Origin of the sequence: Streptomyces longispororuber (genome assembly GCF_024448165.1) — a bacterium.
Lineage (GTDB): Bacteria > Actinomycetota > Actinomycetes > Streptomycetales > Streptomycetaceae > Streptomyces > Streptomyces longispororuber_A.
Genome location: NZ_JAMOLN010000049.1, coordinates 1 through 52,544, shown reverse-complemented (window position 1 = coordinate 52,544; position 52,544 = coordinate 1). Strand labels below are relative to the sequence as shown.

The window sequence follows — 52,544 nt, the reverse complement described above, 5'->3', positions numbered from 1 at the left end:
CGCAAGCCGGAGGCGCGCGACCCGAAGGCCGCGCTGATCTTCGACGACCCGCTGTCGGCGCAGTCCTCCGACGACACGGACCGTGGGTGGGGCGAGCGGCCGGCGGCCGGCGACAACAGCGCCGCCGACCTGGCGCGCTTCCTCGACGAGAAGCCGCCCCACCACCTGTGAAGCGCCGCTAGGACTCGCTGTGCCCCGAGCCGCGCTGCGCCACGAGCGCGTCGCGGATCTCCTTGAGGACCTCCAGCTCGGAAACCTCCAGCACCTCCTGCGTGCCCTCCTTCGCGGCGTCCATCCGGGCCTTCCTCGCCAGGTACTTCGCCATGGGCAGGACCATCAGGAAGTAGACGACCGCGGCCGTGATCAGGAAGCTGAGGACGGCGCTGAGCACCGAGCCCCACATGATCGGGACACCGCTGATCACATCGCCCGCTTCGTTGGTCTGGCACGGACCCTTGAGGCAGGAGCGGTAGTGATCGAGATCCTTGGTGCCGAAGGCGCCGACCAAGGGGTTGATGACTCCCTTGACCACCGCGTTCACGATGTTCGTGAACGCGGCGCCGATGACGACGGCGACCGCGAGGTCGATCACATTGCCGCGCATGAGGAAGGCTTTGAAGCCCTCCCACAAGCTCGGCTCGTTCTTCTCGCTCACCAGAAGGCCTTTCTTCACATGTGCAGGTTGTGGAGCAAACGACTCCGCAACCTACGTCAGCGTGGGTCAGACCTGTCCAATTCGGTAACTCGATCGGGGGACTTGACGCGAGGTGAGTCACCACACGGTCACCGCCAACCGGGATGATGCGCCCGCACCCGCGAGCCGGATGGCCGTCTCCCGCCCCACCGACAGCACCACCAACGCCCCACCGGACAGCGCAGGTTCGCCCGCACCGCCGGATCCCGGGGACGACTCCTCCTCCGGCACCGAGGACACCCGCGCGCCCGACGCCAGGACCCGGACCCCCGGCCCGCCGTCCGCCCGGCCCGCCACCACGTCCACCCGGTCACCGGGACGCAGCAGCCGCACCGCCCCCGCGTCCGCGATCCGCACCGGCGCCGACACGATCGTGGCGGGCCCGCGCGCCCGCTCGCCCGGCGGGGCCTGCGCCCGCTCGTGACCGGACCCGGGACCGGCCGACGGCACCGCGGCCACCAGGGCCGCCGCCGTCAGCGCGAGCCCTGCCGCCGCCGCGGACCGGCGCCGGCGCTGCCGTGGACGGGGCAGGCGCCATCCGGCGCGCACCCGGACGGGCGGGAAGTCGGGCACCTCGGACGTCGGGGGAGTGGATGCAGCGGACACGGGCGTCACCACCTGCGGGATCGGAGTCGTTCGCAGTCGAACGGACGGGCACCTCGCCCGTCTCGCCGACCACGATCCGCCTCCGCGCCGGATCCCGCTGAACCCCGTGCGCTACCGAGCGGTTGTGGACAACTCCGCCGCCCGAACGGGAGGTTCAGGCCGCCCGAACGGGAGGTTCAGGCCGCGCGACGGATCACGGCAGCCGGATCCCCGGGTCCATCCCGCCGAGCGCGGCCGGGCACAGGCAGTCCCGCTCGCCGGTGGCCGGAAGCCCGGCGACCGCGTCGAAGAGCACCGTGCGCAACCGGTCCACGTTCGCCGCGAACACCTGGAGCACCTCGTCGTGCGAGACGCCCTCACCGCTCTCCGCCCCCGCGTCCAGGTCCGTGACCAGGGTCAGCGACGTGTAGCAGAGCTCCAGTTCACGGGCGAGCATCGCCTCCGGGTGCCCGGTCATGCCGACCACCGACCAGCCCATCGCGGCATGCCACCGCGATTCGGCCCGGGTCGAGAAGCGGGGACCTTCGACGACGACGAGCGTCCCGCCGTCCACCGGCTCCCAGTCCTTGCCGCGTGCGGCCTTCACCACGACCTTGCGCCCCACCGGGCAGTACGGGTCGGCCGGCGAGACGTGCACGACGTTCGGCACGGTGCCGTCCGGCAGCGGGTGGCCGTCGAAGTAGGTCTGCGCGCGGGACTTCGTACGGTCCACGAACTGGTCGGGGACCAGCAGCGTCCCCGGCCCGTACTCGGGCCGCAGACCGCCCACCGCGCACGGGCCGAGCACCTGGCGCACGCCGACCGAGCGCAGCGCCCACAGGTTGGCGCGGTAGTTGATGCGGTGCGGCGGCAGATGGTGGCCGCGGCCGTGCCGGGGCAGGAAGGCGACCCGGCGCCCGGCGATCTCGCCGAGGAAGAGCGAGTCGCTGGGCGGGCCGTAGGGGGTGTCCACCTGGATCTCGGTCACGTCGTCCAGGAACGAGTAGAAGCCTGAGCCGCCGATCACGCCGATCTCGGCCTCGGTGCGTGGGGTCGCGTTGGTCGCCATGGTCAGCACAGTAGCCAAGGCGGGAACGCCGAAGACCCTGCCGTCGGGGACGACAGGGTCTCGTGGGACGCCGTGGGACGCCGTCGGAGTGGGTCGCGCCTAGGCGGCGGACGACGACGAGCCGGAAGAGCTGCTGGAGGAGCTCGACGAACCCGACGAACTCGACGATGCGGTCGAGGCCGACTTCGAGTCGGAGGACGTCGACGAGGTCGACTTCGACTCCGACGAGCCCGATGTCTTCGATGCCGAGGACGACGCCGGGCTGCTGCTCGACGAGGAGCCGCGGCTGTCGTTGCGGTAGAAGCCGGAGCCCTTGAAGACGATGCCGACGGCCGAGAACACCTTCTTCAGGCGGCCACCGCAGTTGGGGCACTCGGTCAGGGCGTCGTCGGTGAACTTCTGCACCGCCTCGAGGCCCTCGCCGCACTCGGTGCACTGGTACTGGTAAGTCGGCACTGTGTCTTCCTCCTGGCACTCTCACTCAATGAGTGCTAACGACGCTCCATAGTGGCCTATTCCACGGGATCAGTCCACTGCCACCGGCACGCGGTGACCGACGCCACGTGCCACGGTCCGCCCCGCGGAGGGCGGAGCGAGCCGCGAACGCAGCAGGAACATGAGCATCAGGGCGAGCACGGTGCCGCCCATCGGGACCAGGAATCCGGCCCCGTCCCAGAACCGGTCCTCCAGCTGTCCCGCCACCGTCACGGCCGCCGCCTGGCCGAGTGCGACCGCCCCGGTCAGCCAGGTGAACGCCTCGGTGCGGGAGCCCGCGGGGACGATCTTCTCGACGAGCGTGTAGCCGGTGATCAGGGCGGGCGCGATGCACACGCCGACCAGCAGGCCGAGCCCGGCGAGCAGCAGCACGGACTGCGCCGCCCACAGGCCGGACGCCATCACGGCGAGCGCCGTGTAGGCGACCAGGAGGCGGCGCTGCGGGGAGACCTTCCAGGCGATGGCGCCGCAGACGATGCCGGAGAGCATGTTGCCCGCGGCGAAGATCCCGTACAGGACGCCGTTCATGCCGGGCTCGCCGATCGCCTCCGTGTAGGCGGCGAGCGAGACCTGCATGCCGCCGAAGACCGAGCCGATCCCGAGGAACGTCACGATCAGGACCCGCACGCCCGGCACCCGCAGTGCGGAGGCGTGCTCCACGCGCGCGTGCCCGTCGGCCCGGCCCACCGGGGGCTGGGTGCGCTTCTGGGCGGCGAACAGCAGGCCGCCGACGAGGGTCAGCGCGGCCTCGGTGATCAGACCGGCGGCCGGGTCGATGCCGGTGCACAGGGCGGTCGCGAAGAGCGGGCCGAGGACGAACGTGAACTCGTCGGTGACCGACTCGAAGGCGGCGGCGGTCTGCAGCAGCGGCGAGCCCTGGAGCCGCACGCCCCAGCGGGCCCGCACCATGGGCCCGATCTGCGGCGTGGAGGCGCCCGTCGGCACGGCCGCGAGGAACAGGGACCAGGTGGGCGCCCCGGAGAGCGCCAGCGCGGTCAGCGTGAGCCCCGATGCGGTGTGCACGAGGACGCCGGGGAGCAGCACGGCGCGCTGCCCGAAGCGGTCGGCCAGCTTGCCGGTGCAGGGCGCGAACAGCGCCATGGAGACACCGGTCGTGGCGGACACCGCGCCCGCGGTGCCGTACGAGCCGGTGGTGTGCTGGACGAGCAGCACGATCGAGATGGTCAGCATCGCGAACGGCTGGCGCGCGGCGAAGCCGGGGAGCAGGAACGTCCAGGCCCCGCGGGTGCGCAGCAGCTGTCCGTAGCCCGGGCGCCGTGCTCGCCCCGAGTCGGGTTCGGTGACCGTGGCCTTGTCCGGCACGGCCCTTGCCTTTCTGCCGCCTGGTGACGCGTCGCCCTCTGGTCGAGAAGGTGCCGCGCCGAGAGCCGTCCTCATGCGCCGGGAACCGAGTGATACCTACGGTCCGCGCCAGGAGAGGCCCTGGGCCAAGCAGATCAGCGAAGTGCTGCAAGGGGACCGCGGCCGCTTTGCGGTCGCGCCGGCTCTACGTCAGGCAGAGTCGGTGGAACTGTGGATCTGGGAATCGTGGCCGGCCCGAGCGTGGTGTGGGCCGACCGGTCCATGGTAACGGGGTCAACGGGTGGTGGGGTCGCCGCCCGTGCCCAGCCAGCCGGCCAGCTTGCCGCCGTGGGCGACGGCCCGCAGGCGCGCCTCGGCCGCGTCCCGTACCGGATCGGTGGCCACGACCAGCAGCTCGTCGCTGGTGCGCAGCACCGTGGTGGGTGCGGGCACGAAGGAGGTCCCGTCGCGGACGACGAGGGTGACGGCGGCGCCCTTGGGCAGCCGCAGTTCGCCGACCTCCACGCCGTGCATCCGGGAGCCCTGGGGGACGGAGACGGACAGCAGGTGCCCGCGCAGGCGCTCCAGGGGCGCCGATTCGATGCCGAGGTCGGCGGCCCCCGAGCCCTCCCCGAGCCGCAGTTTCCTGGCCAGCCAGGGCAGTGTGGGCCCTTGGACGAGGGTGTAGACGACGACCAGGACGAAGACGATGTTGAAGATGCGGCGGCTGCCGGCGACGCCGGTCACCATCGGGATGGTCGCCAGGATGATGGGCACGGCGCCGCGCAGCCCCGCCCACGACATCAGGGCCTGTTCCCGCCACGGCATGCGGAAGGGCGCCAGGCTGATGACGACCTCCAGGGGGCGGGCGATCACGGTGAGCACGAGTCCGATGAGGAGTGCGGGCACTATGTCGTCGGCCAGCTCGTGCGGGGTGACGAGCAGACCGAGCAGGACGAACATGCCGATCTGGGCGATCCAGCCGAGGCCCTCGGCGAATCCGCGGGTGGCCGGCCAGTGCGGCAGCTTCGCGTTGCCCATCACCATGGAGGCCAGGTAGACGGCGAGGAAGCCGCTGCCGTGGGCGATGGCGCCCGCGGCGTACGCGACGGTGGCGATGGCCATGACGGCGATCGGGTAGAGGCCGGAGGCGGGCAGCGCGACGTGGCGCAGTCCGTAGGAGCCGAGCCACCCGACCGCGAGTCCTATCGCCGCGCCGATCGTGAGCTCCAGGGCGATCTCGCCGATGAGGTGGTACCAGTGCTCCACGGGTCCCGCGGCGGAGAACGCGACGACGAGGATGACGACGGGGGCGTCGTTGAAGCCGGACTCCGCCTCCAGGACGCCGGTGATGCGCGAGGGGAGCGGCACCTTACGTAGGACGGAGAAAACGGCCGCTGCGTCCGTGGAGGACACCACCGCGCCGATGATGAGGGCCTGCCGCCATTCCAGGCCCACCAGGTAGTGCGCACCCGCCGCCGTCACGCCCACGCTCACCGCGACGCCGGCGAGGGACAGCGCGGCGGCCGCCGGGAGCGCCGGTCTGATCTCCTTCCACTTCGTGCCCAGACCGCCCTCGGCCAGGATCACGACGAGCGCCGCGTATCCGATGACCTGGGTCAACTCGGCGTTGCTGAAGGAGACGTTGCCGATGCCGTCCTGACCCATGGCGATGCCGATGCCGAGGTACAGGAGCAGGCTTGGCAGCCCGCTGCGCGAGGAGATGCGCACCGCGGCGACCGCGACGAGCAGCACGAGAGCGCTGACGAGCAGGAGCTGGTTGAGGTGGTGGACAGTCAGGGGCTGTTCCTTCCGTGCTGCGGAGTTACTTCGTTACCTTACCTAATCGTTAACGCGTTCTTGACGCCCGGCCGCCTTGTGGAAGCCCCGCGGGCACCCGCTTCTTGACTCCGCGTCCGGCCCCGCACCGCACTGCTCGTATGGTTGCTCTCGCCCGCCGCTAGCGAAGGACAGCAAGGATCGCGATGCCCTCCACTACGAACGCCTCTTCCGGCCGCCAGCCCGGCAAGAAGAAGGGGCGCCGAGCCCGACTGATCGTGATCGTCCTGGTGTTGGCCGTCGTCGCGGGCATCGGATACGGCGCCTACTGGAGCGTGGACGGCGTGCGCGCCTCCATGCCACAGACCACGGGCTCCGCCGACATGGACGGGCTCGACGGACCCGTGCAGGTCAAGCGGGACGGCTACGGCATCCCGCAGATCTACGCCTCCTCGGACGAGGACCTGTTCATGGCGCAGGGCTACGTCCAGGCGCAGGACCGCTTCTACGAGATGGACGTGCGCCGCCATACGACCTCCGGTCGGCTCTCCGAGATGTTCGGCAAGAGCCAGGTCAAGACCGATGAGTTCCTGCGGACCCTGGGCTGGCACCGGGTCGCGCAGGAGGAGTACGAGTCCAAGCTCTCGCCGGAGACCAAGAAGTACCTCCAGGCGTACGCCAAGGGGGTCAACGCCTACCTGGCGGGCAAGAGCGGCAAGGAGATCTCGGCCGAGTACGTGGCACTCGGCTTCGAGAACGACTACAAGCCGCAGAAGTGGACGCCGGTCGACTCGGTGGCCTGGCTGAAGGCGATGGCCTGGGACCTGCGCGGCAACATGCAGGACGAGATCGACCGCTCGCTGATGACGAGCCGCCTGGGCCCGCAGCAGATCAAGGACCTCTACCCCGCCTACCCGTACGACCGGAACAAGCCGATCGTGCAGGAGGGCGCCTACAACAGCGCCACGAAGTCCTACGACCCGGCCGCCTCCGCCTCCGCCACGCAGTCCACCGGCGGCGCCGCGGGCACCGGCCTGACGGGCGGCGCCGCGGGCACCGGCCTGACGGGCGGCACACAGGCCCCCGGCGACCTCCAGAGCCAGCTCGGCGGGGTCGCCGACGTCCTGGACCAGATCCCCGACTCCGCGGGCCTGGGACCGAACGGCAACGGCATCGGCTCCAACTCCTGGGTGGTCTCGGGCGACCACACCATCACCGGCAAGCCGCTGCTCGCCAACGACCCGCACCTGGCGCCGCAACTGCCCTCGGTCTGGTACCAGATGGGCCTGCACTGCACGAGCGTCTCCAGCAAGTGCCAGTACGACGTGTCGGGCTACACGTTCGCCGGCATGCCGGGCGTGATCATCGGCCACAACGGCAAGATCTCCTGGGGCCTGACCAACTCGGGCGCCGACGTCACCGACCTCTACCTGGAGCGGTTCAACGGCGACGGCTACACGTACGACGACAAGACGCTGCCGTTCAAGACCCGCAAGGAAGTCATCAAGGTCGCCGGCGGCAGCGACAAGACGATCACCGTCCGCGAGACCAACAACGGGCCGCTGGTCTCCGACCGCAACGACGAGCTCGTCAAGGTCGGCAAGAAGGCCTCGGTCGACGCCACGGCACCCGACCGCGGCGACGGCTACGGGGTCGCGCTGCGCTGGACCGCGCTGACGCCCGGCAACACGATGGACGCGGTCTTCGAGATCGACAGGGCGCAGAACTGGAGCGACTTCCGCAAGGCGGCCGCCGACTTCCAGGTGCCCTCGCAGAACCTCACGTACGCCGACACCGAGGGCCACATCGGCTACCAGCTGCCGGGCCGCATCCCGATCCGCGGCGAGGGTGACGGCTCGCTGCCGTCGCCGGGCTGGGACTCCAAGTACCGCTGGACCGGCTTCATCAAGCAGAGCGAGCTGCCCTACGAGTACGACCCCGAGCGCGGCTACATCGTCACGGCCAACCAGGCCGTGGTCGGCGAGGACTACCCGTACACGCTCACCACGGACTGGGGCTACGGCACCCGCAGCCAGCGCATCACCGACCTGATCGAGTCGAAGATCAAGGACGGCGGCAAGATCTCCACCGACGACATGCGCACCATGCAGATGGACAACAGCAGCGAGATCGCGAAGCTGCTGGTGCCCTACCTGTTGAAGATCGACGTCAAGGACAAGGACGTCAGGGAGGCGCAGCAGCTCCTGGAGAACTGGGACTACACCCAGAACCCGGACTCGGCGGCGGCCGCCTACTTCAACTCGGTCTGGCGCAACATCCTGAAGCTCGCCTTCGGCAACAAGCTGCCCAAGGAGCTGCGGGTCAAGGGCCAGTGCCTGAGCGTCACCCCGGTCGACACCACGGGCCCGGCCGACGAGGACCGCAAGGTGCGCGAGTGCGGTGAGCGGGACGCGGACTCGGCGCAGCCGGACGGCGGCGACCGCTGGTTCCAGGTCGTGCGCACCATCCTCAAGGACCAGAAGAGCGAGTGGTGGCAGGCGCCGAAGACGCGCACCGACAAGGCCTCCGTCAACCGCGACCAGCTGTTCGGCCGCGCCCTGAAGGACGCGCGCTGGGACCTGACGGCCAAGCTCGGCAAGGACATCGACACCTGGAGCTGGGGCCGGCTGCACAAGCTGGAGCTGAAGAACCAGACCCTCGGCACGGCGGGTCCCGGCTGGCTGCAGTACGTGCTCAACCGCGGCCCCTGGAAGCTCGGCGGCGGCGAGGCGGCGGTGAACGCGACCGGCTGGAACGCGGCGGGCGGCTACGGGGTCAACTGGGTGCCGTCGATGCGGATGGTGGTGAACCTGGATGATCTCGACAAGTCCAGGTGGATCAACCTCACCGGCGCTTCGGGCCACACCTTCAGCTCCCACTACACGGACCAGACCGACAAGTGGATCAAGGGCGAGCTGCTGCCGTGGCACTTCACGGACAAGGCCGTCGGCGACAACACCTCGGACACGCTGGTCCTGAAGCCGTAGCGATCCGACGAGAAGGCGGGAAGACGAGAAGGGGCCTCCGCGCGCGCGTGGAGGCCCCTTTCGCATGGGTGGGCGGCTAGTTGAAGCGCCGGACCCCCGAGGGCGTCACGACCGCGTCCACGGCCTTGTCGTGCGCCTCCTCGGGGAGATGTGCGACGACCTCGAAGTCGTGCAGCAGCACCACGAGGGCCGGGTGTGCGCCGGCGGCCTCCAGCCGGGCCAGCACCCGGTCGTACGAGCCGCCGCCCCGGCCGAGCCGCATCCCGCGCCCGTCGACGGCGAGCCCCGGCAGCAGGACGGCGTCCGCCGCCAGCACGGCGTCGGGCCCGAGGTGTTCGCCGCCCGGTTCCAGGAGGGCCATCTTTCCCTGGTGCCGGACGCGGACGAGCGAGGAAGCGCCTTCGTACGCGCCCCAGTCCAGGTCGTTGTCGTCCAGCAGCACCGGCAGCAGGACCCGCGTCCCGCGCGCGCGGAGGGCGTCCAGGAGCGTGCCCGTGCCCGGCTCGCGGCCCACGGAGACGTACGCGGCCACCGTGCGGGCCGTCGCCAGTTCGGCCAGGTCGAGCGCGCGCTCGGCGACAGCCCTTTCCGTCTCCCGCACGTCATCCTCCGGCAACGCGTTCCTCACCGCGAGGAACTCCCGCCGCAATGTGCGCTTGTCAGGGTGGGCGCCACGCGGGTCACCCGTGTGCTGGCTCATGGTCGGCTCACAAGTCTCTCCTAATCCACGCATATATGTGCCATCTAAGCGGACCCACAGATTCCGCCCATGGCGGCCGGTTAAGGTGACGGGCATGACTGACTCGCACACCAGGATCACCAAGGCTGTCATCCCGGCCGCCGGTCTCGGCACCCGGTTCCTCCCGGCCACGAAAGCCACTCCCAAGGAGATGCTTCCGGTCGTCGACAAGCCGGCGATCCAGTACGTGGTCGAAGAGGCCGTGTCCGCGGGTCTCGATGACGTCCTCATGATCACGGGCCGCAACAAGCGCCCGCTGGAGGACCACTTCGACCGCAACTACGAGCTGGAGTCCGCCCTTCAGAAGAAGGGTGACGCCAACCGCCTCGCGAAGGTGCAGGAGTCCAGCGACCTCGCCACCATGCACTACGTCCGCCAGGGCGACCCCAAGGGCCTCGGCCACGCCGTCCTGTGCGCCGCCCCGCACGTCGGCAACGAGCCCTTCGCGGTCCTCCTCGGCGACGACCTGATCGACCCGCGCGACCCGCTGCTCGCGCGCATGGTCGAGGTCCAGGAGCAGCACGGCGGCAGCGTCATCGCGCTCATGGAGGTGGATCCGGCGCAGATCCACCTCTACGGATGCGCGGCCGTGGAGGCCACCGCCGACGGGGACGTCGTCAAGGTCACCGACCTCGTCGAGAAGCCGGACCCGGCCGACGCCCCCTCGAACTACGCGATCATCGGCCGCTACGTCCTGGACCCGCACGTCTTCGACATACTGCGCCGGACCGAGCCGGGCCGCGGCGGCGAGATCCAGCTCACCGACGCCCTCCAGCAGCTGGCCGCCGACGAGAAGGTCGGCGGACCCGTGCACGGCGTCGTCTTCAAGGGTCGCCGCTATGACACCGGTGACCGGGGCGACTATCTGCGTGCCATTGTCAGACTCGCGTGCGAACGTGAGGACCTGGGCCCGGACTTCCGGACCTGGCTTCGCAGTTACGTCACCGAGGAGATGTAGCACCTTGAGCAGCGCGACCACGGCGTCCACCGCCGGCCAGCAGCACATCTGGTCGGTGGACGAGCACCTTGAGGACATCCTCAGCACCGTCCACCCGCTCGACCCCATCGAGCTCCAGCTCCTCGACGCACAGGGCTGTGTGCTCGTCGAGGACGTGACGGTGCCGGTCTCGCTGCCCCCGTTCGACAACAGCTCGATGGACGGGTACGCGGTGCGCGTCGCCGATGTCGCGGGCGCGAGCGAGGAGTTCCCCGCCGTGCTCACCGTGATCGGCGACGTCGCCGCGGGCCAGGCCGGGCAGCTCACGGTCGGTCCCGGCCAGGCGGCCCGCATCATGACCGGCGCCCCGCTGCCGTCCGGTGCCGAGGCCGTCGTCCCGGTCGAGTGGACCGACGGAGGGCTCGGCGCGGGCCCGGTCGCCTCGATGACCGCCCACAGCGCGGCTCCTGAGGGCGCGTCGGGCGAGGTCCGCGTGCACCGCCCCGCCGAGGCCCGCGCGCACGTCCGCGCGCAGGGCAGCGACGTCCGCTCCGGTGACCGCGCCCTCAGCGCGGGCACGGTCCTCGGCCCGCCGCAGATCGCCCTGCTCGCCGCCATCGGCCGCGGCACCGTCCGGGTGCGCCCGCGCCCGCGCGTGGTCGTCGTCTCCACCGGCAGCGAACTCGTGCAGCCCGGCGAGCCGTTGGGCCCCGGCCAGATCCACGACTCGAACAGCTTCGCGCTCACGGCCGCCGCCCGCGACGCCGGCGCGATCGCCTACCGGGTGGGCGCGGTCTCCGACGACGCCGAGACGCTCCGCTCCACCATCGAGGACCAGTTGATCCGCGCCGACCTGATCGTGACGACCGGCGGGGTCAGCGTCGGGGCGTACGACGTCGTGAAGGAGGCACTCTCCTCGATCGGCGACCCGGACGAGGAGGACGGCATCGGCGCCGGCAGCGGCGTCGAGTTCCGCAAGCTGGCGATGCAGCCGGGCAAGCCGCAGGGCTTCGGCTCCATCGGCCCCGACCACACCCCGCTGCTCGCCCTGCCGGGCAACCCCGTCTCCTCGTACGTCTCCTTCGAGGTGTTCGTGCGGCCCGCGATCAGGACGCTGATGGGCCTGCCCCGGGACACCGTGCGGCGCCCCGTCGAGCGCGCCGTCCTGACGGCCGACAAGGCCCTGACCTCGCCCGGCGGCCGCCGCCAGTTCCTGCGCGGCGCGTACGACGCGGAGGCCGGCCAGGTCGCCACCGTCGGCGGTTCCGGCTCGCACCTCGTCGCGGCCCTCGCGCACGCGGACGCGCTGATCGTGGTGCCCGAGGACGTGACGTCGGTGGAGCCGGGCACCGAGGTGGACGTGGTCCCGCTGGGCTGACCGGTCCGGTGGCCGGGGGCTCGCGGTACCGTGTCGCGCAAACAGTCCGGCGCGCCGCACCGCGCACGGCTCGGATCGGGAGCGCCACAGCACCATGAGCACTTCGCAGGACCGGTTTGATCGGCTCACCCACATCGACGAGGCGGGTGCCGCCCGCATGGTCGACGTGTCGGACAAGGACGTCACCGCGCGCACCGCCCGCGCCAGCGGCCGCGTCCTCGTCTCGCCGCGCGTGGTGGAACTGCTGCGCGGCGAGGGCGTGCCCAAGGGCGACGCCCTCGCGACCGCGCGGATCGCCGGGATCATGGGTGCCAAGCGCACGCCCGACCTGATCCCGCTCTGCCACCCGCTGGCCGTGTCCGGGGTGAAGCTCGACCTGTCCGTGGCGGACGACGCCGTGGAGATCCTGGCCACCGTGAAGACGACGGACCGTACGGGCGTCGAGATGGAGGCCCTCACCGCGGTCTCGGTCGCGGCGCTCACCGTCGTCGACATGGTCAAGGCGGTCGACAAGGGCGCGGTCATCACGGACGTGCGCGTCGAGGAGAAGACCGGCGGCAAGTCGGGCGACTGGAACCGCGGGTCCCGGTCATGACCGACGCCTACCGCGCCCTCGTCGTCACCGCCTCGAACCGGGCCGCCGCCGGGGTCTACGAGGACAAGGGCGGACCGCTGATCGCCGAGGCCCTGCGGACGCTGGGCTTCGCCGTCGAGGGACCCCAGGTCGTGCCGGACGGCGACCCCGTCGAGGCCGCGCTGCGGTCCGCGGTCGAGGCCGCGTACGACGTCGTCGTCACCACCGGCGGCACCGGGATCTCGCCCACCGACCGCACCCCCGAGGCGACCGCCCGCGTCCTCGACGCCGAGGTGCCCGGCATCCCGGAGGCGATCCGGGCGTACGGGCGGGAGAAAGTGCCGACCGCGGCGCTCTCCCGTGGCCTCGCGGGGGTCGCCGGGCGCACACTGATCGTGAACCTGCCGGGGTCCAGCGGGGGAGTCAGGGACGGCCTGGCCGTCCTGGAGCCGCTGCTGACCCACGCCGTCGACCAGATCCGCGGCGGCGACCACCCCAGACCCGATGCCCACGCCGGGGGTGCGCACTGAACAGCCCGTCCTGGCCCGTCGTCCTGGCGGAGGGCGATGTCGTCCTCCGCCCCATAAGGCTGCGCGACCAGCGTGCCTGGCGCGAGGTGAACCGGCGCAACCGCGACTGGCTGCGCCCCTGGGAGGCGACGATCCCGCCGCCCACGCCGAGCGGCCCGATCACCCACCGCCCGACCTACCGTCAGATGGTGCGCCATCTTCGCTCGGAGGCGAACGCGGGCCGGATGCTGCCCTTCGTCATCGAGTACCAGGGCCGGCTCGTGGGGCAGTTGACCGTCGCCGGCATCACCTGGGGATCCATGTGCTCGGGCCACGTCGGGTACTGGGTGGACGAGGCCGTGGCCGGACGCGGAGTGATGCCGACGGCCGTCGCCCTCGCCGTCGACCACTGCTTCCGCACGGTCGGGCTGCACCGCATCGAGGTCTGCATTCGGCCGGAGAACGGGCCGAGCCGCAGGGTCGTGGAGAAACTCGGATTCCGCGAGGAGGGGCTTCGGCCACGGTATCTCCACATCGACGGCGGCTGGCGGGACCACCTCGTGTTCGCGCTGACCGCCGAGGAGGTCCCGGAAGGTCTCCTCAAGCGCCGCCGTCGCGAGCGCCGGGGCAACACCGCAGGTCCGGCCACCCCCAACAGCGTGGATCCGGGTGCCCCCTCGAAATAAAATAAATGTTCGAAATTGATCGGCGAGGGACCGCCAGAGGCATTAAATTCGCGTCCCGGTCAGCCAGTTGATCGCATCAGTCGCAAAAAAAGCTCGAAATATCAGCCAGATCGTGCGACACACCGGCCCAATTGGCGGATGGCCCCACGCAAACCCCTCTACGGTGTGAGGCGTGAGCAGCAGCGGCCTCATCTACGCAGTCATCGTCGGGGCCTGGGCCGCCTACTTGGTGCCGATGTGGCTCCGTAGGCAGGACGAGCTGAACGAAGCCCGTCCGACGGAACGCTTCAGCACCGCCATCCGGCTTCTCTCCGGCCGGGCGGGCATGGAGCGCCGGTACGCCAAGGACCTGCAGGCGCGCTCGCCCGAGGCGGACGAGCGGCGCGGCGACCCGGTCGACCCGGACGCGACCACCGACGCGGTGGACGTCCGGGCCTTCGTCGTACGCCCGGAGCCCGCCCGGGAGCCGGAACCCGAACCGGAGCCGGCGCCCGCGCCGGAGCCCGCCCCGGTCAAGTCCCGCCCGGTGCGCGCCACTTCCGCGGAGGCGCAGGCCCGGGCCCGGCGCACCAAGGCGCTCGCGCGCCGCCGCCGCACCACCGTGCTGCTCTTCGTCGCCTTCACCGCCGGTGCCGTCGTGGCCGGCGTCGGCGGCGTCCCGTTCCTGTGGGCGCCCGCCGTGCCGGCCCTGCTGCTGAGCGCGTACATCGTGTACCTGCGGGCCCAGGAGCGCCGTCGCTTCGCCTACGTCATGGACCGGCGCCGCGCCGAGATCGCCGCGCAGCGGCTGCGGGAGCGCCAGCCGCGCAGGCGGCAGGCGGCCGGCGGACGCGTCGCGGCCGAGTACGCCGACAACGCGGAGGAAGGACCAGCCGGCGGCGAGCCGGCCACCGACCCCGGCCTGGAGGCGCTCGCCGCCGACCGGCGCGCGCTCGTCGAGCAGACCGACCACGCGGAGTGGGTAGACCAGCAGCGCGAGCGGCAGGCCCGCCCCGGCCCCGGCGACAGCTGGGACCCGGTCCCCGTGCCGCTGCCCACCTACGTGACCGCCCCCGTCGCCCCGCGCGGCACCGGCGGCATCGACTACGGCGCTCCGGAGACCTGGAGCTCGGCCCGGTCCTCCGCCGCCGAGCAGGCCGCCGCCCCGGAGCCCGAGGAGCAGCCCGCCGCCGACGACGGCCGCAGCGACGCCCGCCGCGCCGCCTCCGCCCGGCGCTCCCGCGAGCGCGGCCGCACCCCGCTGTTCGACCAGTACGACGACGGCACGGGCAAGCGGCCGCGCGCCGCCAACGAGTGACCGGGGCCACAGCGGAGGTCCCGGGGCTGACCAGCCGGGGAGCGGATTTCCGAGCACCCCGATCGGGGTGCTAGAGTTTCACTCGTTGCAAGGGCCTGTGGCGCAGTCTGGTAGCGCACCTCGTTCGCATCGAGGGGGTCTGGGGTTCAAATCCCCACAGGTCCACTGCAATTGGAGCCCCGCCGGGTTTACCCGGCGGGGCTCTTGCCTGTTCCCGGACTTATCCGGCGCGCGCTCAGTCCTGGAGCGGCTTCGCGTAGCAGCGGCTCAGCTCGTCGAAGCGGTAGTGGCCGAACTTGGGGCAGGGCTCGTAACCGCTGGACGTGTAGAGGGCTATCGCCTCGGGCTGCTTGGTGCCCGTCTCCAGGACCATGCGCAGCCGGCCCGCCGCGCGGGCGTCCGCCTCCAGGGCCGCGAGGATCCGGCGGGCGAGGCCGAGGCCGCGGGCCTCCGGAGTGACGTACATCCGCTTCAGCTCGGCGTCGCCGTCGGCGTACGCCTCCTCGTTCGCGTCCTGGGTGCGCCAGCCGCCCGTCGCGAGCGGGGTGCCCTGCTCGTCGTAGGCGATCAGGTACAGGCCCCGCGGGGCGTCGAACATCGAGGGGTCGAGGGGTGTGACATCGCCCTCGTCGCCGTAGCGCTCCGCGTACTCGAGCTGTACGCGGTCGTTCAGGGCGATCGCGTCGGGGTGGCCGAAGGAGACGGGGCGCAGGGTGAGCGCCGAGGCCGGCGCGGGCTGGATAGTCATGCGTAGCATCGTAACTCTATGCTGGCGATTGCGGCTGACTCGTCCAGTGTGCCGGTACCGTGACCGGGTGCTGACTGTGACCACTGTGAATGTGAACGGGCTGCGGGCCGCCGCCAAGAAGGGCTTCGTGGAGTGGCTGGCGGAGACCTCCGCCGACGTGCTGTGTCTCCAGGAGGTGCGCGCCGAGCCGGAGCAGCTGCCCGCCGAGGTGCGCGAGCCCGAGGGGTGGCACGTCGTGCACGCCCCGGCCGGGGCCAAGGGCCGGGCCGGTGTCTCCCTCTACACGCGGCGCGAGCCGGAGCGGGTGCGGATCGGCTTCGGGTCGGCCGAGTTCGACGGCAGCGGCCGGTACGTGGAAGCGGATCTGCCGGGCGTCGTCGTCGCCTCCCTGTACCTGCCGTCGGGCGAGGTCGGGACCGAGCGGCAGGACGAGAAGATCCGGTTCATGGACGAGTTCCTCGGGTACCTGAAGGAGCTGCGGGTGCGGGCCGCCGCCGACGGGCGCGAGGTCGTCGTCTGCGGCGACTGGAACATCGCGCACCGCGAAGCCGACCTGAAGAACTGGAAGGGCAACAAGAAGAACTCCGGGTTCCTGCCCGAGGAGCGGGAGTGGCTGGGGCGGGTCCTCGACGCCACCGACGGCGGATACGCGGACGTGGTGCGGGGGCTGCACCCGGACGTCGAGGGCCCGTACTCGTGGTGGTCGTACCGCGGGCGCGCCTTCGACAACGACACGGGCTGGCGGATCGACTACCAGATCTCGACGCCGGGCCTCGCCGGGCGCGCGGTCAAGGGGTTCGTCGAGCGGGCCGCCACGCACGCCGAGCGCTGGTCGGACCACGCGCCGGTGACCGTCGTCTACGAGTAGGCCGCACAGGCCCGAGGCAGGCCCGAGGCAGGCTCGTTCAAGGGCTTACGTCCCCTCGTACGGCATGGCAGATTTTGGTCGCGTACATGATGAGTTCGCGGTCAACTGCCGACTGTACGGGGGGACTTCATGTCTCGTTCCGATCATGCCTCTGCCGTTCCTGCCTCTCGTGTCACCGGCCGGCGCGGGCTGCTCCTCGGGGCCGCCGGGGCCGGGCTCGTGCTCGCCGGAGCCGGGGCCGGGCAGGCGCAGGGGGCGCCCGCGGGGGCGCCGCCGGTGCTGCTCACCGAGCAGGCGAGCAAGCGGATCCTGGTGCTCGATCCCGGGGCCGGCGTGTGGGATCCCGCCGCCGATCCGTCCGTCGTGAAGTGGGCCTTCTCGCCGGTCGGCGACCCCAGGTACCGGGATCTCGTGCCCGATGACAGCTGGGTGTACCCGAGCGAGGCCAAGGTGCGCAGACACCGGGGGCGGACGTACGTGCTGACCACGGCGTCGTTCGGGTTCGTGGCCGCCGTCGAGGTTCCGTCCGGGCGGCGGTACTGGGGGGCGGCCCTCGGTCCCGGCGACGACCTGTTCAACCCGCACACCGCCGAGATCCTGCCGGACGGGAACATAGCCGTCGCGTGCAGCACGGGCGCCCTCGTGCGGCTGTACGCGGCCTCGCTGGGGCCGCACGCCAAGCGGTACACCGAGGTCGGGCTGAAGGGCGCGCACGGGCTGCACTGGGACGGTGCGCGGCGGCTGCTGTGGGCCATGGGGGACGACGAGCTGGTGGCCTACGAGGTGGCGGGGACGCGGGTGCGGCCCGCGCTGGTGCGGCGGTCCGCCGTGGCGCTGCCCGTCGCCACCCCGGGGAAGTCGGCGGGCGGGCACGATCTGTTCCCCGTCGCCGGGCGGCCGGGGCGGATGTGGGTGACGACCAGCGCCTCCGTGTTCCAGTACGACATCGCCGCCGGCGCCTTCGTGCAGGACTTCGCCGGGGCCGACGAGATCGTGCGGAAGTCGGTGAAGTGCGTGGGCAACGATCCGTGGACCGGCCGGGTCGTCACCACCGTGCCGGAGAAGGGGCTCGGCGAGACCTGGTGGACGACGACGGTGAGCGTGCACCGGCCGCCGGGCACCTACAAGCTGGTCAACGGCGGGATCTATAAGGCGCGCTGGTGGCTTCCCCGCTGAGCTTGCGGTCCAGGGCCATCGAGAGTTCCGCCTCCACCACCGACTTGGCCAGGGGGCGCAGCCGCTCGACGTCCTTCTCGGCGGCGTGGGCGAGGACGAGGTCGGCGAAGAGGGTGGCCAGGGAGTCCGCGTGCTCGCGGACCCGCTTGGCCGCCGCGAGCACCTCGGCGAGCGGGATGCCCTCGCGGACCAGCGCCGCCGAGACGTCGAGGAGGCGGCGGCTGATGTGCACGATCTCCTCGCCGTCGGTGCCCAGGTAGCCGAGGTCGAGCGCGGCCTGGAGGTTCTCCGGGGTGTCCTGGCCGGCGAAGTAGTCGGCGAGTTCGGGGGCGGTGAGGCGGACCGGGGTCTCCTCGGTGGGGGCGCCGATGCCGAGGAGCTCACCGACGTCGCGGCCGCGGTCGAACGCCTCGGAGAGTTCGGCGATGCCGTTGAGGGTGTGGCCGCGGTCGAGGAGCGCGGCGATGGTGCGCAGCCTGGCCAGGTGGGTCTCGTCGTACCAGGCGATGCGGCCCTCGCGGCGCGGGGGCCTGATGAGGCCGCGCTCGCGGTAGAAGCGCACGGTGCGCACCGTGATGCCGGCCGCCTCCGCCAGCTCCGCCATGCGGTATTCGCGGTGTTCTTCCTGCTTGTCGCTGCGGTCCGCTGCTTCTTCTGCCACGCCGGAAACCCTATGTCGTACCGACGGTAACTTTCCTGGGCCCGACCCCTACCCATCAGTACGCACCTGCTCTACTCTCCGAATTGCGCCAGTGTTCACTGGCGGGATCGTGCGGCAAAGGAGGCGCCGGGATGGGCACGGACGAGCGCGGGCATGAGCACGTGCGGGTGGCGGTGATCGGGTCCGGGTTCGGCGGTCTGGGCGCCGCGGTCCGGCTGCGCCGCGAGGGCATCACCGACTTCGTGGTCCTGGAGCGGGCCGGCACCGTCGGCGGCACCTGGCGCGACAACAGCTACCCGGGGTGCGCCTGCGACGTACCGTCCCACCTGTACTCCTTCTCCTTCGCGCCGAACCCGGACTGGCCGCGCACCTTCTCCGGCCAGGAGCGGATCCACGAGTACCTGGAGCACGTCGCCGACACCTTCCGGCTGCGCCCGCACATCCGCTTCGACTCCGAGGTGAAGCAGGCGCGCTGGGACGCCGAGAAGCTCTGGTGGGAGATCGAGACCGCGAGCGGCACCCTCACCGCCGACGTCGTCGTCTCCGCCACCGGACCGCTCTCCGACCCGAAGGTCCCCGAGGTCCCCGGCATCGACTCGTTCACCGGCAAGGTCTTCCACTCGGCCCGCTGGGACCACGACTACGACCTGCGCGGCAAGCGCGTCGCCATGATCGGGACCGGCGCCTCCGCCATCCAGATCGTGCCCGCGATCCAGCGCGAGGTCGGGCGGCTCACCCTCTTCCAGCGCACGCCCCCGTGGGTGATGCCGCGCGCCGACCGCGCCATCACGAAGGCCGAGCGCTGGCTGCACCGCCAGCTGCCCTTCACCACCCAGGCGCGCCGCGGACTCCTGTGGGGCATAAGGGAGTTGCAGGTCCAGGCGTTCACCAAGCGGCCCAACGAGCTGGGCCTGGTGGAGAACCTGGCCAAGGCGAACATGCACCGCGCGGTCAAGGACCCGGCGCTGCGCGCCAAGCTCACTCCCGACTACCGCATCGGCTGCAAGCGGATCCTGCTGTCCAACACCTACTATCCGGCGCTGGCCCAGCCGAACGTCGACGTCGTCGCCTCCGGGCTGAGCGAGATCCGCGGGAACACCCTGGTCGCCGCCGACGGCAGCGAGGCCGAGGTCGACGCGATCATCTTCGGCACCGGGTTCCACGTCACCGACATGCCGATCGCGGACCGGGTGACCGGGGCCGACGGCGACACGCTCATGCAGTCGTGGAAGGACGGCATGAAGGCGCTGCGCGGCGCCACCGCGGCCGGCTTCCCGAACTTCATGACGATCATCGGGCCCAACACCGGCCTCGGGAACTCCTCGATGATCCTGATGATCGAGTCCCAGCTGAACTATCTGGCCGACTACATGCGGCAGCTGGACGTCCTCGGCGGCCGCGTCGCCCTGAACCCCCGCGAGACCGCCGTCACCGGCTGGAACAACCGGGTCCAGGACCGGATGAAGCGCACCGTGTGGAACACCGGCGGCTGCACCAGCTGGTACCTCGACGCCAACGGCCGCAACACGACCGTCTGGCCCGGCACCACCACGGAGTTCCGGCAGGCCACCCGGCACGTCGACGTCGGCGAGTACGAGGTCGTGCGCCCGCCCGTCGCCGAGCGTCCTGCCACGTCCCGTACCGCCAAGCGCACGAAGAAGGCAGAGGTGAAGGCCGCATGAGCCGCCTGATGCACGTGACGTCCGGGCCGTTCGCCCCGCCCGTCGCCGCCCGCGAGCTGACCGTCGAGTCGGCGGACGGGGCCCGGCTGCACGTCGAGGTGCACGGCCCCTCCGAGGACACGGCGGCGCCCACCGTGGTGCTCGCCCACGGCTGGACCTGCTCGACCGCCTTCTGGGCCGCGCAGGTGCGGGACCTCGCCGCCGACCACCGCGTGGTCGTGTACGACCAGCGGGGGCACGGCCGCAGCCCGGCCGCCGTGCAGCTCCCGTACACCCCCGAGATGCTGGCCGACGACCTGGTCGCCGTGCTCGGCGCGACGCTCGGTCCGGGGGAGCGGGCGGTGCTCGCCGGACACTCCATGGGCGGCATGACGATGATGGCCGCCGCGAAGCGGCCCGAGTTCAAGGAGCACGCCGCCGCCGTCCTGCTGTGCAGCACCGGCAGCTCGGGCCTCGTCTCCGAGGCGACCGTGGTGCCGATGCTCGGTGCGGGCACCCTGCGCACCCGGCTCACCCGCTCGATCCTCGGGTCGAAGGCGCCGCTCGGCCCGGTCACGCCGGTCGGCAAGAAGGTCCTCAAGTTCGCGACCATGGGCCCGGGTTCGTCACCGGACAAGGTGGAGGCCTGCGCGCGCATCGTGCACGCCTGCCCGCGCGGTGTCCGGCACGGCTGGTCGCATGTGCTGGAGACGCTGCAACTCGACGACCACGTCGGCGAGTTGACGATGCCGACGGCCGTCGTCGTCGGGACCGCGGACCGGATGACGCCCGCCGTGCACGCCCGGCGGATCGCCGCAGCGCTGCCGGACTGCGTGGGCCTGACCGAACTGGCGGGCCTCGGCCACATGACACCCATCGAGGCTCCGGAAGCCGTCACGGCGAAGATCCGCGAGCTGTCGGACACCTACGTACAGACGGAGAAGGGGGCGGATGTCGCATGAGCAAGGTCAGTCTGGAAGGGCAGGTCGCGGTCGTCACGGGCGCCGCGCGCGGAGTCGGTGAGCTGCTCGCCCGCAAGCTGTCGGCGCGCGGCGCCAAGATCGCCCTGGTCGGCCTGGAGCCGGACGAGCTGAAGCAGGTGGCCGGGCGGCTGCACGCCGACGCCGACTGGTGGCACGCGGACGTCACCGACCACGAGGCGATGGCGCAGGTCGCGCGGGAGGTGAAGGAGCGGTTCGGGAAGGTCGACATCGTCGTGGCGAACGCGGGCGTCGCGACCGGCGGGCCGTTCGTCGACTCCGACCCCGTCGCCTGGCGCCGGGTGATCGAGGTGAACCTCATCGGGTCCGCCGTCACCGCCCGCGCCTTCCTGCCCGTCCTCATGGAGTCGCGCGGCTACCTGCTGCAGATCGCCTCGCTCGCCGCGATCACGCCCGCGCCGATGATGACCGCGTACTGCGCGTCGAAGTCGGGCGTGGAGGCGTACGCGCACAGCCTGCGCGCCGAGGTCGGCTACAAGGGCGTCCGGGTCGGCGTCGGCTATCTGTCCTGGACCGACACCGACATGGTGCGCGGCGCCGACCAGGACGACGTGATGCGCGAGCTGCGCCAGCGGCTGCCCTGGCCGTCGAACAAGACGTATCCGCTGGGCCCGGCCGTCGACCGGATCGTGGCGGGCATCGAGCGGCGGTCGTCGCACGTGTACGCGCAGTGGTGGCTGCGCGGCATGCAGGGCATCCGCGGCTACCTGCCCGCGGTCATCGGCTCGGTCGGGCAGCGCGAGATGCGCCGGTTCGAGCCGCGGCTCGGCAGTGTGTCGCGCGGTCTCGTGGGGGCCGGCGGCGCCGCCGACGAGCAGGTACGAGAGCGCTGACCTGCGGTTCTCTCCCTTCGACACGGTCGGTCATTGATCGAAATGCGATGAATGTCCGGCCGTGTCAGGCTGGTCGAGGCCCAATCCCCTCACCCACCAACGGGAGTGAACAGCATGGGCATCATGGACCAGTTCAAGGACAAGGGCGAAGAGCTCTCCAACAAGGCCAAGGACGCCATGGGCGGCGCCAAGGACGAGTCGAGTGAGCGAGCCCAGCAGGCGCAGGACGAGGCGAGCGAGCGCAGCTCGCAGGCCCCGGACCAGGCGCAGCGGGCCGCCCAGGAGGCACAGGACAAGTTCGACCAGGACTACGACGCCTGACGCTTCCCCCTGAGCGAGTCGGACCCCACCCGGGACGCCGGGTGGGGTCCGATTGCGTCTGCCCGGCGTCCCCCTCCTCCCTGCCCGAAGCCGCCCGAAGCCGCCGCCCTACCGGGGCGGCAGCTTCGGGCGGCGGCGGTCCGGCACGTCCGTGTAGTCCGGCGGGTCGAGGGCGCCCTGTTCCCGCAGCAGGTCGAGGGCGAGGTGCACCGCGTCGTCGAGCTGCGCGTGCCGGCCCTCCGCCCAGTCCAGCGGGGTGCGCAGGACCTCGATGTCCGGGTCGACGCCCCGGTTCTCGACGGACCAGCCGTACTCGGGGAACCACGCCGCGTTCATCGGCACCGTGATCACCGTGCCGTCGCCGAGCTTGTGCCGCCCGGTCATGCCGACCACGCCGCCCCAGGTGCGCTGGCCGACGACCGGGCCGAGCGCGAGCAGCTTGAACGCCGCGGTGATCATGTCGCCGTCGGACGAGGTGGCCTCGTCGGCGAGGGCGACCACCGGTCCGCGCGGCGCGTTCGACGCGTACGACACGGGCTGCGCGTTCCGCGTCAGGTCCCAGCCGATGATCTTCCGGGTCAGTTTCTCGACGACCAGCTCGCTGATGTTGCCGCCCGCGTTGCCCCGGACGTCGACGATGAGCGCGGGTCGCGACACCTCCATGCGCAGGTCCCGGTTGAACTGCGCCCAGCCGGACCCGCCCATGTCGGGGATGTGCAGATAGCCGCACTTGCCGTTGCTCAACTCCCGTACCACGGCACGGCGTTTGGCCACCCAGTCCTGGTAGCGCAGCGGCCGCTCGTCGACGAGCGGGACGACCGCGACGCGGCGCGCCCGGCCCTCGCCCTCGGCCGGGGTGAAGGTCAGCTCCACGGTCGTGCCGCCCGCGCCCGCCAGCAGCGGGTACGGGCCCGTGAGCGGGTCGACCGGGCGGCCGTCGACATGGGTGAGGATCGCGCCCTCGCGGATGCCGGTGCCCGCGAGCGGGGAGCGGGCCTTGGAGTCGGACGAGTCGCCGGGCAGGATCCGGGTGAGCATCCAACTCCCGTCCCGGCAGACCAGGTTGGCGCCGAGCAGGCCCTGGGCGCGCTGGTAGTGCGGCGGGCCCTCGTTGCGGCGGGCGGCGGCGACGTAGGCGTGCGAGGTGCCTAGTTCGCCGAGGACCTCCCGCAGCAGGTCGGCGAACTCGTCGGGGGACGCGACCCGTTCGACCAGCGGCCGGTACTGGTCGAGGACGGCGTCCCAGTCGATGCCGCACATCCGCGGTTCCCAGAAGTAGGCCCGGATGAGCCGGCCCGCCTCGTCGAACGACTGGCGCCACTCGGCGGCCGGGTCCACCTCGTGCAGGATGCGGCGCAGGTCGATCCAGATCGTGGAGTCGTTGTCGCCCGCCTCGGCCGACGGCACGGCGCTCAGCTCGCCCTCGTCGCCGACGACGAGCCGGGTTCCGTCGCCGCTGACCGCGAACCAGTCCATGTGGTCGACCAGTTGGGTCTTCTTGCCCTTGGCCAGGTTGAAGTGTTCGAGGGTCGGCTGGGACGAGGTGTCGGCCGGGTTGGCGAAGGTCTCGCCGAGCGCGCCCGAGATCGGCCAGCGCAGCCAGACGAGCCCGCCGCCGGCGACCGGGTACATCGCCGAGTACTTGGAGGCCGCGACGGGGAACGGCACCACCCGGTTGGGCAGGCCCTCGATCTCCACGGTCGGCGTGCCGTCCCCGGTGGCGCCCGTGTCGTCGGCCGGGTCGAGGCCCCCGGCTGCCGTGCGCCCGTCGGGGGAGAGGGCGAACGGGGACGGGGTCGCCGACGACAGCGGTACGAGGTAGGGGCGGCAGCCCAGCGGGAACGACAGGTCGCCGGTGTGCACGTCGTAGACCGGGTCGAAGCCGCGCCAGGACAGGAACGCGAGGTAGCGGCCGTCCCGGGTGAAGACCGGGTTCTCGTCCTCGAAGCGGCCGTTGGTGACGTCGACGATCGTGCGGTCCTTGATGCGGGCCATCTTGATCTGCCGCAGCGAGCGGCCGATGCGCGGGTGCGACCAGGTCAGCCAGGCGCCGTCCGGTGAGAACGCGAGATCGCGGACCGGACCGTTCGTGGACCGGATCAGCTCGGTGACCTCGCCGTTCGACTCCTCCGTCGCGTCGATGAGGAGGAGCCGGCCGTCGTTCGAGGCGATGGCGAGGCGCTCGCCGTCCGGGGCGGAGACCAGTTCCTGGACGCGGCCGAGCCCCCCGGAGGCGAGCCGGCGCGGCTCCCGGTCGCCGCTGGCGCGCGGCAGGTAGGCGATCTCGACGGCGTCGTCGCCCTCGGCGTCGGTGACGTAGGCGACCTGCCCGCCGGAACCGAGCATCTCGGGGAGCCGGACCCGGACGCCCGGGGTGTCGGTGATGGTGCGGGCCGGGCCGTCCCGGTGCGTCAGCCAGTACAAGGAGCCGCGCACGACGACCGCGCTGGCCCGCCCCGTCTCGTCGACCGAGAGCGCGTCGACGTGGTGGGCGGCCGGCACCTGGTAGCTGCGGCGTCCGGCGCGCGGGCCGCCGAGCCGCACGGTCAGCCGGCGCGGCTCGGAGCCGGGGCCGAGGTGGTCCAGGATCCACAGCTCGCCCGCGCACTGGTAGACGATCCGGGTGCCGTCGGACGAGGCGTGCCGGGCGTAGAAGGCGTCGTGGTCGGTGTGCCGGGTCAGGTCGGAGCCGTCGGGCAGGCACGAGTAGACGTTGCCGACGCCCTCGTGGTCGGAGAGGAACGCGATCCGGTCGCCGACGAACATCGGGGCGTCCAGATGTCCGTCGAGGTCGGCGAGGATCCGCTGCCCGTGCACCCACAACCGGCCCTGCGCGCCGCCCCGGTAGCGCTTCCAGGCGGCCGGCTCGTGCGGCGGCGTGCCCGTCAGGAGCAGGGTCCTGCGCTCCCCGTCGATGTCGGCGACCTGGATGTCGCTGACCGGGCCCCAGGGGAGCTTGCCGCCGGGGGAGCCGTCGGTCGGGACGCTGTAGGCGAAGGTGAAGTAGGAGAACGGCTCGCCGTGCGAGGCCACCGCGAGGACGTCGGCCCGTCCGTCCTTGTCGGGGGGTGACCAGCCGCGGACCTGGGTGTCGACGCTGCCCCAGTACGTGAGGCGGCGGGCGGCGCCGCCGTCGACCGGTGCGAGGTGGATCTCCGGGTCGAGGCTGCGCCAGGTCGTGTACGCGATGTGGCGGCCGTCGGGGGCGAAGCGCGGGTGGCCGATCTTGGTCCGGTCGGCGGTGACCCGCCAGGCCCGCGCGGAGCCGTCCAGGGGGGCGACCCAGAGATCGTCCTCCGCCACGAAACAGAGTCGCTCGCCGCTCAGGTGCGGGAATCGCAGGTACGCCTCGGCTGTCTCTTCTGTCACCTCCCCATGCTTTTCCGCGCGATGGCCTCCGGCAACCTGGGCCCCTGGCGGGGCACACTGTGGTGCAGCCCACGTACGAAACGGTTTCGTTTCGATACGTGAAGGGGTAGGTTCATGGCGTAAGGACACGGAGAGGTCAGGTGAGGTCATGGTCGCCGAAGCGGCAGCGCGACGCAGCCGGATCACGCCCGAGCGCGAGGCCGAGCTGTACGGCGCCGTGCTCGATCTGCTCCGCGAGGTCGGTTACGACGCCCTGACGATGGACGCCGTGGCCGCCCGCACCCGGGCCAGCAAGGCGACGCTCTACCGCCAGTGGGGCGGCAAGGCCGAGCTGGTGGTGAAGGCGCTGCGGAACCAGAAGCCGCAGTTCGACGCGATCGACACCGGCTCGCTGCGCGGTGATCTGCATGCGATGGCCCTCCGCGAGGACGACTGTCACATGGAGCAGAACAGCGCGTTGATGCGCGGCCTGATGGTGGCCGTGCACGCCAACCCCGATCTGCTCGCGGCCTTCAAGGAGTGGATCGTCGCTCCCGAACTGTCCGGTCTCGACCGCATGCTGCAGCGAGCCGTGGACAGAGGCGAGATCCGGGCCGACAACCCGGCGCTCGACTATGTGATGCACATGCTGATCGGCGCGTTCGCCACCCGCACGCTCATCGACGAGCTGCCACCCACGCGGGCCTACCTCTCCTCGTACATCGACGCTGTGGTCCTCCCCGCCCTCAGCGCGTAACTCCCTTCCGCAGCACCCCTGCTCACCTGACGCGCACCGCTCACGTCGTCGGGCCGACACCCCCTGCCCCGATTCGCCCCACGACCTGACCGGGAGTACGCCCTCGTGGCCACGTTCCTCTACAAGCTCGGCAAACTAGCCTTTCGCCGACGGCATTTCGTCGCCCTGATCTGGGTGGCGCTGCTCACGCTCGCGGGCGTGGGCGCGGCCTCCGCGCCGACCGCCGCCTCCAGCTCCTTCTCGATCCCCGGCACCGAGGCCCAGAAGGCCTTCGACCTGCTGGACCAGCGCTTCCCCGGCTCCGCCGCCGACGGCGCCACCGCCCGTGTCGTCTTCAAGGCGCCGGCCGGCGAGAAGCTCACCGACGCCGCCAACAAGGCGGACGTCCAGGACACCGTCTCCGCGATCAAGTCGAGCTCGAAGCAGGTCGCGTCCGTCGCCGACCCGTTCGCCGCCAAGACGGTCAGCAAGGACGGCACGATCGGCTACACCTCGGCCTCGTACAAGGTCTCCTCGATGGAGCTGACCGACGACGACCGGGACGCGCTGCAGAAGGTCATCGACCAGGCCAAGGAGACCGGGCTGACCGTCGAGGTCGGCGGTGACGCGCTGCAGGCCATGCCGGAGACGGGCGCCACCGAGGTCATCGGCATCGCCGTCGCGGCCGTCGTCCTCGTCATCACCTTCGGCTCGCTGCTCGCGGCGGGGCTTCCGCTGCTCACCGCGATCATCGGCGTGGGCATCGGCGTCTCGTCGATCACGGCGCTCGCCAACGCGCTCGACCTCGGCACCACCACCTCGACCCTCGCGATGATGATCGGCCTCGCGGTCGGCATCGACTACGCGCTGTTCATCGTCTCCCGCTACCGCGCCGAGCTGGCCGAGGGCCGGGAGCGCGAGGAGGCGGCCGGGCGGGCCGTCGGCACGGCGGGCTCCGCGGTCGTGTTCGCGGGTCTGACCGTCGTCATCGCCCTCGTCGGCCTCGCCGTCGTCAACATCCCGATGCTGACCAAGATGGGCATCGCCGCGGCCGGCACCGTCGCCATCGCCGTGCTCATCGCCCTCACGCTCATCCCGGCGCTGCTCGGCTACGCGGGCAAGCGCGTCCACGGCCGCAAGGCCCGCAAGGCGCTCGACGCCCGCGACGTCACGGAGCAGGCCGAGCCCAAGGCCAACATGGGCACCCGCTGGGCCCGCTTCGTGCTGCGCCGCCCGGTCGCCGTCCTGATCGCCGGCATCGTCGGCCTCGGCGCCATGGCGATCCCGGTCGCCTCGCTCGAACTCGGCCTGCCCGACGACGGCGTCCAGCCGACCGACACCACCCAGCGCAAGGCGTACGACCTGCTCTCCGACGGCTTCGGCCCCGGCTTCAACGGGCCGCTCATGACGGTCGTCGACGCCAAGGGCGCGGACGACCCGAAGGACGCCGTCGACCGGGTCGTCACCGCGATCAAGGACACGGACGGCGTCGCCGCGGTCACCCCGGCCACGTTCAACAAGGCCGGTGACACCGCCATCGTCAGCGTCGTCTCGAAGTACAAGCCGTCCTCCGTCGAGACCGAGGACGTCGTCCACGCCATCCGTGACGAGGGCAAGGACATCAAGGCCGACACCGGCGCGGAGCTGAGCGTCACCGGCTCCACGGCGATGAACATCGACGTCTCGCAGAAGCTCAACGACGCGCTCGTGCCGTACCTGGCGCTCGTCGTGGGCCTGGCCTTCCTGCTCCTGATGGTCGTCTTCCGGTCGGTCCTGGTGCCGCTGAAGGCCGCCCTCGGCTTCCTGCTCTCGGTGCTCGCCGCGCTCGGCGCCGTCGTCGCCGTCTTCCAGTGGGGCTGGCTCGGCTCGGTCTTCGGCGTCGACCAGACGACCCCGATCATGTCGATGATGCCGATCTTCATGGTGGGCGTGGTCTTCGGTCTCGCGATGGACTACGAGGTGTTCCTCGTGACGCGGATGCGCGAGGCGTACGTGCACGGCGAGCGGCCCGCGCAGGCGATCGTCACCGGGTTCCGGCACGGGGCGCGGGTGGTCACGGCCGCGGCGATCATCATGATCGCGGTGTTCGCGGGCTTCATCGGAAGCTCCGAGCAGATGGTGAAGATGATCGGCTTCGGTCTCGCGATCGCCGTCTTCTTCGACGCGTTCGTGGTCCGCATGACGATCGTGCCCGCGGTGCTCGCACTGCTCGGCAAGAAGGCCTGGTGGCTGCCGAAGTGGCTGGACCGGGCGCTGCCCAACGTGGACGTCGAGGGCGAGGGCCTCGCCAAGGGCGCCGCCGCGGGCGAGCGGCCCGAGGAGGACCGCGAGCTCGTCAGCGCGTGATGCCCTGAGGGGTCACCGGGGCGACGGCCGTGTACGTCCGGCGCAGGAAGCGGATCAGCGCTTTCGCGTCGAACTGCACGACCGTCGCCCCGTTCGCGTGCTCGTGGAACTCGATGACCACCTGGACCCGGCCGCAGGGCCAGATCCGGACGTCGCCGGCGGTGACGGGGGCGCGCAGACCGCGCTCGAGCAGATCGCGCGGGAAGATCCACTCGCCGGAGTCGGGGAGCGTGACGTGGATCCGGCCGTCGTAGCGCAGGATCACCGGAACGGCCCGGGGTGCCTCGGGGGAGTCGGTGACGACGCGGGCGCGGGCGTACTGCTCGACGTACTGCTCGACGGCGCTCATGTCATCCAATGTCCCATATGCCCGACTGTACGGACCAGGCCTAATTGGTTCTGCGACGCTCTTGCAAGGCATTCGCAACAGGGCACTATCATCGAACGGTCAACCAGCCCGGTTGCCAGTCACCAGCAGCCCGAGCGCCGGAGAGCCCGCCATGCATGTCCCCGACGGATTCATCAACGCCCCCGTCTCGGCGGCCGCAGGTGTCGTCGCCGCGGGTGCCGTCGCCGTCAGCCTGCGCGGCGCGCGCCGCGAGCTGGACGAGCGCACGGCGCCGCTGGCCGGTCTGGTCGCGGCGTTCATCTTCGCCGTCCAGATGCTCAACTTCCCGGTGGCCGCGGGCACCAGCGGCCATCTGCTCGGCGGCGCGCTCGCCGCGATACTCGTCGGCCCCTACACAGGGGTCCTCTGTGTGTCCGTGGTCCTCCTCATGCAGGGCGTGCTCTTCGCCGACGGCGGCCTGACCGCCCTCGGCGTGAACATCACCGACATGGCGATCACCACCACCGTCGTCGCCTACCTCGTCTTCCGCGGCCTCGTGAAGGTGCTGCCGCGCAGCCGCCGCTCGATCACCGTGGCGTCCTTCGTGGCGTCCCTGCTCTCGGTCCCGGCGGCCGCGATCGTCTTCACCCTCCTTTACGCCATCGGAGGGACGACCGACGTCTCGATCGGCAAGGTCGCCACCGCCATGGTCGGCGTGCACGTCCTGATCGGCATCGGCGAGGCCGTGATCACCGCGCTCACCGTGGGCGCCGTCGTGGCCGTGCGGCCCGACCTCGTGTACGGCGCCCGGGGCCTGCAGCAGAAGCTCAAGCTGCGGGTCGGCGGGGAACTCGTCGACGCGGCCCCGGACACCCCGGCGGCGGCCCCCGTCGCAGCCCCCGTCGCGGCCCGCTCGCACCGGAAGATCTGGGTGATCGGCCTGGTCACCTCCCTCGTCCTGGCCGGCTTCGTCTCCTTCTACGCGTCCGCGAACCCGGACGGCCTGGAGAAGGTCGCCCACGACAAGGGCATCGACAGCAAGACCGAGGAGCACGCCTCCGCGGACTCCCCGCTCGCCGACTACGGCGTCAAGGACGTCACCGACGCCCGGCTCTCCGGCGGCCTCGCCGGAGTCATCGGCGTCGGCGTGACCGTCGTCGCCGGTTCGGCCGTCTTCTGGGCGCTGCGCAGGCGGCGCACCAGCGAGCCGACGTCCACCGAGATCCGCACCCAGCAGAGCGTCTGACATGGGCGCAGGTCACGCCCACCGCCTCTACCGTGCCGGGCACTCGCCCGTGCACGCGCTGCCCCCGCACACCAAGCTCGCCGCCGTCTTCTGCTTCGTGGTCGTCGTGGTCTCCACCCCGCGCGAGGCGATGTGGGCGTTCGCGCTGTACGCGGTGCTGCTCGCGGGGGTCGCGTACGCGGCCCGGGTGCCGGCCGGCTTCCTGCTCAAGCGGCTCCTGATCGAGATCCCGTTCGTCGCCTTCGCCGTCCTGATGCCATTCGTCGCGGAGGGCGAGCGGGTGCAGGTGCTCGGCATGTCGCTGAGCGAGAGCGGACTGTGGGGCGCGTGGAACGTGCTGGCCAAGGGCACCCTCGGCGTCGCCGCGTCGGTGCTGCTGGCCGCCACGACCGAGCTGCGCGCCCTGCTGCTCGGCCTCCAGCGCCTCAAGCTGCCGCCGCTGCTCGTCCAGATCGCCTCCTTCATGATCCGCTACGGCGACGTGATCACCGACGAGATGCGCCGCATGAGGATCGCCCGGGAGTCGCGCGGCTTCGAGGCGTCCGGGGTACGCCACTGGGGCGTCCTCGCCAAGTCGGCGGGGGCGCTCTTCATCCGCTCCTACGAGCGGGGGGAACGCGTGCACCTGGCCATGGTCAGCCGGGGCTACGCGGGCTCGATGCCGGTGATCGACGAGGTGAGCGCGTCCCGGGCACAGTGGTCCTACGCGCTGGCCCTGCCGGGCACGGCGCTCGTCGTATGTCTGTTGGGATGGACGCTGTGACTGCTTCTCTGGAGGTCTCCGGCCTCGCCTTCGCCTACCCGGACGGGCACCAGGCCCTCTTCGGCGTGGACCTCACCATCGGCAGGGGCGAGCGGGTCGCGCTGCTCGGCCCGAACGGCGCGGGCAAGACCACCCTCGTCCTCCACCTCAACGGCATCCTGACGGGCGGCGCCGGCACGGTCACCGTGGCCGGGCTCCCGGTGGACAAGCGGAACATGGCGGAGATCCGCCGCAAGGTCGGCATCGTCTTCCAGGACCCGGACGACCAGCTGTTCATGCCGACCGTGCGCGAGGACGTCGCGTTCGGCCCGGCGGCGGCCGGCCTGAAGGGCGCCGAACTGGAGGACCGGGTCCGCAAGGCCCTCGCCCTGGTCGGCATGGAGGAGTTCGCGGACCGGCCCCCGCACCACCTGTCGTTCGGCCAGCGCCGCCGGGTGGCGGTGGCCACGGTCCTCGCGATGGAGCCGGAGATCCTGGTCCTGGACGAGCCGTCCTCGAACCTCGACCCGGCCTCGCGCCGCGAACTGGCCGACATCCTGCGCTCGCTGGACGTCACGGTCCTGATGGTCACCCACGACCTGCCGTACGCCCTCGAACTGTGCCCGCGCTCGCTGATCCTCAGCGAGGGCGTCATCGCGGCGGACGGCCCCACCGGCGACCTCCTCACGGACGAGGACCTGATGCGCGCGCACCGCCTGGAACTGCCCTTCGGCTTCGACCCCGCGTCGGTCGCCCGGTAGCGGGTGAGCGCCCCGCCGCACGGAATCAACCGGCATCCGTGCCTGTTGCACCCACCGTGGACACCGCAGTGAACGGCACGACCGACCCCCGATTCGCAGGCGTACGCGCCGCCTTCGCCCGCAACTTCACGGAGCGGGGCGAGCGCGGTGCCGCGGTCGTCGTCTACCGGGACGGGCACCGGGTCGTCGATCTGCACGCCGGGACGCGGGACGTCGACGGCGGCCGGGACGGCACGCCGTGGACGCCCGGCACCGCCCAGCTCCTGCGGTCCGCCACCAAGGGCGTCGCCGCGGCGGTCCTGCTGCTCCTGCACCAGCGCGGCGCACTCGACCTCGACGCACCGGTGGGCGCGTACTGGCCCGAGTTCAAGGCGCACGGCAAGGAGGACGTCCGCGTCCGTGACGTGCTCGCCCACCGGGCCGGCGTGCCCGCCCTCGACCGGCCGCTGACCCCCGCCGAGGCCGCCGACCCGGACCTCGGCGCCGCGGCCGTCGCCGCCCAGGCCCCCGCCTGGGCCCCGGGCACCGACCACGGCTACCACGCCCAGACGTACAGCTGGCTCACCGGTGAACTCGTGCGCCGGACCACCGGCCGGTCGATCGGCGGCTGGGTCGCCGACGAGATCGCCGGGCCCCTCGGCGCCGACCTGTGGATCGGACTGCCGGACGAGCAGGCCCACCGGGCCGGACGCGTCGGCCCCGTCGAACCCCCGGCCGCCCCCGGCGGGCTGCGCGCCCGCCCCAAGCGCGCCCTCACCGAGGCGTACGGCGACCCCGCCTCCCTGACCAGCCGGGCCTTCGGATCGATCAGCCCGTCCCCGGACGAGAACGACCCGGCCTACCGCGCCGCCGAGCTCCCCGGCTCCAACGGCATCGGCACGGCGGACGGCCTCGCCCGCTTCTACGCCTCGCTCATCGGCGAAGTCGACGGCGGCACCCGGCTGTTCACCCCGGAGACCGCCCGGCTCGCCCGTACCGAAGCTTCCTCGGGACCCGACCGCGTCCTCGTCGTCCCGTCCCGCTTCGGCCTCGGGTACATGCTGCACGGCGTCGCCTCACCGCTGCTCGGCCCCGGCTCCTTCGGCCACCCGGGGCGCGGCGGAGCGCTCGGGTTCGCCGACCCGGAGTCCGGCATCGCGTTCGGCTACGTCACGAACGGCATGCAGAAGGGCGTCACCGCCGACCCGCGCGCTCAGGCCCTGGTCGCGGCGGTGCGATCGGCACTCGACGAGCGCGCCAGCGGGGCGTAGGCGAGCAGCAGGAACAGGGCTCCCAGCGGGATCAGGTCCTTCGTCGCGAACGGCATCAGCGCCGTCGCGAAGACCAGGCACGGCGCCCACACCGGCAGCCTGCGCAGCGCGTACAGGCGCAGGGTCAGGACGATCTGGCCGACGAAGAAGAGCATCGGCCCGACCGCGTAGAACGCGAGCTCCACGCCCGGCAGCGAGCCGAAGTCGTCGGACAGCCGGGCCATGTCGGCGTGGTCGTCGGCCAGCAGACCCGTCACGACGTCCGCCCCGAACTGCACCGTCAGCGCCACCGCGCCCACCACCCCGAGCGCCAGACCGGCCCGCGCCCACCGGTCGCGCCGCCCCGCGAGCGTCCGCATCGTGGCGAACCCCCGGACGAAGAAGACGAGTCCGGCCAGGAAGCACAGGTGCCCGGCCGTCCACGCGAGTCCGGGGCCCCGCACGTCGTCGAGCCCGTCGAGGATGCGGATCACGCCGTACGCGCCGAAGAGGACGGGAGCGACGAGGAAGTCTCTGCCTGAAGAGGTCATGCGCCGATCGTGGTCGCCGGAGCGCTCCCACTCGACCCGGGAGGACCCTGGTCGAACCCCCAGCGCACCCTGAGGGGTCCGTCGGGGATGCCCCGGGTAGCGTCCCGGGCATGACACGCTTCGAAGGACACGGAGTACTGGTCACCGCCGCGGGCCGCGGCATCGGCGCCGCCGTCGCCCGCCGGCTGGCCGAGGAGGGCGGCCGGGTCCTGGTGACCGACATCGACCTCGCGGCCGCCGAGAAGGTCGCCGCGGAGATCCGTGAACAGGGCGGTGAAGCGCGGGAGTTCCGCTGTGACGTCGGCGACCGGGCGTCCGTCGAGGCCGCGGTGGCGCACGCCGTCGACACCTTCGACCGCCTCGACGTCCTCGTCAACAACGCCTACTCCTGCCACCCCGACGCCCCGCTCTTCGAGGACGAGGACGACGAGGTCTGGGCCCGCGACCTCGACCTCACGCTCACCGGCGCCTACCGGTGCAGCCGCGCCGCCCTGCCGCACCTCGCGGCGTCCGGGCGGGGCGCCGTCGTCAACATCGGGTCCGTCAACGGGATCCAGGACTTCGGCAACCACGCCTACAGCGCCGCGAAGGCCGGCCTGATCTCGCTGACCCGCACGCTCGCCGGGCACGCGGGCCCGCGCGGCGTCCGGGTCAACCTCGTCGCCCCCGGCACGGTCCGCACCGGCGTCTGGGCCGACCAGGGCCGGAACCCGGATTCCGTGGCGCGGCTGTACCCGCTCGGCCGGGTCGGTGAGCCGGAGGACATCGCCGCGGCGGTGGCGTTCCTCGCGTCGCGGGACGCGGCGTGGGTGACCGGCACCGTGCTGCCGGTGGACGGCGGCGTGACCGCCGTCAACGTCGGCTTCAAGACCAACCCTCCGAGCTGAGGGGCCGGCCCCGCCCTCGTCAGCTCGCGTGCAGCATCAGTCCGATGCCGGCCACCATCACCCCGGCCGCGACGATCCGCGGCAGGCCGAACCGCTCCTTGAAGAACACCGCCCCGATCGCCGCGCCCACGATGATCGACGACTCCCTGAGCGCGGAGATCGGGGCCAGCTCCGCCCGGGTCTGCGCCCACAGGACGAGCCCGTACGCCGCCATGGACAGCGCCGCGCCGAGCAGCCCGATCGCCGCGAACGGCCGCAGCCGCGCGCCGAGTTCACCGCGCCAGCGCCACCACGCGTAGGCGGGCACGGCGATGCCCTCCAGGATCATCAGCCAGACGATGTAGCCGAGGGAGGAGCCCGACGCGCGGACGCCGACGCCGTCGACGACGGTGTACGCCGCGATGGACAGGCCCGTCGCCAGCGCCGCGCCGAGCGCCGTCCAGTCGGGCCGCCGCCCCGTCCCCCGCAGCCCCCACACGGCGAGGCCCGTCAGGCCCGCGCAGGAGACCGCGACGCCCGCCGCCTGCCAGCCGTCGGGCACCTCGCCCACGAACGCGGCGGCGAGCACCGTCACCACGAGCGGCGCGGTGCCGCGCGCGATCGGATACGCCTGGCCGAAGTCGCCCAGCTTGAACGACGCCATGAGCAGCACGTAGTACACGATGTGGATCAGGGCCGAGACGATCAGGTACGGCCAGGCCGCCCCGTCCGGCACCGGCACGAACGGCGCCATGAGCAGGCCGATCAGCGTGGCCCCGCCGCCGATCAGCGTGAAGCCGACCAGCTTGTCCGTGATGTGGTGGGCCAGCGCGTTCCACGACGCGTGGGTGACGGCGGCGAGCAGGACGGCCGTGGTGACCAGCGGTGTCACTCGCGCACGTCCACGAGCGCGGCGCCCGCGTGCGTGACCAGCTCCTTGGGCTCCATCGGGAAGACGGCGTACGGGGTGCCCGCCGCCGCCCACACCACGTCGTGCGCGAGCAGCGAACGGTCCGCCAGGACCCGGGTCGTGGTGCGGTGCCCGAACGGCGGGACGCCGCCGATCGCGTACCCGGTGAAGTCCCGGACCACGTCCGCCTTCGCCCGGGTCACCTTCTCCGCGCCCAGCTCCCGCCGCACGAGCTCCACGTCGACGCGCGAGGAACCGTCCATCAGGACGAGCACCGGCACCCCGTCCGCCGCGAAGATCAGCGACTTGCAGATCTGGCTCAGCTCGCAGCCGATCGCGTCGGCCGCCTCCTGCGCGGTGCGGGTCGAATCGGGGAAACGGCGTACGCGCGGCAGGAGTTCGGCCAGACCCATGGCGGTCACGGCCTCGGCGAAACGGGGAGGAGCTGCGCTGTCTGATGAGGTCATGGACGGCACGCTAATGGTCGCTGTACCGCCCACGCGACCCCGTATCGGCGTCAGCCCCCGGCCAGCAGCATCTGCCGGACGACCGGGCCCGCCGAGTCACCGCCGTGCCCGCCCTGCTGCACCACGGCCGCCGCCGCGAGATCACCGCGGTACGCCGTGAACCAGCCGTTGGGCTCCTTCTGCCCGTCGACCTCCGCGGAACCGGTCTTCGCCCCCATGTCGGAACCGAGCCCCGACATCGGCTTGACCGCCGTGCCCGCCACCGCCGTGTAGTGCATCAGCTCGCGCAGCTGAGCCGCCGTCCCCGCGGACATCGCGCGCGACGCCTTCGCGAGGGTGCGGTGGTCGAAGTCCGGCGGGACGAGGTAGGGCTGGTGGAAGCTGCCCGACTTCACGGTCGCGGCGACCGACGCCATGTTCAGCGGGTTCATCCGCACGCCGCCCTGCCCGATCAGCGAGGCCGCCATCTGCGCCTCCGACTGCACCGGCACCGCGCCGTCGAAACTCGGCACCCCGATCGACCAGTTGTCGAGCCCGAGCCCGAAGACCTGCTGGGCCTGCTTGGTCAGCGAGTCGTTCTCCAGCTTCGGGGCCTGGCTGATGAAGGCCGTGTTGCAGGACGCCGCGAAGCTCGCCTTGAACGTGCCCTTCTTGATCTCGAACTTGTCGTCGTTCTGGAACTTCCAGTGCCCGTACGTGAAGTACTTCGGGCACGGGTGCTGCTTGTCGACGCCCGCGAGGTCCTTCTCAAGCAGCAGCGACGACGTGATGACCTTCATCGTGGAGCCGGGCGCGAGGGAGCCCTGGAAGGCCGTGTTGAACCCGGGCGAGGAGTTGGCGACCGCCAGGATCTCCCCGGTCGACGGCCGGACCACGACGACCGCGGCCCGCTTGCGCGAGGCGACCTGCTTCTCGGCCTCGGCCTGCAGCGTCGGACTGAGCGTCGTCTTCACGGTGCCCGGAGTGCCCTCGGAGAGGGTGAGCAGCGTCTTGTCCGGGACGGCGTTCTTCTCGCCCTTGCCCGAGGCCTCCTTGCGCACGATCCGCAGCTCCACGCCGGCCGTGCCGCCCGCCTTCTTGCCGTACTTCTCGCGCAGGCCGTCGACGACCGCGCCGAGCGACGGATACGTCTTCGCGGACAGCTCGCCGCCGTTGCGGTCCACGGCCTTGACCGGCGGATCGCCGGCCTCACCGGTGACCAGCCGGTCGCCGTCCTTCAACTCCGGGTGCACGACGGAGGGTTGCCAGCCGATGAGCACCTTGCCGTCGGCCTTGCGGCGCACGGCCGTGACCGAGGAGTCGTACGCGAACGGCTTCTTCGTCTTCTCGTACGTGACCGTGGACGTGACGTGGAAGGGGACCTCGGCGCCCGACCGCCGGCCGGGCGTGAGCTTCACGTCGGTGAGGTGGGCGTCCTTCGACAGTCCGGCGAGCGCCTGCTGGGCGGCGGCCGCGTCGTCCGTGTACCCGGCGGCCTTCGCGGCGTCACCGGACTGCCAGGCGGTCAGGAACCGGTCGGCCGCCGTGCGCACCTCGGCGGCGGACGGCGGGCCCGTCTTCACCTTCGGCTTGGCGTCGGCCGCCGCGGAGGACGATGTTCCGCTGTCCATCAGGGCGTACGCCCCGACTCCGGCCCCGATGACGGCGACGACGGAGACGCCTCCGATCACCAGGGCGTTCGTGTTGCGGCGCGCCGGGACGCGACGCTTGCCTCTGCTGCCCAACGTGTCCTCCGGAGTCGATACGGGTGGCCCAGGGTACGGGGTGGCTCAGGGCCCACCCGCCGTAGGACAGAACGAGGCAGACGGGGTGCCGGGTACGTGGTACGGGCGTTGTCACCCGGCCCGGAGCACCCCGGCGACGATCGGCCCGGCCGCGTCCCCGCCGTGGCCGCCGCGCGGCACCGTGGCGGCGGCCGCGACGTCGCCACGGAACCCGGTGAACCAGGAGTTCGCGTTGCCCTGCCCGTCGACCTCCGCCGACCCGGTCTTCGCACCCTTGTCGTAGCCGGGGACCGACGCCATGGCGTTCATGGCCGTGCCGCTCGTCGCCGTGATCCGCATCATCTGCCGGATCTGCTGCGCGGTGCCGGGCTTCAGGCCCTGCGCGGTGGCCAGTTGACGGTCGTCCAGGCTCTGCGCGACCAGGACCGGCTGGTGGAAGGTGCCGGTGATCGCGGTCGCCGTCACCGACGCCATGTTCAGCGGGTTCACCTTCACCAGGCCCTGGCCGATCATCGAGGCGGCGTCGTTCGACGACCCGTCGATCTCCACGGAGCCGTCGCGGGAGACGATCCCGGTCTGCCAGTCCTTGCCGAGCCCGAACCGGTTCGTCGCCTCGTCCTGGAACCGCTGCGGTTTCAGGTCGTCCGAGAGCTTGATGAAGGCGGTGTTGCAGGAGCGGGCGAAGCTCTGCGAGAGCGTCGCGCCCTCGTCGGGCGTCATGTTCTTGAGGTTGCGGAAGGTCTGGCTCATCGAGACGGCCGAGTCCGGGCAGGGCGCGGCGCCCGAGGCCGAGGTGACGTCGTTGTCGATCAGCGCGGCCGCGGTCACGATCTTCATCACGGAACCGGGCGCGGTGCCGCCCGAGAAGGCGTCGTTGAACTCGCCCTTCTTCTGGTTGGCGACGGCGAGCACCTCACCGGTGGACGGCTTGACCGCCACCACGGACGACTCCGGGTACTTGGCCACCTGCTGCTCGGCCGCCGCCTGGACGCCCGCGCTGAGCGTGGTGGGCAGCCTGCCCGCCTTGCCCTTGGCGAGCGTGAGGAGCGTCTTCGCGGTCGTCGTCCCGTCGGCGGTCTCCCGCTCGATGTAGGTCTCCACGCCGGGCGACCCCCCGGCCTTGTCGCCGTACTTGGCGCGCAGCTGGTCGAGGACCGGTCCGAGCGACGGGTACTTCTCCGCGGTCAGCACGACCCCGTTGCGGTCCACGGCCTCGATCGCCGGGGTCTTCGACTCGCCCGTGACGAGTGTGTCGCCGTCCGCCATCCCCGGGTGCAGCACGGACGGCGACCACTTGACCAGGGCCCGGCCCGTGGTCTCGCCGCGCACGACGGTCAGCGACGAGTCGTACGACATCGTTTTCTTCTTGCCGTCGTACGCGACCGTGGCCTCGACCTTGAAGGGCACCTTGGCGCCGGCCGGCTTGCCCGCGGTCAGGACGGTCCGCGTGACGTGCGCGTCGTCGTGCCAGCCCTCGATCGCGGACAGCGCGTTCTCGGCGTAGTTCGTGTAGGTGGACGCCCCCGCCGCGTCGTTCTTCGCCCACGCGGCCAGGAACTTCGCCGACGTCTCCTTGATCTCGTCGGCCGACGGCGGCCCGGTCCGCTTGCCCGGTGACCCGGCCAGCGAGGAGCCGCCACCGTCCCCGGTGACCGCCGTGACGATGTTGTAGGCCCCGTAGCCGGCGCCGCCCACCATGACGGTGAACACCCCGCCGACGATGGCGACCTTGACCCCCTTGCGCATGCGCGCCCCCTCCCCAGGTTGACGGAGGGACTCTAGACACGGCGGATGCCCGGAGTGCGGGGTGTTTTACAGATGGTGTCTGAAAGTGTCCGAAGAGAGATCACAAATACGGCCGAAAGAGGCTCAGACCCAGCTGTCCAGCCACATCCGTGAACGCCAGGAGTCGATCGGAATGGCATGGCCCGTGTAGATCGGCCAGAAGTAAATGAAGTTCCACACGATGAGCAGCACCAGGACGCCCGCGCCCGCCGCGCCGATCACCCGCCGGCGCTCCGTCGACCCCGGCTTCCCGACGATCCCGCCGAGCATCATCGCGAGTGCGAGGCAGAGGAACGGCGCGAAGACGACCGCGTAGAAGTAGAAGATCGTCCGCTCCTGGTAGTTGAACCAGGGCAGGTAGCCCGCCGCGACGGCGCACACGATGGCGCCCGCGCGCCAGTCCCGCTTGAAGAACCAGCGCCACAGCACGAAGGCGATCGCGAAGCAGGCGGCCCACCACAGCAGCGGGGTGCCGAGGGCGAGCACCTCGCGGGCGCACTTGTCGGCGGCGTCCGCGGGGCAGCCCTGCGACCCGGCCGACGGGGACTCGTAGAAGTACGAGACCGGGCGGCCGTCGACCATCCAGCTCCACGGGTTCGACTGGTAGGTGTGCGCCGAGGTGAGGTGGGTGTTGAACTCCCAGACCTCGTGCTCGTAGTGCCACAGGCTGCGCACCCAGTCCGGCAGCCAGGTGAAGCTGCCGCCCTTGCCCGCGGTCACCGCCCAGTTGCGGAAGTAGCCGCCGGTGCCGTCGTCCGCGGAGAGGATCCAGCCGAGCCACGACAGGACGTACGTGGCGACGGCCACCGGGACCGTGGAGACGAACGCCGGGACGACGTCCCGCCTGAGGACCGTGCGGTACGGGCGCCGCGCCCCGGCCACCCGCCGCGAACCGACGTCCCACAGGACCGACATCAGCGCGAAGGCGGCCAGATAGATGAACCCGTTCCACTTCGTGCCCGCCGCCAGGCCCAGGCAGATCCCGGCGAGCAGCCGCCAGGGACGCCAGCCGAGGCGCAGTGTCTCCGCGACGTGCGGGTCCGGGCGGACCAGGCCGTGCTCGTCCACCGGGAGCGCGGCGGCCAGCTTCTCGCGCGCCCGGTCCCGGTCCACGATCAGCGCGCCGAACGCGGCGACGACGAAGAAGACGAGCACCGAGTCGAGCAGCGCGGTCCGGCTCATCACGAACGCGAGGCCGTCCACCATCAGCAGCACACCGGCGAGACAGCCCAGGAACGTCGAGCGGAACAGCCGCCGCCCGATCCGGCAGACCATCAGCACGCACAGCGTCCCGAGGACCGCCGTCATGAACCGCCAGCCGAACGGATTGAAGCCGAACATCCACTCGCCGACACCGATGACGTACTTGCCCACCGGCGGATGGACGACGTACGAGGCGTCGTGCGGAACGGGCACGTCGCCGTTCTTCTGCAGGATCAGGTCATTGGCGTTCTTGGCCCAGTTCACCTCGAAACCGCGGTGGATGAGGGCCCACGCGTCCTTGGCGTAATACGTCTCGTCGAATATCACGGCCTTCGGGCTGCCGAGATTCCAGAACCGCAGGAGCCCCGCGACGAGCGTCACGAGGAGCGGCGCGGCCCAGCCGATGATCCGGTCCGCCTGGCCGGCCGTGAAGCGGCCCAGACCGAAGGACGCCCACAGCCGCGAGGACGGCGCGGGGTACGGCGGCACGAGCCGCGCGCGGACCTCGCCGTCTCTGAGCTGCTCCCGGTACCCGAACCGACGCAGGCCACGGAGCCAGGACGACGGCTGGCGCTCACCTGCGGGCGGCTGCTCTCGGGGGGCGCTGGTCGGGGTCGGCTGGGACGACGACGCGGTACTGGTCACCGCGCCATCGTAGGGAACCGCGCTGTGCGAGTCCCGTGTGTGGGCCCCACCGGGTCGGTCGGGCCGGGCCCGCGACCCGGTGGGGCCCGGCCCTGCGAGGATGGAACTGTGACAGGAACCGCAGAATCCACCGAGTCCACCGGCACCCTCGTCCTGGCGGGCACCCCGATCGGGGCCGTCTCCGACGCGCCGCCCCGGCTCGCCCAGGAGCTGGCCGTCGCCGATGTCGTCGCCGCCGAGGACACCCGGCGCATGAAGCGGCTCGCGCAGGCGCTCGGGGTGCAGGTCGGCGGGCGCGTCGTGTCGTACTTCGAGGGCAACGAGACGGCGCGCACCCCGGAGCTGGTCGAGGCCCTGCTGGGCGGCGCGCGGGTGCTGCTGGTGACCGATGCGGGGATGCCGTCCGTGTCCGACCCCGGATACCGGCTGGTCGCGGCCGCGGTCGAGCGGGACGTCCGGGTCACCGCCGTGCCGGGGCCGTCCGCCGTGCTGACCGCGCTCGCGCTGTCCGGGCTGCCGGTCGACCGGTTCTGCTTCGAGGGTTTCCTGCCGCGCAAGGCGGGCGAGCGCCTCAGCCGCCTGAAGGAGGTCGCGCAGGAGCGGCGCACCCTCGTCTACTTCGAGGCCCCGCACCGCCTCGACGACACCCTCGCCGCGATGGCCGAGGCGTTCGGCGCGGAGCGCAGGGCCGCCGTGTGCCGCGAGCTGACCAAGACGTACGAGGAAGTGAAGCGCGGCTCCCTCAAGGAGCTCGCCGAGTGGGCCGCCGACGGTGTGCGCGGTGAGATCACCGTCGTCGTCGAGGGCGCCCCGGAGAAGTCCGCCGCGGACGTCACCCCCGCTGAGCTGGTACGGAGGGTGCAGGTGCGGGAGGAAGCGGGGGAGCGCCGCAAGGAGGCGATCGCCGCCGTGGCCGTCGAGGTCGGGCTACCCAAGCGCGAGGTCTTCGATGCCGTCGTCGCGGCAAAGAATGCGGATCGGGTCACCCCATAAGGGCGTAAAGGACTAACCTGAAAAGCAAAGCGAAGACCGGGTGCCAGGCCCATTTCGGCAGGGAAAAGCCAAATCGACTCCAACAGTCGACAGGTCTTTTGCGCTCGGCCCGGCGGAGGCGTCCACTGGTTGAAGGGACGCACCCGTCCCCACGCTGCCTCCGGGCAGCGCTTGTCCAGCGGACAAGAGGAGCTGGCATGAGCGAGTTCGCGGCCCCCAGGACGGCCACCGGCGCCCCGGCGCCACAGATTCCGAACCGCAGTGCGGCGATATCCATCGCGCACGAATCGTATTCGTTCGCCTGCATGCGGTGCGGGCACGGCTGGGAGCAGTCGTACGAGATTGAGCACCACGTCGACGGTGACGGTGCGGAGTTCGTGATGTACGTGGCGAACGGCGAGCGCGTGCCGTCGCCGCTGACCCGTCCCACCTGTCTGAACTGCGGCGGCCATGTCGTACGGATCATGAAGGCCGGCCGGGTCTCCTCGGTCCTCGACGTGATGCAGCGCCACCACACCGCTCCGCCCGCCGGACCCGACGCGACCGTCGACGTACCCGGGCCGGCTGCCGCGGAGCACCGCGAACACCACCACTGGCACCTCTCCGACCTCCTGCACCCCTTCAGCCACCACCAGCGGAAGGGCGACGACTCCACGGCTTCGTAGGATCGGGGCATGAGCCCCAACGCCAAGGACGTCACCCCGCCCCCGCTGCCCGCACCGCTCGCGGTGGAGGTCGCCGACTCCCACACCCACCTGGACATGCAGGCGGGCACCGTGGAGGAGGCCCTCGCCATGGCGGCGTCGGTGGGCGTGACGACCGTGGTGCAGGTCGGCTGCGACCTGGCCGGTTCGCGCTGGGCGGCCGAGACGGCCGAGGCCCACGCGGCCGTGCACGCGACCGTGGCCCTGCACCCGAACGAAGCGCCGCGCATCGTGCACGGCGACCCCGACGGCTGGTCCCGGCAGGGCGCCCGCGAGCCGCTCGGCGACGCCGGGCTCGACGAGGCGCTCGCCGAGATCGACAGGCTCGCCGCGCTGCCGCAGGTCAAGGGCGTCGGCGAGACCGGCCTCGACCACTTCCGCACGGGCCCCGAGGGCAAGGCCGCCCAGGAGCGGTCCTTCCGCGCCCACATCGAGATCGCCAAGCGCCACGGCAAGGCGCTGGTCATCCACGACCGCGACGCCCACGCCGATGTGCTACGCGTCCTGAAGGAGGAGGGCGCCCCCGAGCGCACCGTCTTCCACTGCTACTCGGGCGACGCGGACATGGCCCAAGTCTGCGCGGAGAACGGCTACTTCATGTCGTTCGCGGGCAACATGACGTTCAAGAACGCGCAGCCGCTGCGCGACGCGCTCGCGGTGGCCCCGCTGGACCTGGTCCTCGTCGAGACCGACGCGCCCTTCCTGACCCCGGCGCCGTACCGCGGTCGGCCTAACGCTCCGTATCTCATTCCGGTCACGTTGCGGGCCATGGCCGCGGTGAAGGGCGTCACCGAGGAAGCCCTCGCGACGTCGGTCTCCGCCAACACGGCCCGCGCTTTTGGTTACTGACCGATAACGACCGAAGGTGCTCATCCCGGGGCAGCGGCGCGACACTGCGTAGTCGCGCTGCTTTGGAGAGTGACGGACGCTCCGCTAGGTTCTGCTCGCCCGATCCGCCCCCGCCGGGGGACCGGACCCCTGGAGCGCCTGGAGCGTCGTCGTGAGCAATTCGCCGTACGAGACGTACGAGGACACGTACGGGACGTACCGGCCGTACGGCGGCGACGCGCCGTACGCGCCGCACCCGCAGGCCCCCCACGAGCCGCCGGCCGACACCTACCGGCCCGCCTACGAGTACGAGCGGGTCGCCGCGGCCGACACCGAGCCGCTCCTGCCCCGCCAGGCCGCCCGCCCCGAGGCGCAGGGCGGCCGGGCCGCCGCCCGCCGTGCCGCCCGCCGCAAGAAGGCCGACCAGCGGCCCGAGACGCTGCGCAGGCTGCTCCCGCAGGCCCTGGTCGTCGCCTTCCTCGCCGGCGGCACCTCCGCGTTCGTCGCCAACGACAAGGCGATCCAGCTCACCGTCGACGGCAAGGAGCGCACCCTGCACACCTTCGCCGACGACGTCACGGAGCTCCTCGCCGACGAGGGCGTCGACGTCGGCGAGCACGACATCGTGGCGCCGGGCCGCGGCGCCGCCCTCGCCAGCGGCGACGAGGTCGCCGTCCGCTACGGCCGCCCCGTCCAGCTCACCCTCGACGGGCAGCGCCGCAAGGTGTGGACCACCGCCCGCACCGTCGACGGGGCGCTGCGCCAGCTCGGGGTGCGGGCCGAGGGCGCGTACGTCTCCACGTCCCGCTCCCAGCGCATCGAACGGCACGGCCTCGACCTCGACGTCCGCACCGAGCGCAGCGTCACCGTGCTGGCCGACGGGCGGCGCCACACCATCCGCACCAACGCGGCGACCGTGCGCGAGGCCGTCGACGAGGCCGGGATCTCGCTGGGCGGCCAGGACACCACGTCGGTGCCGCCGGGCAGCTTCCCGCGCGACGGGCAGACCGTCACCGTGATGCGGGTGACCGGGACGAAGGAGGTGCGCGAGGAGGCGATCGCGTACGCCACCGAGCGCACCCGGGACCCGGCGCTCTTCCAGGGCACGGAGGTCGTCACACGGGCCGGGGAGCCCGGCATGCGGCGCGTCACGTACGCGCTGCGCACCGTCAACGGCGTCAAGCAGAAGCCGCGCCGCGTGAAGACGGAGGTCGTCCGCGAGCCGCGCACCCAGCAGGTCAAGGTCGGCACGAAGCCCATGCCGACGTCCGTGGCGGGCGCCGACTCCCTGAACTGGTCCGGGCTCGCCGCCTGCGAGTCGGGCGGCCGCCCGGGCGCGACGGACGCGACCGGCACGTACGGCGGCCTCTACCAGTTCGACACCCGCACCTGGCAGAGCCTCGGCGGATCGGGCCGCCCGCAGGACGCCCCGGCCGCGGAACAGACGTACCGCGCGAAGAAGCTCTACGTCCGCCGCGGCGCCTCGCCCTGGCCCCACTGCGGCCCCCGCCTGCACGGCTGACGCCCACCAGCCCCGATCCCCCCGTCCGCCGCCGCTACCCTTGAACGGTGAGCACCACAGACCCCCAAGGCCCCCTTCTCGGCGCGGCCGACATCCGCGAACTCGCGGCAGCCCTCGGCGTACGGCCCACCAAGCAGCGCGGGCAGAACTTCGTCATCGACGCCAACACGGTCCGCCGTATCGTCCGCACCGCGGAGGTCACCGAGGACGACGTGGTCGTCGAGGTCGGTCCCGGCCTCGGCTCGCTCACCCTCGCGCTGCTCGAAGCGGCCCGGCACGTGACGGCCGTCGAGATCGACGACGTGCTCGCCGCCGCGCTGCCCGCCACGGTCGAGGCCCGCATCCCGGCGAAGAAGGACGCCTTCGACCTGGTCAACATCGACGCGATGCAGGTCGAGGAGCTGCCGGGCCCGGCCCCCACGGCGCTGGTCGCGAACCTCCCGTACAACGTCGCGGTGCCCGTCCTGCTCCACATGCTCGACACCTTCCCGACCATCGAGCGCACCCTCGTGATGGTGCAGGCCGAGGTCGCGGACCGGCTCGCCGCGGGCCCCGGCTCACGCGTCTACGGCGTCCCGTCCGTGAAGGCCAACTGGTACGCGCACGTCAAACGCGCCGGCTCCATCGGCCGCAACGTGTTCTGGCCCGCCCCGAACGTCGACAGCGGCCTCGTCTCCCTGGTCCGGCGCAGCGAGCCGATCGCCACGACCGCCTCCAAGCAGGAGGTGTTCGCGGTGGTCGACGCCGCGTTCGCCCAGCGCCGCAAGACACTGCGCGCCGCCCTGTCCGGCTGGGCGGGCTCGGCGCAGGCCGCCGAGGCGGCGCTCGTCGCGGCGGGCGTCTCCCCGCAGGCCCGCGGCGAGGCGCTGACCGTCGAGGAGTTCGCGCGCATCGCCGAGCACAAGGCCGCGCACGAGGGGGCCGCCGCGTGAGCGTGACCGTCCGCGTCCCCGCCAAGGTCAACGTCCAGCTCGCGGTCGGCGCCGCCCGCCCCGACGGCTTCCACGACCTGGCCAACGTGTTCCTCGCCGTCGGCCTGTACGACGAGGTGACCGTGGCCCCCGCGGACACCCTGGGCCTCACGTGCACGGGCCCCGGCTCCGATCAGGTCCCTCTCGACCGCACGAACCTCGCGGCGCGCGCCGCGATCGCGCTCGCCGAGCGGCACGGCCTCGGCGACCCGAAGGTCCGCATCCACATCGCCAAGGACATCCCCGTCGCCGGCGGCATGGCGGGCGGCTCCGCGGACGCCGCGGGCGCCCTCGTGGCCTGCGACGCGCTGTGGGGCACCGGCGCCTCCCGCGAGGAACTCCTCGACATCTGCGCCGAGTTGGGCAGCGACGTGCCGTTCAGCCTGGTCGGCGGCGCCGCGCTCGGCACCGGCCGCGGCGAGCAGCTGCGCCTCCTCGACGTGGGCGGGGAGTTCTGGTGGGTGTTCGCGGTCGCCGACGGCGGCCTGTCCACGCCCGCCGTGTACGGCGAGTTCGACCGGCTGACCCCCGAGGCGCCCGAGCCGGTCGCCTCGCCCGCGCTCCTCGACGCGCTGCGCACCGGTGACGTCCACGCCCTCGCGGCGACCGTCACGAACGACCTGCAGCCCGCCGCCCTCTCGCTCTTCCCGTCCCTCAAGGCCACCCTCGACGCGGGCACCGCCGCGGGCGCCCTGGCCGCCCTCGTCTCCGGCTCCGGCCCGACGACCGCGTTCCTCGCCGCCGACGAGCGGGCCGCCCGCGAGGTGGCCGACGCCCTCGCCGCGTCCGGGACGTGCCGGGCGGTGCGGGTGGCCGGGTCCCCCGCACCCGGCGCGACGCTCCTCCGAGGCACTGCCCGACGCGCTGTCTGACGCACCGAGGGGCGCGTACTCAGCGGTGGGTTGAGTACGCGGGGTGAGTATCCGCGCGCTGTCGTGGTGATCACCCGCGGGCCACGCTGGCGTGCATGAAGACAACCGGACGCCGGCGCCGCCGACTGCGCCGTGCCGCGCTCCCGCTGGGCACCGTCGCCCTGTTCGGCCTGCACGCGGCGCTCGCGTCGCGCGGCCACCCGCTGCCGCCGCCGGCCATCGGCGGCCCGCAGGGGCGCATCGCCCGGCCCCGCGAGGTCGCCGCGATCGGGCGGGCGGCCGCCGGACGGTGCCGGGGAGCGGTGCGGGTGCGCGGCCGGGTACGGGTGGGGCGCGGAACCTCCGGACGAGTTGTCCACAGGCTGGGACGGTCCGGAGCGGATCGCCGTAACCTGATCCCGTAACGGGGCGGGACGGGGATTCGGGGGATCTGACCATGGAGTGCACACGCTGCCGTGCGGCGTTCGTGGGGGCGGACGGCCGCTGCCCGCGCTGCGACGGCCCACCGGCCCAGGGGGCGTACGCGCCGCCGCAGGCCCCGCCGCAGCCCAATCCGTACGCACCGCCGCAGTACGGCGCGATGCCGCCGCCCGGGCCCGGCCCGGCCGGCCTGTACCCGGCGCCGCCGCCCACGCCCTACGGGGGCGGATATCCCGCGATGCTGCGCCCGCCGGCCCGGCTCGCCGGACTGAGCACGGCGGTCACTGTCCTGTTCGCGCTCGTCGCCGTGCTCGCACTGCTCCGGGTCGTCGCGGACTACCGGCTGTACGACGCCCTGGGCAGCATCTGGACGACCGACCTCGCCGAGGCCGACTCCATCGACGACTTCCGGGCCACCACGATCGTGCTGCTGTTCGTCGGGTTCCTCGCCGCGGCGCCGGTGTTCCTGGTCTGGTTCCACAAGGCCCGGGCCAATGTCGAGGGTCTCGGCCCGCACCGGCACTCGACCGGCATGGCCGTCGGCGCCTGGTTCATCCCGTTCGCCAACTGGTGGATACCGAAGGCGATCACCGACGACGTCGTCTCCGCGAGCCAGGGCGTCCAGCGCCCCGGCGGCCTCGGCGCGGTCAACGGCTGGTGGGCGTGCTGGGTGCTGTCCAGCGTGCTGGCCGGCATCGGCTGGCCGATGTACTCCAGCTCGATGAACGAGAGCGACCCCTCCCTGGAGGGCGCCCGCACCGCCTCGCTCGTCCTCATGGGCTCGAACCTGGCACTGATCGCCGCGGGCATCTGCGCGATCCTCGCGGTCCGGACGATCAGCGCGGTGCAGGACGCCCGGTTCGGCCTCGGCCCGGCGGGCCCCGCCCCCGGCCCGGCACCGTACCCGGGTCAGGGCTGGTAGCCGCCGGTCCGCTGCCGGCCCGCACCTGATCGGGGGACCGTCACACCTGTCACGCCGACTACGCTTGAAGGTCGGCCCACCCCCGGAGGGCGCAGCACCGTCCCGTGGCAGGAGCGAAATGGCAGTCAACCTGGTCAATGTCGAGGCAGTCAGCAAGGTGTACGGCACCCGTGCCCTGCTCGACGGAGTCTCCCTCGGCGTGTCCGAGGGAGATCGCATCGGCGTGGTCGGGCGGAACGGGGACGGCAAGACGACCCTGATCCGCATGCTCGCCAAGCTGGAGGAGGCCGACACCGGCCGCGTCACGCACAACGGCGGCCTGCGCCTGGGCGTCCTCACCCAGCACGACTCGCTCGACCCGGAGGCGACCGTCCGGCACGAGGTGATCGGTGACCTCGCCGACCACGAGTGGGCGGGCAGCGCCAAGATCCGCGACGTGCTGACCGGCCTGTTCGGCGGGCTCGACCTGCCGGGCTTCCCGCAGGGCCTGGACACCGTGATCGGCCCGCTCTCCGGCGGCGAGCGGCGCCGCATCGCGCTCGCCAAGCTGCTCATCGCCGAGCAGGACCTGATCATCCTCGACGAGCCGACCAACCACCTCGACGTGGAAGGCATCTCCTGGCTGGCCCGGCACCTCCAGGCCCGCCGCTCCGCGCTCGTCTGCGTCACGCACGACCGGTGGTTCCTCGACCAGGTCTGCACGCGGATGTGGGACGTGCAGAAGGGCGACGTCTTCGAGTACGAGGGCGGCTACTCGGACTACGTCTTCGCGCGGGCCGAGCGGGAGCGGATCGCCGCGACCGAGGAGGCCAAGCGGCAGAACCTGATGCGCAAGGAGCTGGCCTGGCTGCGCCGCGGCGCCCCCGCCCGCACCTCCAAGCCCCGCTACCGCATCGAGGCGGCCAACGAACTGATCGCGGACGTGCCGCCGCCGCGCGACACCAGCGAGCTGATGAAGTTCGCGAACGCCCGGCTCGGCAAGACCGTCTTCGACCTGGAGGACGTGACCGTCCAGGCCGGACCGAAGGTGCTGCTCAAGCACCTGACCTGGCAGCTCGGCCCGGGCGACCGCGTCGGCCTGGTCGGGGTGAACGGCGCGGGCAAGACGTCCCTGCTGCGCGCCCTCGCGGACGCCGCCGGCAGCCAGGGCGACGTCCAGCCGGCCGCCGGGAAGATCGTCGTCGGCAAGACGGTCCGGCTCGCCTACCTCTCGCAGGACGTCACCGAACTCCCGGGCACGCTGCGGGTGCTGGAGGCCGTGCAGCAGATCAGGGACCGGGTCGACCTCGGCAAGGGCCGGGAGATGACCGCGGGCCAGCTGTGCGAGCAGTTCGGCTTCTCCAAGGAGAAGCAGTGGACGCCGGTCGGCGACCTGTCCGGTGGCGAGCGCCGCCGGCTGCAGATCCTGCGCCTGCTCATGGACGAGCCGAACGTGCTGTTCCTCGACGAGCCGACGAACGACCTCGACATCGAGACGCTGACCCAGCTGGAGGACCTGCTCGACGGGTGGCCCGGCTCCATGGTCGTGATCTCCCACGACCGGTTCTTCATCGAGCGCACCACCGACAACACCTTCGCGCTGCTCGGCGACGGCACGCTGCGGATGCTGCCGCGCGGCATCGACGAGTACCTGGAGCGCAGGCAGCGGATGATCGATGCCGCCGCGCCCGCCCCGGCGCCCGCCGCCGCGGCCCCCGCCAAGGCGGGCCCGTCGGCCGCCGACGCCCGCGCCGCCAAGAAGGAACTGCAGAAGATCGAGCGCCAGATGGACAAGATCTCCGACAAGGAGTCCAAGCTGCACGCGCAGATCGCCGACAACGCGACGGATTTCGCCAAGGTGGCCGACCTGGACGCCCAGTTGCGTGAACTTGTGGGGGAGCGCGAGGAGTTGGAAATGCGCTGGCTGGAGCTCGCCGAAGACGCGTGAAGGACGCGTGCAAGGCGCGTAACAGACGCATCACGGGCCGGTCCTCCCTTGGGAACAGGGGGCGGACCGGCCCTGTGTGCGAGTGCACAGGGTGATAGAAAGGGCGGCTGAGGGGAGCCTGAGGGAAGCCCTCGACCGACCTGAGAACGTCCGGAAATCACCCCAGGCGTGCCGGTACATCAGTGAAGAGGGGGGAAGCGCTGATGACTCAGCCGCCCAACCAGCCGCCGTCCGGTGGCTTCGGAGCACCACAGGATCCGCAGGCGTCGCCGAACCCGCAGACGCCGCCTCCGCCTGCCGCCCCGCCGCAGCAGCCCCCGGCCGCACCGCAGCCCGGATACGGCTACCCGCAGCAGCAGCAGCCTCCGCAGCCCGGCCCGTACGGCCAGCAGCCGCAGCAGCCCGGTCCCTACGGCCAGCAGCCGCAGCAGCCCGGCCCCTACGCGCAGCAGCCGGGACCGTACGGCCAGCCGCAGCAGCCGGGACCGTACGGCCAGCAGCCCGGTCCCTACGGGCAGCAGCCGCAGTACGGCTACCCGCCCCAGCAGCCGCCCGGCGCGCCCGTCCCGCCGTCCGGCGGCGGCGGTGGCGTCAAGGGCAAGACGTGGGTGATCGCCGGATCGGCCCTCGCGCTGCTCCTGGTCGCGGGCGGTGTCGTCTTCGCGGTCGTCGGCGGTGACGACGACAAGAAGGACCCCGAGGCCGGCAAGAACAAGGACCCCAAGACGTCCTCCTCCGCCTCCGCGCCGGTCAACCCGGGTGACGGCCAGGGCGACGGGCACGCCGGTGACGAGGACCTGAACGAGGGCCGGCAGGACGGCGAGGCGAAGGTCCTCTGGTACAAGACGGCGCCCAAGGTGCCCGGTTCCGGCGCCGACGCCCCCGGCATGTGGATCACGGACAAGGTCGCGGTGAAGGCCGCGTACAAGGAAGTCCTCGGGTACAACGTCGCGGACGGCAAGATCAGTTGGCCCGCGATCGAGCTGCCGCAGAAGATCTGCTCGGTCACGAAGGAAGCGTCCGCCGACGGCAAGATCGCCGTGGCGTACATGAGCGGCAACGGCACGAAGGCCAACTGCAACCAGGTCCAGGAGATCGACCTCGCCACCGGCGAGAAGGGCTGGACGACCAAGATCGCCGAGAAGGAGTCGGACGACGACTTCTTCGACGGCACCGGCTCCAGCATCGGCCTGACCTACGTCGGCTCCGACACCCTGATGGTCGGCCGCCAGATGTCCGGCGTCGGCCTGGACGCCAAGACGGGCCAGAAGAAGAAGTTCGTCGTCCAGCAGTACGGCAACGACTGCTTCCCCAAGGCCTACACCGGCGACGGCAAGAAGCTGCTGTCGGTGGCGTCCTGCGGCGCGGGCGGCAACAACGCCCACGAGGAGCTGCGCCAGCTCGACCCCGAGACCGGCAAGGCCGTCTGGACCCGCAAGTACCCCAAGGACTGGCAGATCTCGCACGTCTACTCCGTCAGCCCGCTGGTCGTCTACGCGGAGAACGACGACAAGAAGGCGTACAACATCGCCTCCTACAAGGACAACAGCTCGGCGGTGGCGGCCGAGGTCAGCTCGGCCATCAAGTCCCTCGACACGGGCTGCGGTTCGACCTTCTCGTTCCTCACCCGTGACCTGGGCGGCTGCCAGGGCGTCGTCGCCGACGCGGGCACCCTCTACATGCCGACCAAGGGCAAGACCGGCGGGGCCAACGAGGTCGTCGCGATCAGCCTGACCAGCGGCAAGGAGCGCTGGCGCGTCAAGTCGCCGCAGGACCAGTCGATGGAGCCGGTGAACGTCAAGGACGGCGCGCTCGTCGCGTACATGGAGGCGTCGTACGGCGGTCAGCCCGGACGCGTCGTGTCGATCGCGGTCACCGGTTCGCACACGCCGAAGACGCTGCTGCAGAACCCGGCGGGCACCTCCGAGATCGAGAGCGGCTTCTACTCGAAGGCCGTCGACTTCGTCGACGGGCGGTTCTACCTCTCCGCCACCAACCTGTCCGGCAGCGCCAAGGGCCAGCAGAAGCTGATGCTGGCGTACGGCGACTGACGTCACGCACTCCCCGACCGTCCCCACGTAAAGGCACCCCGAGGTACCCACGCCATGACGCAGCCGCCCCAGCAGCCACCGCAGCCGCCCCAGCAGCCTCCGAACGAGCCGCCGCAGAACCCGTTCCAGAAGCAGCCGGAGCCGCAG

At 71.9% G+C, this 52,544-nt stretch carries 47 protein-coding genes and 1 tRNA gene; 31 read left to right on the top strand and 17 right to left on the bottom strand.

The window, feature by feature from the left end; genetic code table 11:
• Positions 1–178 precede the first annotated feature (178 nt).
• From mscL to M4J07_RS16580, 6 genes are all read right to left on the bottom strand, one after another.
• The gene (gene mscL / locus M4J07_RS16605; RefSeq protein ID WP_305127801.1) at positions 179–658 is read right to left on the bottom strand and encodes a large conductance mechanosensitive channel protein MscL; all 480 of its coding nucleotides are present in this window, start codon (positions 656–658) and stop codon (positions 179–181) included.
• A gap of 114 nt (positions 659–772) precedes the next feature.
• Positions 773–1,300, bottom strand: coding sequence for a hypothetical protein (locus M4J07_RS16600; RefSeq protein ID WP_255972576.1), 528 nt, complete (start codon positions 1,298–1,300; stop codon positions 773–775).
• 193 nt (positions 1,301–1,493) lie between these two features.
• Positions 1,494–2,348 carry an S-methyl-5'-thioadenosine phosphorylase gene (locus M4J07_RS16595; protein WP_255972574.1) on the bottom strand — a complete coding sequence of 285 codons (855 nt, stop codon included), beginning with the start codon at positions 2,346–2,348 and terminating at the stop codon, positions 1,494–1,496.
• A gap of 99 nt (positions 2,349–2,447) precedes the next feature.
• A complete protein-coding gene (locus tag M4J07_RS16590; RefSeq protein WP_255972572.1) occupies positions 2,448–2,804 on the bottom strand; it encodes an FmdB family zinc ribbon protein in 357 nt (118 codons plus the stop codon).
• A gap of 69 nt (positions 2,805–2,873) precedes the next feature.
• The gene (locus M4J07_RS16585) at positions 2,874–4,166 is read right to left on the bottom strand and encodes an MFS transporter (protein WP_255972570.1); all 1,293 of its coding nucleotides are present in this window, start codon (positions 4,164–4,166) and stop codon (positions 2,874–2,876) included.
• Positions 4,167–4,439: 273 nt separating this feature from the next.
• Positions 4,440–5,945 (bottom strand): potassium/proton antiporter, encoded by a 1,506-nt coding sequence (locus M4J07_RS16580; protein ID WP_255972583.1) that lies wholly within the window; start codon positions 5,943–5,945, stop codon positions 4,440–4,442.
• A gap of 185 nt (positions 5,946–6,130) precedes the next feature.
• On the opposite strand from M4J07_RS16580, the gene M4J07_RS16575 reads away from it, so the two are divergent.
• A complete protein-coding gene (locus M4J07_RS16575) occupies positions 6,131–8,911 on the top strand; it encodes a penicillin acylase family protein (protein ID WP_255972568.1) in 2,781 nt (926 codons plus the stop codon).
• Positions 8,912–8,987: 76 nt separating this feature from the next.
• On the opposite strand, the gene M4J07_RS16570 is transcribed toward M4J07_RS16575, so the two are convergent.
• Positions 8,988–9,611: a 5-formyltetrahydrofolate cyclo-ligase gene (locus M4J07_RS16570; protein WP_255972566.1), complete on the bottom strand. Its 624-nt coding sequence runs from the start codon at positions 9,609–9,611 to the stop codon at positions 8,988–8,990.
• A 94-nt stretch (positions 9,612–9,705) separates the two neighbouring features.
• On the opposite strand from M4J07_RS16570, the gene galU reads away from it, so the two are divergent.
• From galU to M4J07_RS16535, 7 genes are all read left to right on the top strand, one after another.
• Positions 9,706–10,608 (top strand): UTP--glucose-1-phosphate uridylyltransferase GalU, encoded by a 903-nt coding sequence (gene galU, locus M4J07_RS16565; RefSeq protein WP_255972564.1) that lies wholly within the window; start codon positions 9,706–9,708, stop codon positions 10,606–10,608.
• 4 nt (positions 10,609–10,612) lie between these two features.
• Positions 10,613–11,965 (top strand): molybdotransferase-like divisome protein Glp, encoded by a 1,353-nt coding sequence (gene glp, locus M4J07_RS16560; RefSeq protein ID WP_255972562.1) that lies wholly within the window; start codon positions 10,613–10,615, stop codon positions 11,963–11,965.
• 94 nt (positions 11,966–12,059) lie between these two features.
• Positions 12,060–12,560 carry a cyclic pyranopterin monophosphate synthase MoaC gene (gene moaC / locus M4J07_RS16555; protein WP_255972560.1) on the top strand — a complete coding sequence of 167 codons (501 nt, stop codon included), beginning with the start codon at positions 12,060–12,062 and terminating at the stop codon, positions 12,558–12,560.
• Positions 12,557–13,069, top strand: coding sequence for a MogA/MoaB family molybdenum cofactor biosynthesis protein (locus tag M4J07_RS16550; RefSeq protein ID WP_255972558.1), 513 nt, complete (start codon positions 12,557–12,559; stop codon positions 13,067–13,069). Before moaC ends, M4J07_RS16550 begins: the two co-directional genes overlap by 4 nt.
• Positions 13,066–13,734: a GNAT family N-acetyltransferase gene (locus tag M4J07_RS16545; protein WP_255972582.1), complete on the top strand. Its 669-nt coding sequence runs from the start codon at positions 13,066–13,068 to the stop codon at positions 13,732–13,734. Before M4J07_RS16550 ends, M4J07_RS16545 begins: the two co-directional genes overlap by 4 nt.
• Positions 13,735–13,906: 172 nt before the next feature.
• A complete protein-coding gene (gene sepX, locus M4J07_RS16540; protein WP_255972556.1) occupies positions 13,907–15,031 on the top strand; it encodes a divisome protein SepX/GlpR in 1,125 nt (374 codons plus the stop codon).
• A gap of 91 nt (positions 15,032–15,122) precedes the next feature.
• Positions 15,123–15,196 (top strand) — tRNA-Ala (locus M4J07_RS16535).
• Positions 15,197–15,266: 70 nt separating this feature from the next.
• On the opposite strand, the gene M4J07_RS16530 is transcribed toward M4J07_RS16535, so the two are convergent.
• Positions 15,267–15,779 carry a GNAT family N-acetyltransferase gene (locus tag M4J07_RS16530; protein WP_255972554.1) on the bottom strand — a complete coding sequence of 171 codons (513 nt, stop codon included), beginning with the start codon at positions 15,777–15,779 and terminating at the stop codon, positions 15,267–15,269.
• 46 nt (positions 15,780–15,825) lie between these two features.
• Between M4J07_RS16530 and M4J07_RS16525 the strand changes: the two genes are divergently transcribed.
• Together M4J07_RS16525 and M4J07_RS16520 are read left to right on the top strand one after the other, a co-directional pair.
• Positions 15,826–16,647: an exodeoxyribonuclease III gene (locus tag M4J07_RS16525; RefSeq protein WP_255972552.1), complete on the top strand. Its 822-nt coding sequence runs from the start codon at positions 15,826–15,828 to the stop codon at positions 16,645–16,647.
• Between the two features lie 129 nt (positions 16,648–16,776).
• Positions 16,777–17,823 (top strand): DUF6528 family protein, encoded by a 1,047-nt coding sequence (locus tag M4J07_RS16520; protein ID WP_255972550.1) that lies wholly within the window; start codon positions 16,777–16,779, stop codon positions 17,821–17,823.
• Here the strand turns inward: M4J07_RS16520 and M4J07_RS16515 are convergent.
• Entirely contained in the window at positions 17,780–18,427 is a 648-nt protein-coding gene (locus M4J07_RS16515) for a MerR family transcriptional regulator (protein ID WP_255972580.1), read from the bottom strand. The two genes, M4J07_RS16520 and M4J07_RS16515, sit on opposite strands and share 44 nt — an antisense overlap.
• A 188-nt stretch (positions 18,428–18,615) precedes the next feature.
• Here M4J07_RS16515 and M4J07_RS16510 point away from each other — a divergent pair, with 188 nt between their 5' ends.
• The 4 genes from M4J07_RS16510 to M4J07_RS16495 all read left to right on the top strand — a co-directional run bounded on the left by M4J07_RS16510 (position 18,616) and on the right by M4J07_RS16495 (position 22,300).
• Complete coding sequence (locus tag M4J07_RS16510) at positions 18,616–20,166, top strand: flavin-containing monooxygenase (RefSeq protein ID WP_255972548.1); 1,551 nt, start codon at positions 18,616–18,618, stop codon at positions 20,164–20,166.
• Entirely contained in the window at positions 20,163–21,107 is a 945-nt protein-coding gene (locus M4J07_RS16505) for an alpha/beta fold hydrolase (RefSeq protein ID WP_255972546.1), read from the top strand. Before M4J07_RS16510 ends, M4J07_RS16505 begins: the two co-directional genes overlap by 4 nt.
• The gene (locus tag M4J07_RS16500; protein WP_255972544.1) at positions 21,104–21,979 is read left to right on the top strand and encodes an SDR family oxidoreductase; all 876 of its coding nucleotides are present in this window, start codon (positions 21,104–21,106) and stop codon (positions 21,977–21,979) included. The genes M4J07_RS16505 and M4J07_RS16500 overlap by 4 nt, the downstream gene beginning before the upstream one ends.
• Positions 21,980–22,093: 114 nt before the next feature.
• Positions 22,094–22,300 carry a hypothetical protein gene (locus M4J07_RS16495; protein WP_255972542.1) on the top strand — a complete coding sequence of 69 codons (207 nt, stop codon included), beginning with the start codon at positions 22,094–22,096 and terminating at the stop codon, positions 22,298–22,300.
• Between the two features lie 108 nt (positions 22,301–22,408).
• Here M4J07_RS16495 and M4J07_RS16490 read toward each other — a convergent pair whose 3' ends face one another.
• Positions 22,409–25,669, bottom strand: coding sequence for a S41 family peptidase (locus tag M4J07_RS16490; RefSeq protein ID WP_255972540.1), 3,261 nt, complete (start codon positions 25,667–25,669; stop codon positions 22,409–22,411).
• Positions 25,670–25,817: 148 nt separating this feature from the next.
• Here M4J07_RS16490 and M4J07_RS16485 point away from each other — a divergent pair, with 148 nt between their 5' ends.
• Together M4J07_RS16485 and M4J07_RS16480 are read left to right on the top strand one after the other, a co-directional pair.
• Positions 25,818–26,405, top strand: a complete 588-nt coding sequence (locus M4J07_RS16485) for a TetR/AcrR family transcriptional regulator (RefSeq protein WP_255972538.1) — start codon at positions 25,818–25,820, stop codon at positions 26,403–26,405.
• 105 nt (positions 26,406–26,510) lie between these two features.
• The gene (locus tag M4J07_RS16480; protein ID WP_255972536.1) at positions 26,511–28,730 is read left to right on the top strand and encodes an MMPL family transporter; all 2,220 of its coding nucleotides are present in this window, start codon (positions 26,511–26,513) and stop codon (positions 28,728–28,730) included.
• Here M4J07_RS16480 and M4J07_RS16475 read toward each other — a convergent pair.
• Positions 28,720–29,079, bottom strand: coding sequence for an SsgA family sporulation/cell division regulator (locus tag M4J07_RS16475; protein WP_255972534.1), 360 nt, complete (start codon positions 29,077–29,079; stop codon positions 28,720–28,722). The two genes, M4J07_RS16480 and M4J07_RS16475, sit on opposite strands and share 11 nt — an antisense overlap.
• A 151-nt stretch (positions 29,080–29,230) precedes the next feature.
• Here M4J07_RS16475 and M4J07_RS16470 point away from each other — a divergent pair, with 151 nt between their 5' ends.
• The 4 genes from M4J07_RS16470 (at position 29,231) to M4J07_RS16455 (ending at position 33,057) form a co-directional block, all read left to right on the top strand.
• Complete coding sequence (locus tag M4J07_RS16470; RefSeq protein ID WP_255972533.1) at positions 29,231–30,304, top strand: energy-coupling factor ABC transporter permease; 1,074 nt, start codon at positions 29,231–29,233, stop codon at positions 30,302–30,304.
• Position 30,305: 1 nt separating this feature from the next.
• Positions 30,306–31,067 carry a cobalt ECF transporter T component CbiQ gene (gene cbiQ / locus M4J07_RS16465; protein ID WP_255972531.1) on the top strand — a complete coding sequence of 254 codons (762 nt, stop codon included), beginning with the start codon at positions 30,306–30,308 and terminating at the stop codon, positions 31,065–31,067.
• Positions 31,055–31,807: an energy-coupling factor ABC transporter ATP-binding protein gene (locus M4J07_RS16460; protein ID WP_255972529.1), complete on the top strand. Its 753-nt coding sequence runs from the start codon at positions 31,055–31,057 to the stop codon at positions 31,805–31,807. The genes cbiQ and M4J07_RS16460 overlap by 13 nt, the downstream gene beginning before the upstream one ends.
• Before the next feature lie 68 nt (positions 31,808–31,875).
• Positions 31,876–33,057: a serine hydrolase domain-containing protein gene (locus tag M4J07_RS16455; protein WP_255972528.1), complete on the top strand. Its 1,182-nt coding sequence runs from the start codon at positions 31,876–31,878 to the stop codon at positions 33,055–33,057.
• On the opposite strand, the gene M4J07_RS16450 is transcribed toward M4J07_RS16455, so the two are convergent.
• Complete coding sequence (locus tag M4J07_RS16450; protein WP_255972526.1) at positions 33,000–33,587, bottom strand: hypothetical protein; 588 nt, start codon at positions 33,585–33,587, stop codon at positions 33,000–33,002. The genes M4J07_RS16455 and M4J07_RS16450 overlap by 58 nt on opposite strands.
• A 110-nt stretch (positions 33,588–33,697) precedes the next feature.
• On the opposite strand from M4J07_RS16450, the gene M4J07_RS16445 reads away from it, so the two are divergent.
• Complete coding sequence (locus M4J07_RS16445; protein WP_255972524.1) at positions 33,698–34,474, top strand: SDR family NAD(P)-dependent oxidoreductase; 777 nt, start codon at positions 33,698–33,700, stop codon at positions 34,472–34,474.
• Positions 34,475–34,493: 19 nt separating this feature from the next.
• Here M4J07_RS16445 and M4J07_RS16440 read toward each other — a convergent pair whose 3' ends face one another.
• The 5 genes from M4J07_RS16440 to M4J07_RS16420 form a co-directional block, all read right to left on the bottom strand.
• Complete coding sequence (locus tag M4J07_RS16440) at positions 34,494–35,345, bottom strand: EamA family transporter (protein ID WP_255972523.1); 852 nt, start codon at positions 35,343–35,345, stop codon at positions 34,494–34,496.
• Positions 35,342–35,830 (bottom strand): YbaK/EbsC family protein, encoded by a 489-nt coding sequence (locus M4J07_RS16435; RefSeq protein WP_255972521.1) that lies wholly within the window; start codon positions 35,828–35,830, stop codon positions 35,342–35,344. Before M4J07_RS16435 ends, M4J07_RS16440 begins: the two co-directional genes overlap by 4 nt.
• Positions 35,831–35,880: 50 nt before the next feature.
• Positions 35,881–37,554, bottom strand: coding sequence for a penicillin-binding transpeptidase domain-containing protein (locus tag M4J07_RS16430; protein WP_255972520.1), 1,674 nt, complete (start codon positions 37,552–37,554; stop codon positions 35,881–35,883).
• Between the two features lie 111 nt (positions 37,555–37,665).
• A complete protein-coding gene (locus M4J07_RS16425) occupies positions 37,666–39,300 on the bottom strand; it encodes a penicillin-binding transpeptidase domain-containing protein (protein WP_255972518.1) in 1,635 nt (544 codons plus the stop codon).
• Between the two features lie 123 nt (positions 39,301–39,423).
• Positions 39,424–41,187, bottom strand: coding sequence for a dolichyl-phosphate-mannose--protein mannosyltransferase (locus M4J07_RS16420; RefSeq protein WP_255972516.1), 1,764 nt, complete (start codon positions 41,185–41,187; stop codon positions 39,424–39,426).
• A 108-nt stretch (positions 41,188–41,295) separates the two neighbouring features.
• Here M4J07_RS16420 and rsmI point away from each other — a divergent pair, with 108 nt between their 5' ends.
• From rsmI to M4J07_RS16370, 10 genes are all read left to right on the top strand, one after another.
• Positions 41,296–42,180: a 16S rRNA (cytidine(1402)-2'-O)-methyltransferase gene (rsmI, locus tag M4J07_RS16415; RefSeq protein WP_255972514.1), complete on the top strand. Its 885-nt coding sequence runs from the start codon at positions 41,296–41,298 to the stop codon at positions 42,178–42,180.
• A gap of 197 nt (positions 42,181–42,377) precedes the next feature.
• Positions 42,378–42,845 carry a hypothetical protein gene (locus M4J07_RS16410; protein ID WP_255972513.1) on the top strand — a complete coding sequence of 156 codons (468 nt, stop codon included), beginning with the start codon at positions 42,378–42,380 and terminating at the stop codon, positions 42,843–42,845.
• 9 nt (positions 42,846–42,854) lie between these two features.
• On the top strand, positions 42,855–43,733 hold the full coding sequence (locus M4J07_RS16405; RefSeq protein ID WP_255972511.1) for a TatD family hydrolase: 879 nt from the start codon (positions 42,855–42,857) through the stop codon (positions 43,731–43,733).
• Positions 43,734–43,884: 151 nt separating this feature from the next.
• Complete coding sequence (locus M4J07_RS16400) at positions 43,885–45,234, top strand: ubiquitin-like domain-containing protein (protein WP_255972509.1); 1,350 nt, start codon at positions 43,885–43,887, stop codon at positions 45,232–45,234.
• A 47-nt stretch (positions 45,235–45,281) separates the two neighbouring features.
• Entirely contained in the window at positions 45,282–46,166 is an 885-nt protein-coding gene (rsmA, locus tag M4J07_RS16395; protein WP_255972507.1) for a 16S rRNA (adenine(1518)-N(6)/adenine(1519)-N(6))-dimethyltransferase RsmA, read from the top strand.
• Complete coding sequence (locus M4J07_RS16390) at positions 46,163–47,077, top strand: 4-(cytidine 5'-diphospho)-2-C-methyl-D-erythritol kinase (protein ID WP_255972505.1); 915 nt, start codon at positions 46,163–46,165, stop codon at positions 47,075–47,077. Before rsmA ends, M4J07_RS16390 begins: the two co-directional genes overlap by 4 nt.
• A 95-nt stretch (positions 47,078–47,172) precedes the next feature.
• The gene (locus M4J07_RS16385; protein WP_255972503.1) at positions 47,173–47,481 is read left to right on the top strand and encodes a hypothetical protein; all 309 of its coding nucleotides are present in this window, start codon (positions 47,173–47,175) and stop codon (positions 47,479–47,481) included.
• Between the two features lie 32 nt (positions 47,482–47,513).
• On the top strand, positions 47,514–48,419 hold the full coding sequence (locus M4J07_RS16380; protein WP_255972501.1) for a DUF4328 domain-containing protein: 906 nt from the start codon (positions 47,514–47,516) through the stop codon (positions 48,417–48,419).
• 118 nt (positions 48,420–48,537) lie between these two features.
• Complete coding sequence (locus tag M4J07_RS16375; RefSeq protein WP_255972499.1) at positions 48,538–50,346, top strand: ABC-F family ATP-binding cassette domain-containing protein; 1,809 nt, start codon at positions 48,538–48,540, stop codon at positions 50,344–50,346.
• A 203-nt stretch (positions 50,347–50,549) separates the two neighbouring features.
• Positions 50,550–52,397, top strand: a complete 1,848-nt coding sequence (locus M4J07_RS16370) for an outer membrane protein assembly factor BamB family protein (RefSeq protein WP_255972497.1) — start codon at positions 50,550–50,552, stop codon at positions 52,395–52,397.
• The last annotated feature ends 147 nt before the right edge of the window (positions 52,398–52,544 follow it).

What these genes read in the sequence shown, in the direction of transcription:
- M4J07_RS16595 (WP_255972574.1), bottom strand. Translation starts at nt 2,348, where the DNA reads ATGGCGACCAACGCGACCCCACGCACCGAGGCCGAGATCGGCGTGATC.
- M4J07_RS16575 (WP_255972568.1), top strand. Translation starts at nt 6,131, where the DNA reads ATGCCCTCCACTACGAACGCCTCTTCCGGCCGCCAGCCCGGCAAGAAG.
- M4J07_RS16570 (WP_255972566.1), bottom strand. Translation starts at nt 9,611, where the DNA reads ATGAGCCAGCACACGGGTGACCCGCGTGGCGCCCACCCTGACAAGCGC.
- galU (WP_255972564.1), top strand. Translation starts at nt 9,706, where the DNA reads ATGACTGACTCGCACACCAGGATCACCAAGGCTGTCATCCCGGCCGCC.
- moaC (WP_255972560.1), top strand. Translation starts at nt 12,060, where the DNA reads ATGAGCACTTCGCAGGACCGGTTTGATCGGCTCACCCACATCGACGAG.
- M4J07_RS16550 (WP_255972558.1), top strand. Translation starts at nt 12,557, where the DNA reads ATGACCGACGCCTACCGCGCCCTCGTCGTCACCGCCTCGAACCGGGCC.
- M4J07_RS16530 (WP_255972554.1), bottom strand. Translation starts at nt 15,779, where the DNA reads ATGACTATCCAGCCCGCGCCGGCCTCGGCGCTCACCCTGCGCCCCGTC.
- M4J07_RS16520 (WP_255972550.1), top strand. Translation starts at nt 16,777, where the DNA reads ATGTCTCGTTCCGATCATGCCTCTGCCGTTCCTGCCTCTCGTGTCACC.
- M4J07_RS16515 (WP_255972580.1), bottom strand. Translation starts at nt 18,427, where the DNA reads ATGGCGGAGCTGGCGGAGGCGGCCGGCATCACGGTGCGCACCGTGCGC.
- M4J07_RS16510 (WP_255972548.1), top strand. Translation starts at nt 18,616, where the DNA reads ATGGGCACGGACGAGCGCGGGCATGAGCACGTGCGGGTGGCGGTGATC.
- M4J07_RS16505 (WP_255972546.1), top strand. Translation starts at nt 20,163, where the DNA reads ATGAGCCGCCTGATGCACGTGACGTCCGGGCCGTTCGCCCCGCCCGTC.
- M4J07_RS16500 (WP_255972544.1), top strand. Translation starts at nt 21,104, where the DNA reads ATGAGCAAGGTCAGTCTGGAAGGGCAGGTCGCGGTCGTCACGGGCGCC.
- M4J07_RS16495 (WP_255972542.1), top strand. Translation starts at nt 22,094, where the DNA reads ATGGGCATCATGGACCAGTTCAAGGACAAGGGCGAAGAGCTCTCCAAC.
- M4J07_RS16485 (WP_255972538.1), top strand. Translation starts at nt 25,818, where the DNA reads ATGGTCGCCGAAGCGGCAGCGCGACGCAGCCGGATCACGCCCGAGCGC.
- M4J07_RS16475 (WP_255972534.1), bottom strand. Translation starts at nt 29,079, where the DNA reads ATGAGCGCCGTCGAGCAGTACGTCGAGCAGTACGCCCGCGCCCGCGTC.
- M4J07_RS16470 (WP_255972533.1), top strand. Translation starts at nt 29,231, where the DNA reads ATGCATGTCCCCGACGGATTCATCAACGCCCCCGTCTCGGCGGCCGCA.
- cbiQ (WP_255972531.1), top strand. Translation starts at nt 30,306, where the DNA reads ATGGGCGCAGGTCACGCCCACCGCCTCTACCGTGCCGGGCACTCGCCC.
- M4J07_RS16460 (WP_255972529.1), top strand. Translation starts at nt 31,055, where the DNA reads ATGGACGCTGTGACTGCTTCTCTGGAGGTCTCCGGCCTCGCCTTCGCC.
- M4J07_RS16450 (WP_255972526.1), bottom strand. Translation starts at nt 33,587, where the DNA reads ATGACCTCTTCAGGCAGAGACTTCCTCGTCGCTCCCGTCCTCTTCGGC.
- M4J07_RS16445 (WP_255972524.1), top strand. Translation starts at nt 33,698, where the DNA reads ATGACACGCTTCGAAGGACACGGAGTACTGGTCACCGCCGCGGGCCGC.
- M4J07_RS16435 (WP_255972521.1), bottom strand. Translation starts at nt 35,830, where the DNA reads ATGACCTCATCAGACAGCGCAGCTCCTCCCCGTTTCGCCGAGGCCGTG.
- M4J07_RS16425 (WP_255972518.1), bottom strand. Translation starts at nt 39,300, where the DNA reads ATGCGCAAGGGGGTCAAGGTCGCCATCGTCGGCGGGGTGTTCACCGTC.
- M4J07_RS16410 (WP_255972513.1), top strand. Translation starts at nt 42,378, where the DNA reads ATGAGCGAGTTCGCGGCCCCCAGGACGGCCACCGGCGCCCCGGCGCCA.
- M4J07_RS16405 (WP_255972511.1), top strand. Translation starts at nt 42,855, where the DNA reads ATGAGCCCCAACGCCAAGGACGTCACCCCGCCCCCGCTGCCCGCACCG.
- M4J07_RS16385 (WP_255972503.1), top strand. Translation starts at nt 47,173, where the DNA reads ATGAAGACAACCGGACGCCGGCGCCGCCGACTGCGCCGTGCCGCGCTC.
- M4J07_RS16380 (WP_255972501.1), top strand. Translation starts at nt 47,514, where the DNA reads ATGGAGTGCACACGCTGCCGTGCGGCGTTCGTGGGGGCGGACGGCCGC.
- M4J07_RS16375 (WP_255972499.1), top strand. Translation starts at nt 48,538, where the DNA reads ATGGCAGTCAACCTGGTCAATGTCGAGGCAGTCAGCAAGGTGTACGGC.
- M4J07_RS16370 (WP_255972497.1), top strand. Translation starts at nt 50,550, where the DNA reads ATGACTCAGCCGCCCAACCAGCCGCCGTCCGGTGGCTTCGGAGCACCA.